This window comes from Marivibrio sp. (genome assembly GCF_040218065.1).
In the GTDB taxonomy this organism is placed as follows: Bacteria; Pseudomonadota; Alphaproteobacteria; order UBA8366; family Aestuariispiraceae; genus Marivibrio.
Genome location: NZ_JAVJQE010000009.1, coordinates 112,401 through 168,893 on the forward strand (window position 1 = coordinate 112,401; position 56,493 = coordinate 168,893).

Here is a 56,493-nt window from a genome sequence, read left to right on the forward strand (position 1 = left end):
CTCAGCATTTCGCTATGGGGCCGAAAGCCGTGCAGGCGGCCGCTGCGCCCGTAGGTGAGGACCTCCAACGGATACGCCCCCTCGACCTCGTCCTCCAGGCACAGGACGCCTTTCGAGTAGTCTTCTTGGTCGGCCCCGAGATAGAGCCGCTCGCCGCTGGCGAAATCGCACAAACCGATCTGCGTCGTATAGCTGATGAAGATCAGATAGCCGTACCGCGCGCTCCAGCAGAAGTCCTCGATCGTATTGCCGACCGCGGTCACCCATTCCTCCGCGTGATCCTCCTCCAGCCGATACCGATACAACGAATCCTCCTGATTGTAGGCGAGCGTCCCCTCATCAAGCCATTGCACCCGCTTGACCCGCTTGCTGACGGGTCCCGGATGACGCTCCTCCAACGTGCGCGCGTCGAGCAGACGAATGCGGCCGTGACGCTCCCCCACCGCCAGCAGATCGCGGGCGGGATTGTACGCCAACGCCCAGAGCGGCATGTCGGCGGGCGAGCGCCACTGCGCCTCGACCGCCCCGCTCTCGCCATGCAGGCGCAGGGCCCGACCGTCTTCCAGGCAGACGAAAGCCGCCGTCCCGTCGGCGCTTACGGCCACGTCGCGCACGGCGCTCCCCAAGTCGGCGAGTTCGACGCACGGGCCGCCGTCCGTCGGCGCGCGCAACAGCTTGCCGGACGTCTGCGCCAGGAACAGGACGCCGTCTTCCGAAGCCGTCATCCGTTTGGTGTAGGACGCGCGCTCCGTCTTGCGCAGCACGGCCGTCGGGGTCAGGTGCAGCCGCTTCTCGTCCGGGTCGCCGCCGACGTGCAGGATCACGATTTCGTCGCCCTCCCCCGTCGCGGCGAGCCGGCCGTCCGGCAACCGACAGACGCTCCATAGGGGCGGCGGCGTGCGACGGGTCTTGGCGACCGGGCCGCCGGCGGCGAGATCCACCTTGTAGATCGCCCCGTCGAAACACTGCGCGTAGCCGACATCAGGCGCGTCGGGCAACGTCTTGAACCAGCGCATCTTGAAGGGCGCCTGGTAGACGACGCCTATGGGCGCGCATGTCTCCGGGTCGATTTCGTAGACGCGGCGATCGAACCCGACGGCGAAGGCACGCCCTGAGGTCTTGTTGAAATGCACATGCTCAAGGTCGTCCAAAGTGAAGACCGGCCCCGCGCGTTCGACCGAGCGCTGCATCATGTCGAAGCGCAGCACCCGTCGATCGTCGGTCGCGACGAGATAGCGGTTATCCCCCACCGCTTCGAACCAGTGCACGTTGTTGGAGCCGATGCGAACTTCCTCCAACGTCAGACCGTCGCGCGAGAAGACGACCAGGCCGAGCGCCCCCGTCGCCAGCACGTGCGATCTCGCATCCGGATAAAACGCCGTCGCGAAATCCTCCAAGCCGTGCAGCCGGGTGCAATGTATGAGCTCGAACCGATCGCCCCCATAGTCGAGTTCCAAGACCCCGGCGCTCGCCGACCGGGTCGCGAGCCGCGGCTCGGTCGGATGGAAGCAGAGGGCCTGGCTCTGGCTGTTGTTGCGCGGCACATCGACCACATCGTTCCAGGGGCGCAGGAGACGGGTCGAGAAGCGATCGATCAGCCGCGGCTGCGTCGGATCCTCGACGTCCACCAGGGCGATTTGGCTGTCCATTCCGCGTGTCGCGAGAAGGGGGCGGTTCGGATGCGCCGCCACGGCGTAGAGGTCTCCGAGATTCGTTTGCAGCCGCGCGATTTCGTGAAGCGCCGTCGGCTCGAACAGGGCGATCTCGCCCGACTGCAACCCGCCGACAAGAAAACGGCCGCCGGGATCGACGGCCATTGAGTTGATCTTGAAGGCGGTTGCGGTCATCGGAGCCGACCCCGCGACAGTGCGTTTTTCTTGAAAGGCCCCTGGGGCGCGCGCGCAGACTAGGCCGACACCTCCTTGATGTTGGCCATGATCTGGAAACCGCCCGGAAGACGGGTCTTCGCTTTGCCCTCGAACAGATCGACGCCGCCCATGACCTTCTGGTTGACCAGAGCGTTCAGGATGTAGCGGAAGGTATCGTCATCCACGTCCATGCCGAGGTCGTGACGCAAGCCCGTGAAGGCCACGTCCAGACGCTTCAGCGCCTCCGGATTGCTCTTCAACTCCTGCAGCGCCTTCGACGCCGCCTCCAAATTCGCCCGTGACATATCTCGAGTCCCCCTTGTGTGATTGAGTTTCGGATAAACGCTTTAGTAGGTACGCAGCTATTATAATATCTAAAGTGGCAAAAAGCGGAAGAGGGTTTCTGCGTCGCGCGGGTCCCGCAGGGGCGGGGCGGGCCGACGCCCGAGGCCCACGCACGAGGTCGCCGCGCCGTGAAGGCGGTTGAGCGAACGCGGCGACGATGACGAGAGGAGCGCTTCCGCTCCACGAAGACCTCGCAGGCGGCCGGGGCGCGGCGAGCGGACGATCCCAGTATACGGCCAAGCCACGCCCTCCGCCGACGCTTCGAAGGACGGGAGATCGACGCCCTCTTCGCCCGCGCTCGGGCGCGCAGGCTGAGCGCACGGCGCGCGGCGCCGTGTCGCTCAGTAGGAGATGCCCAGCGCCTCCTCGGGCGCCGTGTAATCGTAGCCGAGCGTCTCCGCGACCGCTTTATAGGTGATCGCCCCTTCGTGCACGTTCAAGCCGGCGCGCAGGTGTTTGTCCTCGGCCAACGCCTGACGATAGCCTTTGTCGGCGAGCGCCAGCGTAAAGGGGAGCGTTGCGTTGTTGAGCGCAAAGGTCGATGTGCGGGCCACTGCGCCCGGCATGTTGGCGACGCAGTAATGAACCACGCCTTCCTCGATATAGGTCGGCTCGGCGTGGGTCGTCGGACGCGAGGTCTCCAGGCAGCCGCCTTGGTCGATCGCAATGTCGACGACCACGGAGCCTTCCGGCATCGTCTTCAGCATCTCGCGGGTGATGAGCTTGGGCGCCGCCGCGCCGGGCACCAACACCGCGCCGATCACCAGATCCGCCTCCTGGACGCCCTTCTCGATGGCGTCGACTGTCGAATACAGCGTCTTGGCTCGGCCCTGGAACAGCTCGTCCAGCTCCGCCAGCCGGCTTGCGCGGCGTTCGAGGATGGTGACGTCCGCGCCCATGCCGACCGCCATGCGCGCCGCGTTCGCGCCGGAGACGCCGCCGCCGATGACCATGACCTTGGCCGGCGGCACGCCCGGCACGCCGCCCATCAGCACGCCGCGCCCGCCCTGAGCCTTCTCCAGGCAATGCGCGCCGGCCTGGGCGGCCATGCGGCCGGCCACCTCGCTCATCGGCGCCAGCAGCGGCAGGCCGCCGCGCGCGTCGCTCACCGTCTCGTAGGCGATGGCGATGGCGCCGCTTTCTTTCAGGCCTTTAGTCTGCTCGGGATCGGGCGCAAGGTGGAGATAGGTGAACAGCACTTGGCCCGCGCGCAGTTTGGCGCATTCGAAGGCTTGCGGCTCCTTGACCTTCACGATCATCTCGGCCTCCGCGAAAACGGCGTCGGCTCCGTCGACGATGCGCGCGCCCGCGGCCTCATAATCCGCGTCCGGCGCGCCGACGCCGCCGCCGGCCCCGGTCTCCACCATCACCTGATGGCCGTGATGGACCAATTCGCGCACGCTGGTGGGGGTCAGCCCCACCCGGTACTCGTGGTTCTTCACTTCCTTCGGCACGCCGACCAGCATCGCCTTCACCCCTTCTCTTCGGCTTGAAACCGGTTGTTGATTGCACAGACCAGTGTAAGCCTGCGGCCGGGGAATGTCCTTTCGTCCTGAGCGGACCAATCGGCTTGTTTTGCAGAAAATTTGCGTTGCAAGCGATGTATCCGCATATATCTTGCAAAAATGACCTTTGACGCCGCCGATATCCGCATCCTGGAGGCGATCCAGGATCACGCCCGCGCGACGCTGGCCGAGTTGGCGGAGCGTGTCGGCCTCTCCGCGTCGAGTTGCCAGCGCCGGCTGCAGCGTCTTGAGCAGGACGGCGTCGTGGAACGCTACACGGCGGTGTTGAACGAAGCGCGGCTCGGGTATCAGTCGAGCGTCTTCGTCAAGGTGACGCTCGCGTCGCAGACCGAAACCCACTTGAAGGCGTTCGAGGGCGCGGTCGCCGCCTGTCCGGGCGTCGTCGACTGCTTCCTGCTGGCGGGCGAGGCGGATTATCTGCTGCGCGTGGTTGTCGCCGACATGCGGGATTTCGAGCGCATCCACCAGCAGCACCTCTCGCGCTTGCCGCATGTTCAGCGCATCCAATCCAACGTCGCCTTGCGCCCCGTGGTGCATCGCACGGTGCCGATCCCGGGGAGCGCCCGCGCGGCGCTCGACGCTCCTCATTCGTAATCGGCGAGATCCCGCCCGAGGCGCCGGCACACGGCCGCGATCTGGTCGCGCTCGCCGGGCGCGTATTCTCCGTCGGCCCGACTGACGGCGAGGCAGACTTTGACCAAAAGATCCCCCGCCTCAGCGTCGTCCTTCATGCGCGCGACCGCATCCAGGGCGCGCTTTCGGCCTTTTGTCGGGTTTGCGGTCACGCCCTCGACATACTCGTTGAAGAGGTCGACGGCCTCATGCACGTCGAACAGCGCCAGCCGGTCTATCGCCTCCAGCACGTCGTCGACGCGGCTTTGTTCCGATAGCGAGACCTCGCCGTCCGCCATCGCCACGAGCGCGCACGCCGCCATCGCCGCGTCCAGGAACGGTTGCTGGCGATGGCGCTCCAACGTGTCGGCGATGGCTTGGCGCAACGTGTCGAACATAATGAGCGCGAGACCTTCGTCGCGGAACCGGACGGGCGAAGACCGATCATCGCCCGAAGCCCCGCCCGCGGTCAATTCGCCGCCGACGGAACGGGCGCCGTCGTTTTCGCGCTGGTCAAAGCCTCGAACTGGTGTAGCCTTTTTCTTCATCGAGGCGGTTCCCCGGAGACGGGGACGAAGAGGGAATTCGGTGCGGCCCGTCTGACGTCGGGCCTATGCCGAAGCTGCCCCCGCAACTGTAAGCGGCGAGCCTCGTCGCCCCAGCGCGCCACTGCGGCGTCCGCTCGGGTCCCGATCGCAACCGATCGAGGGACCGGCGGACCGCGGGAAGGCCGGCGACGAAGCCCTGACCCGCGAGCCAGGAGACCTGCCGCCTCCCAACCCTAGTCGACGACCGGGCGGGGTGCCCCGGGAGGAGGTTTTTATGGCGTATTTCGATTCGGCCCCTTCCTTCGCGACGCGGGGCAGCGCCGCGCGATCGCACGACGGCGACTCCATGCGGGCGCATGACGGAGACTCCCTGCGCGCGCATGACCGCGACTGGGCGCGGCTTGATCCCAGCGCTGCGCTGCGCGGGCTGCTGGCGCTCGACGATCCGCCGACGGGCCTCGCGGAGGACGCGTTGTTGGGCTGGCTGATCGCGCTGCCGGGCGGCGTCGACCCGGCCGACGCGGCGCGCGAGTTGGCCAAGCGGCCGGAGCTTTCCGCGAGCGGCGGCGAGGCGGCTCGGCTGCGCGACCTGCTGCGGGACGTCTCGCGCTACCCTGCGGCGGCGCTTTCGCGCGGACGCAGGCGACGCTAAGCTCATCGCCACGCCGCCGGGCGCAGGTCCGGCCGCAACGAGGACGAGCGGAGCGGATCATGCCATTCGTCAGGCGCGACGGCCGGGGCGCAGTGGTCGCCGTGGAGGCGCGGAAGTCGGAACGCTGCCCGCACTATATGGCGGCGGACGACCCTGAGCTTGCCGCCTTTCTCGAAGAGCTGGGCCTCGGCTCGGGCGCGCGCGATCCCCAGAATCTGCTGACGCAGAGCGATCTGGAAATGAGCCGGGTGTTGGAGGATCTGGTCGACCTTCTGATCCGCAAGGGCGTGCTGGACGCCGCCGAACTGCCAGCCACCGCGCGCGAAAAACTGACCCGCCGGCGCGAGCTTCGAGGCCACCTGAAATGGCTCGCAGAGATCGTGGGCGAGGACAAGGTGATTTGACGGAGGCGACCGGCGGCGCCGGCTTGGACGGACCCATGCTGGGCCGCGCGCTGTCGATCGCCGGCCTGACGGTCGACGGCTCGTCGAGCGCGTTGAGCGTTCTTGCGGGCCGCTTCATGCGCCTGAACGCCCACCAGAAGCGGCACTATGAGGCCAATTGGGCGGAACTGCTGAACCGGCTCGAACGGGTGCTCGACGCCGCGGCGAGTGCGGCGGACGTTCTGGCCGAGATGGACCCTCCGCCCGAAAGCGACGGTCTCGTCAGCGCCTTCATCCGACGTCAGAGCTTTCCGGTACGCATAGCGCCGGGCGCGTTTGTTCCCAAGCCGGGACATCTCGTCGTCGTTAGCGACGGACGTTATCGCCAGGCGCCGCGCGCCGCCTGCCGGGACGAACGCTATCGCGACGCCGTCGTCGCGGCGATCGACCCGCGTGTCGACGCCGTCGTCGAACTGGGCTGCGGCTGGGGGCGGAATCTCGCCGCGATCGCCGCGCGCCTGGGGCGGCCCGACCTGCACTATGTGGGCGCGGAACAATCGCACAGCGGCCGCCAGGCGGCCCAAGCCCTGATGGCGAAGCCCGGCGGCGGACGCTTCACGGCGGCCGCTTTCGACTTCTACGCACCCGACTTCTCCTTCTTGGAGGGGCTAAAAAATCCCGTGATCTTCAGCTGCGCGGCCGTCGAGCAAATCGCGTTTCTGCCGCCGTCTTTCCTGGTCGATCTCGCCAAGCGCGCGCCCGGATGCCGCCTCGTACTGTTCGAGCCGTTCGGCTGGCAGGCGGATGCGGCGTTGGCCCAGGCGACGCTCGGCCGCTGCTTGACCGCAGTGCGGGACAATGCGCCGCTTTCCGCGATCGCGGAGCGCTACCGCTTCGATCTGGACGACGCCGTCCTGAACGCGAACGCAAGCGTTTGGGCGCTTTGCTGCTGCTACAATATGAACCTCTTCTCACTGATCCGGCGCGGCGAGGCGGACGGCCTGTTCGCGATCGAAGAACTGGTTCTGAACCAGGCCGGCTCGAACCTCTTCAATCCCTACAGCCTCGCCGTATTGCGCATCGCCTCGGACGCGTGAGCGTCGGTTGCGCCGTCCGTCGCCCTCGTTTTATATGAAACGATCGAGAGGTCGAACGCCGAAGAGGGTCAGGATGGATCAAGCCGCTCCTTCCTCCGGGAAAGACGACGCGCTGGTGTTGGAGCGCTTCCTACCCTATCGCCTCGCCGTCTTGGCGCACACGGTGAGCGGCGCCTTGTCGACGATCTATCGCGATCGCTTCGACCTGACGATTCCGGAATGGCGGGTGCTGGCGAATCTCGGGCGGGAAGAGCCGAGTTCGTCCAATCGCTTGGCCGAGCGCGGCTCGATGGACAAGGCCAAGGTCAGCCGGGCGGTCGCCCGCCTGACGGAGGCCGGTCTCATCACCCGGGAGACCGATTCGCGCGATAATCGATTGATCGTCCTCAGGCTCTCGAAGCGCGGGCGAAGCGTCTATCAGCGCATCGCGCCGCTGGCGCTGGCCTGGGAAGCGGATCTGCTGGAGGGATTGGGCGATGAGGAGCGCGCGGCGCTCGACGCCGCGCTCGCCAAACTGCAGGCCCGGGCGGAAGCGCTGAAGGGCGAGGCCGGAGGGTGATCGGCCCCGCCGCAGTCCCGAAAATGGGGCTGGAGCGAACGGCGTCGCCATGGGCATCATAGCCGCGGTTCGCGCGCCGTTTCAGGATCACCGCCCCATGACTAAGAAAAGCACCAAGACGCCCTGGATGCCCGCCCCGGATTTCGGTCGCGGCCTGCCGCCCGGGCTCGGCCTAAATCTGCTGGTTCGCGACGTAGAAGCGTCGGTCGGCTTCGCCCAGCACGTCTTTCAGGCGGAGCCGGTCTATTGGGACGAGGATTTCGCCTTCCTGCGCCTGCCCGCGATCGGCGCTCAGTGGATGCTCCACGCCGACCACACCTATTCGGATCATCGGATGAGCGGCCTCGTGCGCTCCGTCCAGGGGCGGGGCGTCGGCGCGGAATTCCGGCTCTACGGGCTCGACCCTGACGTCTGCGAAGCGCGTGCGCGCGAATGGGGCTACACCGTCCTCGACGGGACGATCGACAAGCCCCACGGGCTGCGCGAGTGCTATCTGTTCGATCCGGACTGGTATCTTTGGGCGCCGTGCGTCCCGCTGGCGGCCGAGCCGCCGGGGTGAGCGCTACTCCGCCGGCGCGGCGACGCTCCGGCGCTCGGCGCGCACCCGGTTGGTCACCATCCGCTCATACAGCGCTGCGATCCGCCGGCTGCCCGTCTTGACGCAAGCGAAGGGAAGTAAGGCGTGAATCAGGCAGGCGAGGCCGGCCAAGAAGCACCCGCCGGCGAAGCTCAGCGCCTGCCCCATATGCTCGCCGTAGCTTTCTCCGACGCTCGCCGGGTGCTCGGTGAACAACCGCTTGAGATCGGTCATGGCGCGCTCTCCTCTCTCGCTCTCAGGATGACGCGACCAGCCTAATGCGATCGGCGGGACAAATCTTTGCGAACATCGCGCCGATCCTGGATGGTCTTAGAAAAAGATTTTATAATAAAAGCGTTTACTGGTATGCTATCGCACCCCTGCCCCGAAAGAAGAAACAGTGGACGCAATCGACCGACGGATTCTGGCCGAACTGCAGCGCGACGCCGCGCTGTCGATGAGCGAGTTGGCGGAGCGCGTCGGCCTGTCCACCACGCCCTGCTGGCGTCGGGTCAAAGCCTTGGAGGAAAGGGGCGTGATCCGGGGACGGGTGGCGGTGTTGGATCCGTCCAAGATCGGTCTGGGGGTCACGGTGTTCGTCGCCGTTCGCACGGCCCACCACAACGCCGACTGGCTATCGCGTTTCGCGGAGGCCGTGAAGCAGTTTCCCGAGGTCGTGGAGTTCTACCGCATGTCGGGCGAGATCGACTACATGCTGAAGGTCGCGATCCCGGACATCCCGGCGTTCGACCGCTTCTATAAGCGCCTGATCGCCTCGGTCGACATGACAGACGTCTCCTCGTCCTTCGCGATGGAGGAGATCAAGAACACGACGGAACTGCCGCTCGACTATTTGACGTAAGCGGGAGCCGCGTCTTTTCACGTCCCGACGCGCCGCCTATGTCTTAAGCTCAGCGACGCCGACGAGACGCGCCGCGCGACGAACAAGAGGAGCGAGCTTATGGGCGACATGATCAAGATCGACTGTCCGGACGGCCATCAGGTCGACGGCTATCTGGCGGAAGCCGACGCGCCCAAAGGCGGCGTCATCGTCATCCAGGAATGGTGGGGGCTGAACGACCAGATCAAGCGCACGGCCGAGCGGTTCGCCGCCGCAGGCTACACGGCGCTCGCGCCCGACCTCTATGAAGGCCGCATCGCCGGCGACGCCGATGAGGCCAACCACATCATGAGCAATCTCGACTGGGGCGGCGCGGTCACGCAGGAGGTGCGCGGCGCCGCCCAGGCGCTCAAGGCCAAGGGCCTGAAGGTTTGCGTCATGGGCTTTTGCATGGGTGGGGCGCTCACCATCATTTCGGGCGTGAAGCTGGACGAATGCGATGTCGCCGTCTGCTTCTACGGCATCCCGCCGAAGGAGCAGGCCGACCCCGCGCAGATTCGGGTCCCCTTCCAAGGCCATTTCGCAACGCAGGACGATTGGTGCACGCCCGAGGCCGTCGGCCAATTGGAGGCGGAGTTGAAGCAGGCGCCGGCGCCGGTGGCGGAATTGCACCGCTACGAAGCGCAGCACGCCTTCTTCAACGATCAGGTCGAGGCCTACGACAAGAACGCCGCTGAGACCAGCTGGGGCCGCACCATCGACTTCCTGGAGAGGCATCTGGCGACCTAGACGCACGGCGAAAAAAACGCCGCGTCGACAGAAGCGCGGCGACGGCCTATAGAAGCCGGCATGAAACCCTACCGATTCAACCAGGGCGCGGGGCCGGTGCTGGTCAGCATCCCCCATGCCGGCTTGGCCGTTCCCGACGAAATTCTGGCGCGCTTCACCCCCGAAGCGCGCCGGCTTCCCGATACCGACTGGCATGTCGACCGGTTGTACGACTTCGCCGCCGATCTCGGCTGCTCGGCGCTGGCGGCGAACTATTCGCGTTATGTGGTCGATCTCAACCGACCGCCGGACGACGAAAATCTCTATCCGGGCCAGAACACCACCGGCCTCATTCCCATCGACACCTTCGACAAGCGGCCGATCTATATCGACGACTGCGGCCCCGACATGGCGGAGACCTTCGCGCGCGTCGACGGCTTCTGGACGCCCTATCACGAGGCCCTTCAGGCGGAGATGACGCGCCTCGTCGGCGTCCACGGCTTTGCGGTCCTGTGGGAGGCGCATTCAATCCGCTCTCGCGTGCCGCGACTCTTTGAGGGCAGGCTGCCCGACCTCAACTTCGGGACGGCGGGCGGCGGCGCCTGCGACCCGGGCCTCGCCAAAGCGCTGGCCGCGACGGCGGAGGAGGCCGGCGGCGCGTTCACGCAGGTCTGGAACGGGCGCTTCAAGGGCGGCTACACCACGCGTCAATACGGCCGCCCCGCGCAGGGCTGGCACGCGGTGCAGTTGGAGCTGACCCAGGACCTCTACATGGACGAAGCGCCGCCCTTCCCCTACCAGCCGGCAAAGGCGGAGCGGCTGCGTCCGGTCCTGCGTGCGCTCCTGGAGACGGCGCAGGCCTGGCGCCCCTGACGCTTAGCGCGGACTCCGCGAGATCTCGGGGTCAAGCCCGGGCTTGACGCTCCTTCTCTTCCCGCATCCAAGAAAATCCTTGGCCCTTATGGCCGAGCTTCACCCGGCCGTCCTCACGATGCGCGCCTCCTCTCTATTCCGTCGTCGCGACCACTCGGAATCCGACGTCGTAGGCCTCATGGGTCAGCCGGCCCGACGCGCGGTAGCTGGGGGTCGAGACGGTGCGGTCGAAGTACCAGCTGCCGCCCTTTCGCACGCGCGCGCGGCAGTCTTGCGCCGCCTCGGCGGCGTGGCTCGGCCGCCAGCAGTCGCGCGTCCATTCCATCACGTTGCCCAGCATATCGTGGAGGCCGAAGCCGTTCGGCGGCAACGATCCGACCGGCAGCGTGCGCCCGGGCGCCGCCGACAGACACCCGTCGCAGTTGGCGATCCCCGCGCCGGTCGACGGGGCCGGCGCGCCGCCCAACGCGGCGTACTCCCACTCCCGCTCGCTGGGCAGACGGTAGGCGCGGCCGGTGCGCGCCGCCAACCAATCGGCATAGGCCTGCGCCTCGTCGAAAGTGACGTAGATCGCCGGCCGGTCCGCGCGGCCCCAGTCGCGATCCCACGGGATCTCCGCGCAGCCGCCGTCGTCGACGCAGGCCTGATACTGATCGAAGGTCGTCTCGGTTCGGGCGATGGCGAAGGGCGCGTCGATCGCAGCCGGCGTGGCGGGCGCCTCCGCACGCCGCCCGCCCTGCTTGCCCAGGATGAACGTCCCGGGCGGCAGGACGACCATCTCCGGGCAGTCGGCGCAATCGCGGAAGCGCTCCCCGGGCGGGGGCAGCGCCTCTTCCGCCGCGGCCGCGCCGAGGGCGGCCAACGTCAGCAAGGCCGCGAGCGCCGACGCCTTCATCGCACTACGAGCCCGCCGCGCACAACGCCCGCGCACGGATCGCCCCCCAGCCTGTAGGCGAGCGTCGCCGGCGTCTCGATATCCCACAGCACGAAATCCGCGCGCTTTCCGACGCGCAGGCTGCCGCACTCTTGGTCGAGCCCCAGCGCCTTCGCGCCGTTCAGCGTCACGCCCGCCAGCGCCTCTTCCGGCGTCATGCGGAAGAGCGTGCAGGCCATGTTGAGCACGAGCCGCAGCGAGGTGATCGGCGAGGAGCCCGGATTGACGTCGCTCGCCAGCGCCATCGGGACCTTGTGCGCGCGGAAGGCCGTCATCGGGGGCAGTTGGGTTTCGCGCAGGGTGTAGAAGGCGCCCGGCAACAGCACGGCGACGGTCCCGGCCTGCGCCATTGCAGCGACGCCCGCCTCGGTCGTGTATTCCAGATGATCGGCGCTGAGCGCCCCGTATTCCGCCGCCAGCGCCGCCCCGCCCAGATCGGAGAGCTGGTCGGCGTGCAGCTTGACGGGCAGCCCGGCGGCCTTGGCGGCGTCAAAGACGCGCCGCGTCTGATCCGGCGAAAAGGCGATCGTCTCGCAGAAGGCGTCGACCGCGTCGGCCAGGCCTTCAGCGATGACGCGGGGCAACTGCTCCTCGATCACCTGGTCGATATAGCCGTCGGCGTCCTGCTTGAAGGCGGCCGGCAGCGCGTGCGCGCCAAGAAAGGTCGTCCTCACCGTCACCGGCCGGCTTTCCCCCAACGCCCGCGCGACGCGCAGCATCTTGGCCTCGTTCTCGGGATCGAGGCCGTAGCCGGACTTGATCTCGACCGTGGTGACGCCCTCGGCCAACAGATCGTCGAGGCGCGCGCCCGCGCTCTCCAGCAGCGCGGACTCGTCCGCCGCGCGCGTCGCCTCGACGGTGGAGACGATGCCGCCGCCGGCCTCGGCGATCTCCTCGTAGCTCGCTCCTTCCAGGCGCAGTTCGAATTCCCGCGCTCGGTCGCCGCCGTAAACCAGGTGGGTGTGGCAGTCGACCAGCCCAGGCGTGATCCAGCGCCCGCCGGCGTCGCGCACCTGAGAGGCCAGCGCCTCGGGCGCGTCGGGCAGATTGGCCCGCGGTCCCACCCAGGCGATGCGCCCGGCCTCGACCGCCAGCGCGCCGTCCTCGATCGCGCCGTAAGGGCGCGAGGACGGCTCCATCGTCGCCAGATCCGCGTTCAGCCAAAGTTGATCCCACATCGCGCACCCACCTTTCCCGCCCGTCCCGATCGGCTTGCGTCTTCCGAGCGGCCGGGTCAGTTTTCCTGTCCTTCAGCAAGCCACAAGCGCCGCCGCCGCGCCAGCCCCGCCACCCGATCCGGAGCGATTGCATGTCCGAACTCTTCGTCCCCTGCGTTCTGACCCCTGAGGGGTGGGTCGATCGGGCCCTTATCCGCTGGGACGCGCAGGGGCGCATCGGTGCGATCGAACCGAACGCCGAGCCCGGCCGCGCGCCGCGCGCCGTCGGCCCCGTCGTGCCGGGTCTCGTCAATTTGCACAGCCACAGCTTCCAGCGCGCCATGGCCGGTCGGGCCGAAGAGCGCACGGACGGCGGCGGCGACGATTTCTGGGGCTGGCGGGAGACGATGTATCGCCTGGCTCAGACCTTGCAACCGGAAGACGCCTCGGCGATCGCCCGGCAGTTGGCCGTCGAATGTTTGCGCCGCGGTTTCACCGGGGTCTGCGAGTTCCATTACTTGCATCATAATCCGGACGGTCGGCCCTACGACGATCCGGCGGCGATGAGTAAGGCGGTGATCGACGGCCTGCGCGAAGCGGGGATCGCGGTCGCGCATCTGCCGGTGCTATACGCGACCGGCGGCTTCCAAGACGCCCCGTTGGCCGACCGTCAGCGCCGCTTCAAGACCGACCCGCAGAGCCTGTTGGCGATCGTCGAGACCCTTCGGGCGGCTTACGCGCACGACCCGTCGGTGCGCATCGGGATCGCGCCGCATAGCGTGCGCGCCGCACCGACGCCGATGATAAAGGAGGCGGTTGAGGGCCTGCGCGCGATGGACGGCGACGCGCCGATCCACATCCATGTCGCCGAGCAGGTTAAGGAGGTCGAGGACTGCCTGGCCGCCACCGGCTCTCGTCCGCTCGCGCTGCTGGCGGAGCGGGTCGGCCTCGACCCTCGCTGGTGCGCCGTGCACGCCACGCATCTGGACGCGGCGGAGGTGCGTTTGTTGGCGGCCAGCGGCGCGGTCGCAGGCCTGTGCCCCGCGACGGAGGCCAATCTGGGGGACGGGCTTTTCCCGCTGTCGGCCTATCTGGCGGCGGGCGGGCGCTTCGGCGTCGGCACGGACAGTCACGTCATGCGCGACCCGGCGCGCGAATTGGCGCTGCTGGAATACGGCCAGCGACTGGTGGAGCGCCGCCGCCTGATCGCGCCCCGACCGGCGCGCCCGTCCGCCGGGGCCGCGCTGTTCGCCGCCGCGGCCGAAGGCGGCGCACAGGCGGCCGGACGCGCGTGCGGGCGGATCGAGGTCGGGGCGGAGGCGGATCTGGTCGTCCTCGACGGCGCGCATCCCGACATCGCAGAGCGAACGGGCGACGCGATCCTGGACGGCTGGCTGTTCGCCGCAGAAGGGACGCCGGTCTGGGACGTCTATGTCTCCGGCAAGCGGGTCATATCGGGCCGGCGCCACGCGCTCGGCGTCGACGCCAGCGCGGATTACCGCACGACGCTGACGAAGCTGTTCGGCTAACGCCGGCGCGACGCGGCGGCTATTCGCCCATCTCGTGGCCGGGTTTCCATTGCGTCGGCCACGGCTCCCCCAGATCGGCGAGCGCGACGGCGAGCTCCGAGACCTCAAGCCGAATCGCGCGATCGTCGGCGAACTGCAAGTGGACGGCTGCGGGTTTGTCGCCGTCGGCCTCCGCATAGGCGATCGCCAGCAGATCCAGCAGGCGGTCCTTGTCGCCCTGCGGGTCGACGCCCTTGCGCCGGACCGCGGTGACATGGCCGACGCGCAGGCCCGCATGGGTGCGCTGATAGGGCGGCCCGTCGCCCGCCGTCTCCCAACGGAAGCGGTTGAGCGCCAACGCGAACGTCCCCTCGTCCGGCAGATAGGTCATATCCACGGGCGGCACGATCGCATCCTGCACCATTGAGGAAATCACCGAGAGATCCTCGAGATCGCGGGCGACGAGCTTGAGCGGGCCGGTGTCTTTCGCGCCGGTCGTCATGGGTGGTGATCGGGCCTTTCCATCGGATCGAGAAACGGCGTGGTTCAGAGCGTCGAACTATAACGCCGCAGGCGGACGCGTCCAGATCAGCGCGACACGCGCTCGATCTGCGCGCCGCAGGCGGCGAGCTTGTGCTCCAGACGCTCGTAACCGCGATCCAGGTGGTAGACGCGGTTGACGATCGTCTCGCCCTCCGCCACCAGCCCCGCGATCACCAGCGAGACCGAGGCGCGCAGATCGGTCGCCATCACCTCCGCCCCCGTCAGGCGCCGCACGCCGCGCACCATCGCCGAGCGGCTGTGGAGATTGATGTTCGCCCCCATGCGGGTCAATTCGGGCACGTGCATGAAGCGGTTCTCGAAGATCGATTCCGTGATCATCGAGGCGCCCTCGGCGCGGGTCAGCATCGCCATCATCTGCGCCTGCAGATCGGTCGGGAATCCGGGATAGGGCTCGGTCATCACGTCGACGCCGACGACGCGCGGGCAGCGTACGCGTACGCGGTCCGGCTCGACGTCGAGCACGGCGCCGGCCTGCCCCATGGTGCGAAAGACTTGCTCCAGCATGTCGGGTCGCGCGCCGAGCAGCGTCACGTCGCCGCCGGTCGCCGCGGCGGCCATCGCGAGGCTGCCGGTCTCGATCCGATCGGGCGGCACCTCGTGATCGGCGCCGTGAAGCGCCTCCACTCCGTCGATCGTCAGCGTGTCGGTGCCGATCCCCTCGATTTTGGCGCCCATGGCGACGAGACACTCGGCGAGGTCGCTGACTTCCGGCTCGCGCGCCGCGTTTCTGAGCCGCGTCGTCCCCTTGGCCAGCGCCGCCGCGGTCAGCAGATTTTCGGTCGCGCCGACCGAGACGAAGGGAAAGACGACGTCGGCCCCGATCAGCCCGTTCGGCGCCGTGGCGACGATATAACCCTGATTGAGCTCGATCTCGGCGCCCAACTGCTCCAACCCCTTGAGGTGGAGGTCGACGGGCCGGGTGCCGATGGCGCAGCCGCCGGGCAGCGAGACCCGCGCCCGCCCGAAGCGCGCCAACAGCGGACCGAGCACCAGCACCGAGGCGCGCATCTTGCGAACGATGTCGTAGGGCGCGGTGGTGTTGTCGACGCCGGCCGCGTTCAGCGTCGCGACCCGGCCGGAGACGCCGTCCGCCGGCTCCGCCAGATCGATCGCGACGCCATGCTGCGCCAGCAGCTGGCCCATCGTCGCGATGTCGGCCAACCGCGGCATGTTGCGCAGGACGAGCGGCTTGTCGGTCAGCAGCGCCGCCGCCATCAGCGGCAGGGCGGCGTTCTTCGCGCCGCCGATGCGGATCTCGCCCTTCAGCGGCCGGCCGCCCTGGATGCGAATGCTATCCATCCCGGCGGTCTCCGCGCGCTCGCGCTCCATCAAGGCGGATAGATCGTGCGGCGTCATGAAAGGCGCTCCAATTGAAACGACGGAAGGGGGACGGGCGGGATCGAGCGAGCATTCTCTTGTCTAGGCCGGTGAGCCTCGATCAACAAGAGGGCGAAATCATGACCCTGAGGCGGAAGGGTTTTGCCCGCCGCCGGCCTCCGGGGCCGAGGCGGACTCCTGCGAATCGCCCGGAGGAGAGGCGGCGTCTGCGTCGCGGCGCGCGCGCTTTTGGGCCTTTCGACGGGCGAGATTCTCACGCAGCTTCGCCGCCAGCGTTTCCTGGCGGCGTCGGGCTTGATCGTCTACGGACGCGGGGCTCATGAGTGCGGTGGTAGCCCGGGGCGGACGCGCCCGTCAATCCGCCTCAAAAACCCGAGCCGGCGCGCTTGCAGGGCGCGAACGCCTGTGGCATACACCGCGCGCACCGACGGGGACGGCCCGATTTTCCGCCGTCCGCCGCTCTGGGCTGCAGTAGCTCCAGCGGTAGAGCGCGCCCTTGGTAAGGGCGAGGTCGGCGGTTCGAATCCGCCCTGCAGCACCATTCTTCAGATCTATTCTCCGCTCCCGGTCGAAACGACCGACCGAAAAAGACGGATCCGGCCGCTCTCTTCGGCTCGGCGCAGCGCGGGGCCGCGCCCCGGCCCCGGCCCAAGCGCGCGCCTTGAAACCGCCCTGATTCTTTCCGGAGGGCGCCCTTCCCTTCCCTTAACCTTCGCACAATATTAACCTCTGACAGACAAGCTAAGCCGTCGGCGGCGTCACGCTGGTCCGCCGACCGGCCCATCGCCAAGCTCCGGGGCGCGCGGCGGATGCGTTCGCCGGGCTTCACGCGCCACGCATCCTTTTCGGGTAGGTCATGAGGCAGGATCGCAGCGATCGACAGGATTTCCGCCGGCCCGCAGCGCCGGCCCCCGCTCCGCTGATCAAGGCGGACGACGGCGACGACGACGTCGGCGCGCCCAAAGGCCCGGGCGGCGCGGTCGTCACCAAAACCAAACCGAAGACCAAAAAGCCCAGCATGTACAAGGTGCTGATGCTGAACGACGACTACACGCCGATGGAGTTCGTCGTCTATGTGCTGGAGCGGTTTTTCGGCAAGAGCCGCGACCAGGCGACTCAGATTATGCTGCACGTCCACCATCGCGGCGTGGGCGTGTGCGGCGTCTACACCTACGAGGTGGCCGAGACCAAGGTCACGCAGGTGATGGACACCGCGCGCAAGGAAGGCCACCCGCTGCAATGCACGCTCGAGAAGGATGCGTGACGCGGCGGCGGGCGACGATCGATCCGGCGACGCCCTTGCGGCGGACGACGCCTGCGGCGTACGATTCGGATCGGAACGGAGTTGGATGTTGCTGAAGGCCGGCCGGCCGCGGCCCGTCGGTCAGAAAGGATAGAGGCGCCCAGATGCTGTCGAAAACCCTGGAAGAGACCCTGCACCGGGCGCTGGCCTACGCCAGCACGCGCAACCATGAATACGCGACGCTGGAGCACCTCCTGCTGTCGCTCACCGAGGATCAGGATTCGGTCGCCGTCATGCGCGCCTGCGGCGTCGACATGGAGAAGCTGCGCGCCGACGTGACGGAGTATCTCGACAACGACCTCTCCAACCTGGTGACGGTTCTAACCGAGGACCCGAAGCCGACCGCCGGCTTCCAGCGCGTCCTGCAGCGCGCGGCGATCCACGTGCAGAGCTCCGGGCGCGAAGAGGTGACCGGCGCCAACGTGCTGATCGCGATCTTCTCGGAGCGCGAGAGCCATGCGGTCTACTTCCTGCAGTTGCAGGACATGACGCGCTTCGACGCCGTCAATTACATCAGCCACGGCATCGCCAAGGTTCCCGGCCACGACGCGCCGGAGAAGAAGACGCCGTCCGGCACCGAGGAGGGCGCGAAGGCCGAGGAGGTCAACAAGGACGGCCATGAGGCGCTCGACGCCTATTGCATCGACCTCAACGTGAAGGCCGGGGCCGGCAAGATCGATCCCCTGATCGGCCGGACCAGCGAGGTCGAGCGGGTGATCCAGATCCTGTGCCGGCGCACCAAGAACAACCCGCTTCTGGTCGGCGACCCGGGCGTCGGCAAAACGGCGATCGCGGAGGGTCTGGCCAAGCGCATCGTCGAGAAGGACGTGCCGGCGGTGCTGGAGGACTGCACCATCTTCGCGCTCGACATGGGCGCGCTGCTGGCCGGCACGCGCTATCGCGGCGATTTCGAGGAGCGGCTCAAGGCCGTGATGAAGGAGCTGGAGGCGACCGACGGCGCCATCCTGTTCATCGACGAGATCCACACCGTGATCGGCGCCGGGTCGACGACCGGCGGCGCGATGGACGCGTCGAACCTGTTGAAGCCTGCGCTCGCCTCGGGCGCGCTGCGCTGCATCGGCTCGACCACCTATAAGGAGTTCCGCGGCCATTTCGAGAAGGACCGCGCGTTGGCGCGGCGCTTCCAGAAGATCGACGTGAACGAGCCGACGGTCGCCGACGCCATCAAGATCCTCATCGGGCTCAAGCCCTACTATGAGGATCACCACAAGGTGAAGTACACCCAGGACGCCATCAAGACGGCGGTGGAGCTCTCGGCGCGCTACATCAACGACCGGAAGCTGCCCGACAAGGCGATCGACGTGATCGACGAGGTCGGCGCCTCCCAGATGCTGCTGCCCGAAAGCCGGCGGAAAAAGCAGATCGGCCCGCGCGACGTGGAGGGCGTGGTCGCCAAGATCGCGCGCATCCCGCCGAAGCAGGTGAGCCGCGACGACCGCGCCGCGCTCAAGAACCTCGAGGGCGAGCTGAAGACCATGGTCTACGGCCAGGACAAGGCGATCGACGCGCTTTCGGCCGCGATCAAGCTCTCCCGTGCGGGGCTGCGCGAGCCGGACAAGCCGATCGGCTCCTACCTGTTCTCCGGCCCCACGGGCGTCGGCAAGACCGAGGTGGCGCGTCAGCTCGCCCGCTCGCTCGGCGTCGATCTGAAGCGCTTCGACATGTCGGAGTATATGGAGCGTCACACGGTCAGCCGCCTGATCGGCGCGCCGCCGGGCTATGTCGGCTTCGATCAGGGGGGCCTGCTGACCGACGCGATCGACCAGACGCCGCACTGCGTGCTGCTGCTGGACGAGATCGAGAAGGCGCACCCGGATCTGTTCAACATCCTGTTGCAGGTGATGGACTATGGGAAGCTGACCGACAACAACGGCAAGACGGTGGATTTCCGCAACGTGGTCCTGATCATGACCACGAACGCGGGCGCCGCCGACCTCGCCAAGCCGGCCATCGGCTTCGGCCGGGCGAAGCGCGAGGGCGACGACACCGAGGCGATCGAGCGGATGTTTACGCCGGAGTTCCGAAACCGCCTCGACGCCGTCATCCCCTTCGCGCCGTTGAGCCAGGACGTGATCGGCCGCGTGGTCGACAAGTTCGTGATCCAGTTGGAGACCCAGCTGGCCGACCGCGACGTGGCGATCGAGCTGACGGACGAGGCGCGCGCCTGGTTGGGCGAGAAGGGCTATGACGAGCTCTACGGCGCACGGCCGCTGGCCCGCGTCATCCAGGAGCAGATCAAGCGCCCGCTGGCCGAGGAGCTCTTGTTCGGCAAGCTCTCCAACGGCGGCTCGGTGCTGGTCGATCTGGACCGCGAGGCCGACGCGCTCAAATTCGCCTTCCCGGAGACCGGGACCGCGAAGAAGAGCGCGGCCAAGAAGACCGGCGCTAAAAAGGCCTCGGCCAAGAAGTCCGGCCCCGACGCCGGCCCGGACGCCGGGGACGAAGGCGGCGGCACGCCCGCCGGCGGCAAAGACCCGGCGCCGGTCGAGGGGCGGTAAGAGATATGTGCGCACGAGGATGCCTATGCGTTCTCGTGCGCACGCCCTACCTTTAACGGGCAGCATCGAAAATGAGATGGTCGCCCAAAAAAACGCAAACAGTTCATTTAATGCTACTAGGCGTAGTTAGTGCATTATTTATACTGCTTTTTGTGCGCATAATTTTCGGCCATGAAGCTTCTATATTTACAGCACTCGCAGGACTAATAGGTGGAACGCTTCTGCTGCTGTTCAGAAGAAATTAATAGTTGATTTCCGATTGTTCGGCGGGAGGCTGACAATCTAAAATCTTTATGATTGTTGTTTCTTGAACATTCCAGACGCCATCCTCTCTTTTCTCTACAGTTTCCATTTGGACATACATTTTGATTCCGGTAACCATTTCAAGGTGGAAATCTCCTCTTAGCAGTTTTGATAAAAACTCTTCGTCTTTTACATATGCACCAAATTCACCGCGACTACCGGAGAATTTCCATCGGCGTTTCTCTTGGACGAGAACAGGGCTGATTAGATAGACCCACTCTTCAGAGTGGCTAACTCTTTTGGTATCACTCTCGATATGAATATCCTCACCCGCTCCTGATCGCCGTGCGAACTCCGAGCGCGGGACAATAGTAACAGGCCCGGCGGGATCCGAACTCAACCTAATCCCGGCACCAATAACTGCATCGTCACGCTGAAGGATGCGAAAGGTACGCTGAGGTGTGGGCGCGCGATCACGCTTTTCGATCAGTTCCAAAGTTTTCTCAATAATCCTTTGGATTTGCTCTTCTGAGATTTCTTCTTGTTCGGTATTTTCATCATCTGAAGCCAACCCCATATCTTTAACGACATTCTCGATTGCCTCGCCCACGCCAGCCGCATCAAGTGCGTTTTCTACAATGTATTCCGCAACACCAGCGCCGAACCAGAATCCGGTTGCAATAACAACACCAGCAATAGTTCTTTTATCGGTGTATTTTTTCGAATTTCTTTTAACGAAGGTAATAAGAGCTTGGATCGATAAGCTACCTTCATCGGTCTTAACCAGACCAACCGAGACTACTACGTTTGGGTCGAGGATATCTGTTATTTCCTTAAGCCCGGATTTAAACTCGATCATCGCTCTTGCGACCGTTTCAATGTCTGGATGTCGGTCAGGGGCAAGATCGAGATAGAGAGCGATTGGCGTCGATGCTGAGTTCATCGGAGTACTCCGGCTCCATGTAGATGATAATATGTGCAATCATAATACGTATCATTTTCCAATATTCCAATCACACGAGTGCGTTTCGCACCGGGAATCGTTGAGGTTAAACGATGAAAGTACTAGCCAAACACGCCCCCTTTCTCGACGCCGCCTTTGCCGAGGCGCAGAAGAGTTATGACGAGGGCGGTCTCCCGATCGGGGCCGTCCTCGTCGATTCTGCGGGCCAGGTGATCGGCCGCGGCCATAATCAGCGCGTCCAGAAGGGCAGCCCCATCCTGCACGGCGAGATGGATTGCCTGGCGAACGCCGGACGGCGGGCGAGCTACCGGGATACGACCCTCTACACGACGCTCAGCCCCTGCATGATGTGCTCCGGCACGATCATACAATTCGGCGTCCCGCGCGTCGTGATCGCCGACGTCGAGAATTTCGAAGGCGACGTCCCCTTTCTGGAGAGCCGCGGCGTCGCGGTCGCGGTCGTCCCCCACGCCCCCTCAATCTCCCTCATGCGCCGCTTCCAGGCCGAGAATCCGGATTTGTGGCGGGAGGATATCGCCGCATCGTGACGCGCGCCGCCGGCGTCGAGGCGCCGGGACCGCGCTCACCGCCGGCTCACGCATCAGTGTTCGCCCTTGATTTCCCAGGCCCCGCCGGGCCGCCCCATGATCGCCCCGCCGTTATCAGCAACGCCAGTTGGGGGACCTTGATCATGACCCGTTTTCTTCGCGCCGCCTGCCTCGCCTCCGTCGCCGCCGGCGTCGGCCTCGCCGTTCTCGGGGCGGACCGCGCGCACGCGGCCTGCGACGTCGACAAGCCGCGCGCCGAGATGAGCTATGAGGACGCCCAGGCCGTCTGGGAGTGCCTGAAGGACGATCTTTACGCCGGCTACAACGCCGGACCGAAGCGCTGGATCCCGAAAGCGTTCGTCGAAGACTATCGCGATTGGGGACTGGCCAGCACGCTGCCCGCCGACCCGGGCTTCCACAGCGGGCGCTATCTGCTGACCTACGTCAACGAGACCGGCTTCGACGCTTACACCGAGTTCGCGGAAGGCGACGACGTCACGGTCCCGGCCGGGACCGTCATCGCCAAGGAAAGCTTCACGGTGACCGAGGACGGCGCGGCCCGGAAGGGTCCGCTCTTCTTTATGCAGAAGGTCGAGGCCGGCGTCTCGCCCGAGACCGACGATTGGTATTACATGATGGTCGCGCCGGGCGGCCAGCCGATGGCGATCAACGTCTACACGGCCTGCAGCCAGTGCCACCAGGAGACCTTCGCCCACCAGGGCGGCATGGGCTATCCCGTGCCGGAGGTGCGGGTCTCGAAATAGGCCGGGGCCGCCCCGCGGCCGGCGCGCCTCTGCGGATTCTCCACCCGAACGACCGGCGCCCCCTCTCCTTCTCCTCTTCACAGGGGAGAGGGGCGGGGCGGGGTGTGGGGTGGGAACTGTAAGTCCCGGCGACGGCGCTTAACTGCCGCCATCCCCTCACCCTCCCCCGGCCGCTCGCGCGCCCGCGGGCCCCTCCCTCTCCCCCTATAAAGGGGCGAGGGCTTTTCTTCTCCCTCTCCCCTTCACAGGGGAGAGAGCCGGGGTGTGGAGTGGGAGCTGTAAGTCCCGGCGACGGCGCTTAACTGCCGCCATCCCCTCACCCTCCCCCGGCCGCTCGCGCGCCCGCGGGCCCCTCCCTCTCCCCCTATAAAGGGGGCGAGGGCTTTTCTTCTCCCTCTCCTCTTCACAGGGGAGAGGGGTGGGGGCTGCAAGTCCGAACGCCGCCGGTCCGCCGGCGCCCTCCCTCTATAAGGGGACGCGACCGGGCCCGAATGGGATTTCGTGGGCGCATTCCGAGTTCTGTTTTCGTTCTTTTTAGATAAAATAGAACAAAAGAAGATCGACCGGAGTAAACGGGCGCCGACAGCGGGCGCCAGGGCTTTCACTCGACCCCTCACTACTTTCAAAACCCGCACGAGGATTTCTTCTGACCGGATTATTACCTGTATTGTCGTTGACGGGTCACTTGATCCCATGATATCCCATAAATGCCCATGAAAGATGATCCGCGTAATGGGCCCGTTCCCGCAAGGGGCGTTTGGGGACGGGCGCAGGATCGACTTCCAGGGCGACGCCGCCGACCGACGGGTCGGGCCGGCGTCTGGGCGAACGCCGCCGGCAGGCGGCACTGGGGATTGGACCCGCGGGCGATGGCGCTGTTCACCGGCACCTTCGAAAACAAAGTCGACAAGAAGGGGCGCGTGTCCCTTCCGGCCGACTTCCGCGCCGAGCTGCCCGACGAAGGGCAGCGCGTGGTCTACATCTATCCCTCGCCCCGGGACGAGGCGCTCGAGGCCTGCGACAAGCAGTTCATGCAGCGCATCGTCGATTCCATCGAGGACGCCCCCCTCTATTCCGACGAAGAAGACGATCTCGGCGCCAGCATCGTCGCCAACGCCCGCAAGGCGCAGCTGGACGAGACCGGCCGTCTGGTCCTGCCCCCGGACTTCGCCCGTCTGGCCGGGATCGACGGCGCCGCCACCTTCGTCGGCCGCGGCTCGCGCTTCCAGATCTGGTCGCCCCAGCGCTTCGCCGAGCATTCGGACCGCGCCCGCCAGCGGGTGAAGGGGCGCACCCTGCCGCTCCGCCCCAAGGGCGGCGGAAACGGGGAGGGCTGAGCCATGCAAGCCGTCCTCCCCCGCGCCCCCGGCCCGCACGCCCCCGTCATGCTGCGCGAGGTGATCGCCCGCCTCGCGCCCGCGGACGGGGAGGTGCATCTGGACGGCACCTTCGGCGCCGGCGGTTACAGTCGCGCGATCCTGGACGCGGCGGCGTGCCGGCTTTACGCCGTCGACCGCGACCCCGCCGCGATCGCCCGCGGCGCGCCCCTGGCTGAGGATTTCCCGACCCGCTTCACCCTGCTGCAGGGCCGCTTCGGCGAGATGGACCGGCTGTTGGCCGAGGTCGGCGTCGAGCGCCTAGACGGCGTGGTTCTCGACCTCGGCGTCTCCTCGCCGCAGCTGGACGAAGCCGCGCGCGGCTTCTCCTTCCGGTTCGACGGGCCGCTCGATATGCGGATGTCGCTGGAGGGGCCGACCGCGGCGGACGTGGTCAACGGCTGGGCCGAGGCCGACCTCGCCCGCGTGATCTTCGAATACGGCGAGGAGCGCTTCTCGCGCCGGATCGCCAAGGCGATCGTCGCCGCACGCGCCGACGCGCGGATCGAGACCACCGCGCGCCTCGCCGACATCGTGCGCTCGGTCACGCCGAAGTCGAAGGACGGGATCGACCCCGCGACGCGGACCTTCCAGGCCCTGCGCATTGAAGTGAACGACGAACTCGGCGAGCTGGATCGCGCGCTGATCGCCGCCGAGCGGCTGCTGGCGCCGGGCGGGCGTCTGGTGGTGGTCTCCTTCCACAGCCTTGAGGACCGCCGGGTCAAAACCTTCCTGAAGGCGCGCAGCGGCCGCGCCGGCGGCGGCAGCCGCCATCTGCCGGAGCGCCCGGAACAGGCCCGCGCGCCCTCCTTCACGCTACCGTCGGGCGGCGTCGACAAGCCGAAGGCGGACGAGACGGCGGTCAATCCCCGCGCCCGCTCCGCCCGGCTGCGCTATGCGCTGCGCACCGAAGCGCCGGCCTGGCCGATTGAGACGGCGGACGTCCGCCGGAAAGGGGGCCGGCGATGAGAGCCGTCCTTCTGGTCGTTTGGGTTCTGTTGCTGGGCGCGACAGGCGCCACGCTGTTCCACATCACCTTCGAGGTGGAGGCGCTCGAATCCGAGCTGACCCGCCTCAATAACGAGATCGTCGAGGAGCAGGAGGCCGTCCACGTGCTGGAGGCCGAATGGTCCTACCAGAACCGTCCGGCGCGGCTGGAGCAGTTGAGCGCCGACTGGCTGCCGATGCTCGACCGCATTCATCCGGGCCAGGTGATGACGCTCGACGCGCTGCCGATGCGCCGCGCGACCGAAGAGAACGACGGCGACGACGCGCCCGGCGCGCCGGCGCCGCCGATCGGCCCTGCGGCCGACGCCGACAAGCGCGGGGCAGAAGCCCTGCCGGCGAGCCTGCGAACCTCAGAAGGGGGGACCTAAGATGTTCGGGCTTTTGAAGAGAACCCGGCGGCCGACGCCGGTCCATCCGTTGGAGCAGCGCCCGCGCGGCGCCGACTATCGCGCCGAGCGCAAGCCGAAGAGCGTGGTCGACTGCGCGCCCGCGCGCACCGACGGCGTCTTCCGTCAGGCGATCGAAACCGGGCGCACGCGCCTGCTGATCACCGGCGCGGTCATGGCGTTGGCTTTCATGGCCGTCGGGAGCCGCGTGGTCGAAGTCTCGGCCCTAGCCGACCCGCACGAGCCGAAGAGCCTGACGGCCGTACGCGCCGAAAAGGTGGACACCGAGCGCGCGGACATCGTCGACCGGAACGGCGAACTGCTGGCCACCAGCCTTCAGACAGTCGCGCTGAGCGCCAATCCGCGCCGCCTGTTGGACCCGCAGGACGCGGCGCGCAAGCTCGCCTCCGTGCTGCCGGAGTTGGACGAAAACCGGCTGACCGAGACGCTATCCAAGGACGCCGGCTTCGTGTGGGTGCATCGCAACCTGACGCCCCGCCAGCAGCACGAGATCAATCGGCTGGGCGTCGCCGGGGTCGACTTCCATCGGCGCGAGACGCGGGTCTACCCGCAAGGCCCGCTGCTGAGCCACGTTCTCGGCTATACCGACATCGACAACAAGGGCCTCTCGGGCCTGGAGAAAAGTCTGGAGGACCGGCTGCTGGCGAGCGACGAGCCGGTCGCGCTTTCGATCGACCTGCGCATGCAGCATGTGCTGCACGACGAGTTGTCGGCGGCGGTCGAGGAGTTCAAGGCGATCGGCGGCGCGGGCGTTGTGCTCGACGTCAAGACGGGTGAGGTCGCGGCGCTGGTCTCGTTGCCCGATTTCGATCCGAACCATCCGACCGCGACGCCGGCCGACGCGCGCTTCAATCGCACAACGCTGGGCGTCTACGAACTCGGCTCCACCTTCAAGATCTTCAACACCGCCATGGCGCTCGACGCCGGCACGGTAACGCTCGCCGGCGGGTACGACGCCAGCGAGCCGCTGCGGGTCGCGCGCTACGCGATCAACGACTTCCACGCCGAGAACCGCTGGCTCTCCGTACCGGAGATCTTCATCCACTCCTCCAACATCGGGTCGGCGAAGATGGCGCTGGAGGTCGGTCCGGCGGGCCAGAAAGACTTCATGCGCCGGCTCGGCTTCCTTGACCGCCTGGATATGGAGTTGAACGAGGCCGGGCGGCCGATGTACCCGCGCACCTGGCGCCCGATCAACACGATGACCATCAGCTTCGGTCACGGCCTGTCGGTGACGCCGCTGCATCTGGCGAACGGCGTCGCCGCGATGCTCAACGACGGGGTGAAGCTGCAGCCGACCTTGCTGAAGCGCACCGCCCGCCCGCAGGGCGAGCGCGTCGTCTCCTCCGCCGCGGCCGAGGCGGTCGCAAAGCTGATGCGCCTCAACGCGACGCATCCGGACGGATCCGGCGGCAAGGCGGACGTGCCGGGCTATCTGGTCGGCGGCAAGACCGGGACGGCGGAAAAGGTCGGCGCGAGCGGCGGCTACGCGCGCAAGGCGCTGATCTCTTCTTTCGTGGCGGCCTTCCCGATGACCGATCCGCGCTACGTGGTCTACGTCGTGCTCGACGAGCCCAAGGGCAATGAGAGCACCTTCGGCTTCGCCACCGGCGGCTGGGTCGCGGCCCCGACGGCCGGTCGGATCATCGAGCGCATCGCGCCGATCGCCGGCGTTCAGCCGCAGGATCCGGACGCGCCCGAAATTCTCCGCGCCATGGCCTTAACTCCGCCCGCGGGCGACCAACAACGCCTGGCTTCCTTCACCGCCACAATGACGGCGGCGATCAACGACTGACGACCCGTGCAGGACGAAGAGGACGAAAACCAGCTCATGAACGGCGACGGCGCCCTCCCCAATCTGCCGCTCACCGGCCTGACCGCGGACAGCCGCCAGGTTCGGCCCGGCTACCTCTTCGCCGCCGTTCCGGGGTCGAAGACGGACGGCGCGCGTTTCGCCAAGGACGCCGTCGCCGCCGGCGCGATCGCCGTGCTGGCGCCGCCCGGCGCGCTGTCGGCCGACGACCTCGGGGCGGGCGTCACCCTCGTCACCGACAGCAATCCCCGCCGCCGTCTCGCCAAGATGGCGGCGCGCTTCTATCGCCCGCAGCCCGACCTGTGCGTCGGCGTGACCGGCACCAACGGCAAGACCTCGGTCGCCAGCTTCACACGCCAGCTCTGGCAGGCGACGGGCGCGCCGGCCGCCAGCGTCGGCACGCTCGGCGTCCAGGGTCCGGGCTTCCCCGGCGGGGCCGGCCTTACCAGTCCTGATCCGGTCGACTTGCACCGCCACCTGCGCGAACTGGCCGAGGCCGGAATCCAGCATGTGGCGATGGAATGCTCGTCCCACGGCCTGGATCAATACCGCCTCGACGGCGTCGCCTTCGCGGCTGCGGCCTTCACCAATCTCAGCCGCGATCACCTGGATTATCACGGCACGATGGAGGCTTATCGGGCGGCCAAGCTCAGACTTTTCGACGAATTGCTGCCGCGCGGCGGAGCGTTGGTCGCCAACGCCCGCGCCGCCGAGTTCGACGCGCTCGCCAACATCGCGCACGAGCGCGGGCTGGAGCTCGTCAGCTACGGCTTGGAGCACGGGCGCATCCGGTGCCTGAAGATCGAGCCCCGCGGCGGCGGCTTCGATCTCGCCCTCGACGTCATGGGGGAGCGTTACGAGGTCGACTTCCCCCTGCCCGGTCGCTTCCAGGTGGAGAACGCCTTGGCGGCGCTCGGCCTCGTGCTGGCCACCGGCTCCAGCGCCCGGGTCGCGGTCCCGTGCTTGTCGCGTCTGGAAGGCGTGCGCGGCCGATTGGAGCCGGCGGCGGTCACCGCCGACAAGGCCCGGATCTATGTCGACTACGCCCATACGCCGGATGCGCTGCAGACGGTGCTGGAGACGCTGCGCCCGCACGTGACCGGTCGCCTGATCGCGCTGTTCGGCTGCGGCGGCGACCGGGACCGCGGCAAGCGTCCGATGATGGGCGAAATCGCAGCGCGCTTCGCCGACGCCGCCGTCGTCACCGACGACAATCCGCGCAGCGAAGACCCGGCCGCCATCCGCACCGAGATCACCGCCGCCTGCCCCGGCGCCCAGGAGATCGGCGATCGCCGTGAAGCGATCCACGCGGCGGTCGCCCAGTTGCGACCCGGCGACGTGCTGCTGGTCGCCGGCAAGGGCCATGAGCAGGGTCAGACCGTCGGCGACACCGTGCTGCCCTTCGACGACGCGAGCGTCGTGCGCGAGGCCGCCGCCCGCGCGGCCGGCCATGATAGGGGGGACGCGCAATGAGCGACCGCCGCGCCAGCCGGACCCGCCGAACCCATCCGATCGGCCGCGAGGCGAAATTCATCGAAGCGATCGCGGCCCTGCGCGCCGGATTTCAAGCGCCGGTGGCGCTGACGATCGGCGCGCCGGACGGCCCGTTCGCTGATGCGCTGGCCGCCGCGCTCGGCGGCGCGCGTCCGGCGCCGGTCGTCGACTGGCGTCTGGCCGGGCCGAAAGTTCTGAAAGCCGCGTTCGAGGACGCGCCGGACGACGCGCCCGCCCTGGTTCTGGCCGCGGAGATCGCCGCGCTGCGACGCGGCGCCGCGCACGCCCGCGCGTTGGACCCGGACGTCGTGCTGTTCGAGGAATGCGTGGACCCCTCGCTAGCGCTCGAGACGGTCGAGCGGCTGGGTCGCGTCGGCGCCGTCGTGCTGAACGCTGACGACCCCCGCTGCACCGGCTGCCTGGCCGCGCTCGAGGACGTGCCGGGGTTGCGGGTCGCAGCCTACGGCCGCCGCCCCGGCGCCGCCGTGCGGGTTCTCGACGCACAGTTCTACACCACCTGCTCCGCGGCCTGCCTGCAGGTGGGGCGCGACAGTTTCGACATGTCGATCGGCGCGCCCGGATTCGAAAGGCTGGACGCCGCGCTCGCCGCGCTGACGGCCGTCAAGGCGCTGGGCGGCGACGTCGCCGCCGCCAGCGCGCGCTTCTCCGGCCTTCGCGCGGATTAAGAGAGGAGACGCCGGCCCCATGCTTCATCTCCTCCTCGCCCCGTTGGCCGACGAATTCACGGTCTTCAACCTGTTCCGCTATCTGACCTTCCGGACGGGCGGGGCCATCATGACCGCATTGTTCCTGGCCTTCGTGCTGGGGCCGGGCGTGATCCGCTGGCTGCGCGCCAAGCAGGCCGGCGCCTCCAACGTCCGGGAAGACACCCCCGAAGGCCACCTCAAGAAGGCCGGCACGCCGACCATGGGGGGTGTGCTGATCCTTTTGGCGATGGCGTTTTCGATCCTGCTGTGGGCCGATCTGTCGCAGCACTATGTCTGGCTTGTGCTGCTGGTGACCGTCGGGTTCGGCGCGATTGGCTTCGCCGACGACTTTCTGAAGTTGACCAAGCGCAACTCCAAGGGCCTGCCCGGCAAGCTCAAGCTGCTGTTTCAGATCCTGATCGGCGGAACCGCGGCCGTTTGGTTCGTGACGACGACGCCGGATCCGTTGGCGACCGGTCTGGCGGTGCCCTTTTTCAAGGATCTGCTGATCAATTTGGGGTGGTTCTTCGTGCCCTTCGCGCTGTTCGTCGTCGTCGGCGCCTCGAACGCCGTGAACCTCACGGACGGGCTGGACGGGCTCGCCATCGTCCCGGTGATGATCGCGGCCGGCTGCTTCGGCTTCATCGCCTATCTGGTCGGCAACACGGTTTATTCGGAGTATCTGGGCATCCACTACGTCGCCGGCGCGGGCGAACTGGCCGTGCTGTGCGGCGCGATCATCGGAGCCGGTCTCGGCTTCCTTTGGTACAACGCGCCGCCGGCGATGGTCTTCATGGGCGATACCGGCTCGCTCTCGTTGGGCGGCGCGCTGGGCGCGATGTCCGTGGTCACCAAGCACGAGATCGTGCTGGCGATCATCGGCGGCCTCTTCGTGTTGGAGACCGTGTCGGTCATCGTACAGGTGCTCTCCTTCAAACTGACGGGCAAGCGCGTCTTCGCGATGGCCCCGCTGCACCATCATTTCGAGAAAAAGGGCTGGCAGGAGCCGACCATCGTCATCCGTTTCTGGATCATCGCCAGCGTGCTGGCGTTGATCGGTCTCGCCACCCTGAAACTGCGCTGAGGGACAAGGACGCAACCCCGTCATGACGGTTCCGGTCGACATCTTCCGCGGCGAACGCATCCAGGTGGTGGGCATGGCCCGCTCCGGCCTGGCGGCGGCGCGCGCGCTCGCGCTGGGCGGGTCGGACGTCGCGTGCTGGGACGACGGCGAGGCCGGGCGCGCGCAGGCGCAGGCCGAGGGCTTCGCGCTTCGCGACCCGAGCGCGCCCGGCGCGCTGAACGGCGCGGCGGCGCTCATTCTGGCGCCGGGCGTGCCGCTAACCCACCCGAAGCCCCATCCGGCCGTGCCGGCCGCCCGCGCCGCCGGCGTGCCGATCCTGGGCGACGTCGAGCTGTTGGCGCGCCAGCAAACCGCGGCGCGGTTCATCGCGATCACCGGCACCAACGGCAAGTCGACCACCACGGCGTTGATCGCACACATGCTGAGCTCGGCCGGAAAGCGGGTCGAGGTTGGCGGCAATCTGGGTCGGGCCGCCTTGTCGCTCGAGCCGATCGGACCCGACGAGATCTACGTTTTGGAGACCTCCTCCTATCAACTCGACCTGATTGAGGAGGCGGCCTTCGACATCGGCGTCTTCCTGAACCTGACGCCGGACCATCTGGACCGCCACGGCTCGCTGCAAGGCTATCTGCAGGCCAAGCGGCGGATCTTCAAAAACGACAAGCCGGGCGGCGCGGCGGTGGTCGCCGTCGACGACGTCCACACCGCGCAGACGGCCGATGAGATCGCCGCGCGCGGCGCCCGCCGGCTGGTGCGCGTCTCGGCCGAGGCGCCCTGTCCCGGCGGCGTCTACGCTGAGGGTCCGGATCGGCTGATCGACGATCTTGACGGAACGGCGCAGCCGGTCGTCGCCTTTGCCGATTGCCCGGCGCTGAAGGGGCGCCACAATCGACAGAACGCGGCCGCCGCCTATGCGGTTTGCCGGCTGATGGGCGTCAGCGCCGCCGACGCGGCCGCAGGCCTGAAAAGCTTCCCCGGCCTGGCGCACCGCCAGGAGTTGGTCGCCCAGATCGACGGGATCGCCTTCGTCAACGACAGCAAGGCGACCAACGCCGAGGCCGCCGCCAAGGCGTTGGCGGCCTACGAGCGGATCTATTGGATCGCCGGCGGTCGGCCGAAGGAAGGCGGCCTCGACGCCGCCCTGCCCCACCTCGCTCATGTCCGCCACGTCTTTTTGATCGGGGAGGCGGAAGAGGCCTTCGAGGCGACCCTCAAAGACAAAGTCTCGACCACGCGTTCAGGCGAACTCGCCCGCGCGGTCGAGCAGGCTTTCACCCTGGCGGGTAACGAAGGAGGTGCGGGCGCGGCGATCCTGCTGTCGCCGGCCTGCGCCTCCTTCGACCAATTCAAGGATTTCGAGGCCCGCGGCGAGGCCTTCCGCAGCGCCGTGAAGCGGCTTGCCCACGCGCGAGAGGAGGCGTCGTGATGGCGATCGCGCGCAACGACACCTCCGTCCTGGGCCGCTGGTGGTGGACGGTCGACCGATGGACGCTGGCGGCCCTGGTCGTGCTGGCGGGCCTCGGCTTGATGCTGACGGTCACCGCCAGCCCGCCGGTCGCAGAGCGCATCGGCGCCGACCCGTTCTACTTCGCGCGCAAGCAGGGCATCCTCCTGCTGCCGGCGCTCGCCGTGCTGATTTTCGTCTCGCTCGCCGACCTCCGGCAGGTCCGTCGGATCGCGGTCGGCCTGTTGGCGCTCAGCGTCGCGCTGCTGGTCGCAACCCTGACGATCGGCCCCGAGATCAAGGGCGCGACGCGCTGGATTTCACTCGGCGGCTTTTCGATTCAGCCGAGCGAGTTCGTGAAGCCCGCCTTCGCCGTCGTCGCGGCGTGGATGTTCTCGGCTCAGCGTCTGGGCGAGGAGGTTCCCGGCTTCGTCATTGCGACGGGGTTGTTCGCCCTGGTGCTGGCGTTGCTGCTGATGCAGCCGGACGTGGGCCAGGCGGCGGTGCTTTCCGCGATCTGGTTCGCGCAATTCTTCCTGGCCGGCATGCCGATGCTCGCCGTCATCATCATGGCGGCCCTGGGGGCCGTCGGCATGGTCGCCGCCTATTTCGTCTTCCCGCATGTGCAAAGCCGAATCGACCGGTTTCTCGACCCCGCCTCGGGCGACAGCTATCAGGTCGACCGCGCGATGGAGGCGTTCTCGAACGGCGGGCTGCTCGGCCGCGGCCCCGGCGAAGGGACGGTCAAGAACGTGCTGCCGGACGGTCACGCCGACTTCATCTTCGCTGTGGCCGGCGAGGAATTCGGAATGTTCGCCTGCCTGGCCATCGTCGCGATCTTCGCTTTCATCGTGCTGCGCGGTTTCGCGCGCGTCCTGCAGGACAACGACCTCTTCGTCGTCCTGGCCGCGACGGGCCTGCTGGTCCAGTTCGGCCTGCAGGCGCTGATCAACATGGCCTCCACCTTGAGCCTGATCCCGACCAAGGGCATGACGCTGCCGTTCGTGTCCTACGGCGGCTCGTCGTTGCTGGCGCTGGCGATCGGGATGGGGATGCTGCTGGCGCTGACGCGCAAACGACCGGGGGTGACGGCGTGAGCGAGCGGCGCATGGAGTCTCATCCGGCAAACGCCCGCACGATCGCGCTGGCGACCGGCGGCACCGGCGGTCACGTCTTCCCCGCGCAGGCGCTGGCGGAGGAATTGGGCGCGCGCGGCTGCAAGCTGCTGTTGGTCACCGACCGGCGCGGCGACGTCTATGGCGGGCCCCTGGGGGCGCTGGAGACGCACACGATCCGCGCGGCCGGCGTCTCCGGCAAGGGCGTGGGCGCCAGCCTCGGCGCGCTCGCCCAGCTGTTCCTCGGCTATTTCCAGGCGCGACGCCTGCTGGCGGAACTGGCGCCGGCGGCGGTCGTCGGCTTTGGCGGCTACCCGTCCGTGCCGACCATACTGGCGGCGAGCCATCTTAAGATCCGCACCGCAATCCACGAACAGAACGCCATCCTCGGCCGCGCCAACCGGCTCTTGGCGCCGCGGGTCGGGCGAATCGCCTTGAGTTTCGAGCGTACGGCCGACCTGCGCGAACAGGACGCCGACCGCGCCACCTGGACCGGCAATCCCGTACGGCCCGAAATCGCGGCGATCGCCGGCGAACCCTATCCGAAGATCGAGGAGGGACGTCCGATCCGCCTGTTGATCATCGGCGGCAGTCAAGGCGCCCACGTGCTGGGCGAGACGGTGCCGGCGGCGATCGCCTCTCTGCCCGAGGATATGCGCAAGCGTCTGCGCGTGGCGCAGCAAGCGCGCTCGGAGCAGCTCGAGGCCGTCGCAGCCGCTTACCGCAAGGCGGGCGTGCCCGCCGACGTGCGCGCCTTCTTCGACGACATGCCCAAACGTCTGGCGGAAACGCATTTGGTGATCGGACGCGCCGGCGCCTCGACCATGGCGGAACTGACCTGCGTCGGTCGACCGGCGATCCTGGTTCCCTATCCCTTCGCCGTCGACGACCATCAGGCGGCCAACGCCGCGCGCATGAGCGACGCCGCCGGCGCTTGGACGATTCCGCAGGCGGACCTCTCCGCCGACGCGTTGGCCGACCGCCTGCTGCAATTGATCGCCAAACCGCAAGTTTTGGAGAGCGCCGGCGCAGCCGCCGGCCGCATCGGCATGCCGGAGGCCACCAAACGATTGGCCGATATGGTGGTCTCGCTGGTCGAGAAAGGCTCGCCGGCGAGCCGGGAGGCGGGGTCATGATGCGCATGCCGCTCTCCATTGGCCGCATGCATTTCATCGGGATCGGCGGCATCGGCATGTCGGGAATCGCGGAGGTCATGAAGAACCTCGGCTATGAGGTGTCCGGCTCCGACATGGGCGAGAACGCCAACGTGCAGCGCCTGCGCGCGCTGGGCGTCCCGATCTGGATCGGCCACAAAGCCGAGCACGTCGAGGGCGCCGCGGTCGTCGTCGTCTCCACCGCCGTCAAGCGCACCAATCCGGAAGTCGCCGCGGCGCGCGAGGCGATGATCCCCGTCGTGCGCCGGGCCGAGATGCTGGCGGAACTGATGCGGCTCAAATGGTCGATCTCGATCGCCGGAACCCACGGCAAGACCACCACCACCTCGCTGGTCGCGCAGATGTTGGAGACGGCGGGCATGGATCCGACCGTGGTCAACGGCGGCATCATCAACGCCTACGGGACCAATGCGCGGCTCGGGAAAGGCGATTGGCTGGTGGCCGAGGCCGACGAGAGCGACGGCACCTTCATCAAGCTGCCGGCGACGCTCGCCGTCGTCACCAACATCGATCCTGAGCATATGGATCACTATGGGGACTTCGATACGCTGCGCGCGGCTTTCCGCACCTTCATCGACAATCTGCCCTTTTACGGCTTCGCAATGGTCTGCATCGATCACGCGGAAGTGCAGGCCCTGATCGGGCGAATCGAGGATCGCCGCCTCATCACCTACGGCTTCAGCCCGCAGGCGGAAGTGCGCGGCGAGAACCTGCGCGCCGACCCTGAGGGCCTCAGCTTCGACGTCGAGATCGCGATCCGCGGCCAGGCGGAGCGTACGATCGCGGATCTGAAGCTGCCGATGCACGGCGACCACAATGTCCAGAACGCGCTGGCGGCGATCGGCCTCGCCACCGAGCTCGGCATCGACGATCAGACGATACGGCGGGCGCTCGCCGCCTTCGGCGGCGTGAAGCGGCGTTTCACCAAGACCGGCGCATGGAACGGCGTCACCGTGATCGACGATTACGGCCACCACCCGGTCGAGATCGCCGCCGTCCTGAAGGCTGCGCGCCAGGCGACGGAGCGCGATGTCATCGCCGTCGTTCAGCCGCATCGCTACACCCGTCTCGCCAATCTGTTCGAGGATTTCTGCACCTGCTTCAACGACGCCGACCGCGTCATCGTCGCCCCCGTCTATACCGCCGGCGAAGAGCCGATCGAGGGCGCCGACCGCGACGCGCTGGCCGCCGGGCTGAAGGCGCGCGGCCATCGCAAGGTGAGCGTGATCGACGGGCCGGAAGACCTCGCCGCCGCCGTGGCGGAGACGGCGCAGTCCGGAGACCTGGTCGTGTGTCTCGGCGCGGGCTCGATCACCGCTTGGGCGAACGCTCTGCCCGAAGCGCTTGCGGACCTCGATCAGGCGGGAGGTCGCGCATGATCGGTCTAGGCGAAGCCCCTGAGAGCCGTCTGGCCGACCGGTTGCCGCCCGTGCGCGGCCGGCTGAGCGAAGGCGCGCTGCTGAGCCGCGTGACCTGGTTCCAGGTCGGCGGACCCGCGGAGGTGTTGTTCAAGCCCGCCGATCTCGACGATCTGGCGGCCTTCTTGCGCGATCTGCCGGACGACGTGCCGGTGACGCCGATCGGCGTGGGCTCGAATCTGCTGGTCCGCGACGGCGGCGTCTCGGGCGTGGTGCTGCGTCTGGGCGGTGACTTCGCGCGGATCGAGATCGAGGGCGAGGAGGTCGTCGCAGGGGCCGCGGCGCTCGACGCCAATGTGGCGAAGACGGCGGCGAAGCACGGGCTGGCGGGGCTCGAGTTTTTCGCCGGCGTGCCTGGCGCGATCGGCGGAGCGCTGCGCATGAACGCCGGCGCTTATGGGAGCGAGACCAAGGACCGGCTGATCGAGGCGACCGCCGTCGACCGGCGGGGCGTCGTCCATCGCGCCGGGCCGCAGGAACTCGGCATGCGTTACCGCCACAGCGACGCGCCGGCCGATTGGATTTTCGTCGAAGGCCGTTTCCGCGCCGAGCCCGGCGACCCGGCAGAAATCCGACGGCGCATCGAGGAAATCCAACGCGCGCGGGCCGAAAGCCAGCCGATCCGCACCCGCACCGGCGGCTCCACCTTCAAGAACCCGCCCGACGCGAAGGCTTGGAAGCTGATCGACGCGGCCGGATGCCGCGGGCTGACGCTGGGCGGCGCCCAGGTGTCCGACCAACACTGCAACTTCCTGATCAACACCGGCGCGGCCAGCGCCGCCGATCTGGAGGACCTGGGCGAAGAGGTGCGCCGGCGCGTGAAGGAAACCGCCGGCGTGGAGCTTGAGTGGGAGATCAAACGCGTGGGGGACCGCAAGGCATGAGCCGCAGCGCCGCCAAGACCAAGAAGTCTCAGAAGAAAGGCCCCGGCCTCACGGCGCGGCTCAATCCCTTCGTACGACGGGACGCCGCCGCCCGAGGCCGCGGCGGGCGCGAGACGCGCCTGATCGACCGACGTTGGATGAAGCCGGCGCTGGCCGGCGGGGCCGGGCTGTGCGCGTTGGCCGCCGTCGTCGGCGCAAGCGCGTGGAGCGTACAGTCGGGCGCGCTCGCACGGTGGAGCCAGGCCGTCCTAGACGCCGGCGTCGAGACGACCCGTGAGGCCGGCTTGGCCTTGGAGGCCGTCTACGTCACGGGCCGCAAGGAAACCGATCGGAACGCGATTCTTGAGGCCCTCGACGTCGAGATCGGCGCGCCGATTCTGACCCTCGATCCTGACGTCCTGCGCGCCAAGCTGGAAGGGCTGGGCTGGGTCGCGGCGGCGCGCGTCGAACGCCGTCTGCCCGACGCCCTGATCGTACGCCTGGAGGAGCGCAGCGCCGCCGCCATCTGGCAGCGCGACGGCGAGCTTGTTCTGATCGACCGCGCCGGCGCGGTGATCGGCGCGCAAGACGTGCCCCGCTTCGGCCATCTGAAGGTGCTGGTCGGCGAGGGCGCGCCGCAGCACGCAGCGCGGCTGCTCGACATCCTGGACGCTGAGCCCGCCATGAAGGCTCGGGTGCGCGCCGCCGTATGGATGGGCGAGCGACGTTGGAATCTGCGATTCGACAACGGGGTCGACGTGCGCCTGCCGGAGGACGATCCGCAAGCCGCCTGGGCGCGTCTCGCCCGCCTCGAACGCGACCATGAGATCTTGGCCCGCGCGGTCGCCGCCATCGACCTGCGTCAGCCCGACCGCCTCATCGTGCGCATGACGCGCGACGGCGCTTTGCAAATCAACGCCCGCCGCAGCGGCGAGGAAACCTGAAGGAACGACGACCGTGGCGACGGAACGCACCATTGCCGCCCTGGACATCGGATCGACCAAGATCTGCTGCTTCATCGCGAAGGTCACGGACGCAGGGCGCATCCGGGTCACCGGCATGTCGCATCACGCGTCCGCCGGCGTGCGCGGCGGCGTCCTGGTGGACATGGAGGCGGCCTACCGCGCGATCCTCGCCGCCGTCCACGCCGCCGAGCAGATGGCCGGCGCCACGATCGATCAGGTCATCGCCTCGGTCGCCGGGCCGCACATGACGTCCAAGCAGCTGCTGCGCGAGATGGTGATCGGCGGCGGCGCGATCCGCGACCTGGACCTGCGCCGCCTGCTCCAGGACGCGCGCAACTCGGTCGATCTCGAGGATCGGATGCTGGTCCATGCGATCCCCGTCGGCTATTCGGTCGACGGCGGGCCGCTGCTGCGCGAGCCGCGCGGCATGCACGGCCAGACGCTGGGCGTGAAGATGCATCTGGTGACCGCAAACCGCGCGGCCGTGCAGAACGTCGCGACCTGCATCTCGCGCTGCCACCTGACGGTCAGCGATCTTGCGATCGCCCCCTACGCCGCCGGCCTTTCCGCCCTGGTGGAGGACGAGAAGGACCTCGGCGCCGTCGTCATCGACATGGGCGGCGGAACGACGAGCTTCTGCGTTTTCTATGAAGGCGCGGCGGTGCATGCGGACTGCGTGCCGGTCGGCGGCCATCACGTCACCTCCGACATCGCGCGCGGCCTCTCGACCCCGCTCAATCACGCGGAGCGTCTCAAGACGCTCTACGGCAGCGCGGTGCCGGCGGCCTCCGACGATCGCGACCTGCTCGACGCGCCGCAGGTGGGCGAAGAGGACGACGCCTCGTCAAACCGCGTGCCGAAGAGCTTCTTGGTGTCGATCATCCAGGCGCGGATCGAGGAGACCTTCGAATTGGTCAAGCGCCGGCTCGACGGGTCGGGCGCGGCCGGGCTCGCCGGCCAGCGCGTGGTGCTGACCGGCGGGGCGAGCCAACTGCCCGGCGTGCGCGAGGTCGCGTCGCGAACCCTCGGCAAGCAGGTGCGACACGGCCGACCGCTCGGCGTCTCCGGTCTGGCGGAAGCCACCGGCGGGCCCGCTTTCGCGACCGCCGCAGGTCTGCTGCATTTCGCCGTCGACGACAGAGGCGAGGCCAAAAGCGCCGCCGTCCCGCAATCCGCCGCCGAGGGCGGCTTCTTCACGCGCATGGGGGGCTGGTTCCGTGAGAACTTCTGACGCCCGCGCCCTTCCCTGCATGGATTTCGCCGCCGGCGCGCCGCGCGCCGCGGCCTCCGAGGCTCCGTCCGCTTGTCCGGCGCGACGGATCGACCCGGCCCCGCCGCCCGTCCAGCGGCTGGCGCCGTCCATCCTGGCTCTGATAGACTCGAAAGGAGGTCAGTCATGACCATTAGAATCGAAGCCCCGCAAGTGGAGGGGGATTTGAAGCCGAGAATCGTGGTCGTCGGCGTCGGCGGCGCCGGCGGGAACGCCGTGAACAATATGATCCGCTCCAATCTGGAGGGGGTCGAATTCATCGTGGCGAACACCGACGCCCAAGCTCTCAAGCAGAGCCAAGCGGACCGGAAGATCCAGCTCGGCGCGGCCGTGACCAAGGGTCTCGGCGCCGGCGCGCGGCCTGAGATCGGGCGCGACGCGGCGATCGAGACGATGGACGAGGTGCTCGACCATCTGCAGGGCGCCAACATGGTCTTCATCACCGCCGGCATGGGCGGCGGGACGGGCACGGGCGCGGCGCCCGTGATCGCCGAAGCCGCCCGCGAGGCCGGCTTGCTGACCGTCGGCGTGGTGACGCGTCCCTTCCACTTCGAAGGCGTGCACCGCATGAAGGCGGCTGAGCAGGGCATCAGCGAACTGCAGCAGTTCGTCGACACCCTGATCATCATCCCGAACCAGAACCTGTTCCGCGTCGCCAATGAGAAGACCACCTTCGCCGACGCGTTCAAGATGGCGGACGACGTGCTCTATTCCGGCGTGCGCGGCGTCACCGACCTGATGATCATGCCCGGCCTGATCAATCTCGATTTCGCCGACATCCGCACCGTGATGAGCGAGATGGGCAAGGCCATGATGGGCACCGGCGAGGCCGAAGGCGAGAACCGCGCCATCGTCGCCGCCGAAAGCGCCATCTCCAACCCGTTGCTGGAAGACGTTTCGATGAAGGGCGCGCGCGGCGTGCTGATCAACATCACGGGCGGCGCCGACATGACGCTGTTCGAGGTGGACGAGGCCGCCAACCGTATCCGCGAGGAGGTCGACGCCGACGCCAACATCATCTTCGGCTCCACCTTCGACGAGAGCCTTGAGGGTCTGATGCGGGTCTCTGTCGTCGCGACCGGCATCGACGGCGAAGCCTACGCCGTCCAGCCGCGCAAGACCGCCAGCGTGACCCCGCTGCGCGCGAGCCGCCAGGCGGAGGCCCCGGCCGCCGCGACCGAGGAAGCGGCCCCGGCCGTCGCCGAGGTCGAAGAGTCGGAGGCCGCCGAGGCCCCGTCCTTCGAAACCGCGGACGCCGCCCCGAGCATCGACCCGACCGGCGGAGCGGAGTTCCCCGCCGCCGTCGAGGAGCCCGAGGCGCCCGCGATGGAGGACGCCGAGGTCGACGAGACGGCCGCCGAAGAGGCCGCGCCGGAAGCGATCGCCCCCGCCCCGCGCGAGGCGGAGTTGTTCCCGATCGACGAGCCGGCCGGCGAGCCTGCGCCCCAGCCGAAGGCCGAGCCGCGGGCTGAGACGCAGACCGAGGCCCCGGCGCCGGTCCGCCCGCGCGAGGCCTTCATCCCGCCGAAGCCCGCCAGCCCGGGCGAAATGAAGGATCCCCGCGCAGGCCGCGCCGACGCGTTCGCCGAGGCCGCCATGGCCAACGGCAGCGCGCGCGAGCGGGACGAGGCCAAGCCGAAGGCGAAGCCCAGCCTGTTCAGCCGGATGACCGGCCTCGGACTCGGCGCGCGGGGCGAGGCGGCGCAGCCGGCCCGGCCGGCCAAACCGGCTGAGCCCACCCTGCTGAAGCGGGCGGACGGCAAGACCCCGGAGGAAGCCGCCCGCGCCGAACGCGCCGCAAGCGAGCCGGCGCCCGCCGCCGCGCAGCCCGCCCAGAAAGCGGAGCCGCAGGAGGATCTGGCTCCCACGCGCGCCGAAGAGGAAATGCTGGAGATTCCGGCCTTCCTGCGCCGTCAGGCGAACTGACGACCTGGACGTCGGTCTGACCGACCGCAACCGGGTCCGCCCGCGAGGGCGCTAAACATCGGAGCCAGGACCGGTGCGGCCGTCCCCGAGCGATCGGGGACGGCCGAACTGGATCAGAGGACGCTAGGTCTTGTTGCAAAGGCGATCCGGCCGGCCGCCGTCGCGGTCTCGCCAAGCGCCGATCAACCCTTTATTTCTGCGACGCTTTTTACGGATGACGGGGAAACGTCTCGAATGCGGCGCAATGCAACATTTCGTAACACTATTTGATTTGAGGGCTTGAATCGCCGCTGCTACACCACGAACGCTCGCGAAGAAGACGAGCCTCCGCGCCGGCCGTAAGCCGCTGACGTTAGGCGGACGGGCGCAGGCGGCGGACAGTTGGGGGTAGGGTTTTGGCGTTTCGATCAACGGGTGAAGGTTTGGGGGATCCGATGCTGGACGGTATGAGCGAGGCAAACGGGATCGGCGCGCGCTGGTCGGCCGCTAACGGGTCGACCGATCGGGCCGTCGCCTCGCCGACCGACGGCCTGCAGCGCACCCTGCGCTCGGCCATCTGCTGCAGCGGCGTCGGCCTGCACAGCGGCGAGACGGTCACCATGACCCTCACCCCCGCCGAACCGGATGTCGGGATCGTCTTCCGCCGCACCGATCTGAAAAACGGGGCCCGCGACATCCCGGCGCGGTTCGACGCCGTCGTCGACACGCGGCTGTGCACCACGCTCGGCAACGACCATGGGACTCGCGTCGCGACGGTCGAGCATCTGATGGCTGCGCTCGCCGGCTGCGGGGTCGACAATGCGATCGTCGAGATCGACGCGCCCGAAGTTCCGGTCATGGACGGCAGCAGCGAGCCTTTCGTCTTCCTGATCGAGTGCGCCGGCGTGGTCGATCAGGCGGCCGCGCGCCGCACCCTTGTTGTGCGCCGCCCGGTCGCGGTCGAGGAAGGCGACGCCCGCGCCTCGCTTGAGCCGTCCGACGGCTTCACCATCAGTCTGGACATCGACTTCGCCAGCCGCGCGATCGGCCGGCAGGAGCTGCATCTGGACGTCTGCGACCTTTCCTTCAAGCGCGAGATCAGCCGTGCGCGCACCTTCGGCTTCCTGCATGAGGTCGAGGCCCTGCGCGCCGCCGGGCTTGCGCGCGGCGGCAGCCTGGACAACGCCGTCGTCGTCGACGGCGACACGGTGCTGAACCAAGAGGGCTTGCGCTTTGAGGACGAGTTCGTGCGCCACAAGGTGCTGGACTGCATCGGCGACATGGCTCTTGCCGGCGCGCCGATCGCCGGGCGTCTGCGCGGACGTCGCACGGGCCACGGGTTGAACAACCGTCTGCTGCGCGCGCTGTTCGCCGACCGCGAGAACTACATGCTCGCGCCCGTGACGGAGCTCGCCGCCGCCGCGGAGTGACGCCCCCTTTCTCGAGTCGCCTAAGACACGGCCCTTGCGCGCGATCCGGCGCCCTTAAGGCTCGCGTGCGCGCACAGCGCCCGGTCGCGGCCGGCGTCGATTGCAGTCCAGGCGTTTTGCGGATCCCTGTTCGCTCGGGGACGCGCTGCGAACTGCGCCCCGCAAGGCCGGGCGCCAAGACGCACTCAAGGGTCCGCTCGCCGAAACTCCGGCGCGAAACCTTCGCTCCCCCCTTTTCCCGAACGCGCGCACGCACTATGACAGGGTGACGAGAACTTGGTCCGGCGACGGGGACGGCGTGTGACGCGAAAGATGCGGAGCGAAGACGGGTTGGGCGCGGCGGCGCGCCTGCTGCGCGCGGCCCTGATCGGGTTGCTGGCGCTCGGCGCCGTCGCGTGCTCTGGCGACGAAGAGCCCGAATATGTGGAGCGCCCGGTGGAGGAGCTCTACAACGACGCGATGGATCAGCTGGAGGCGGAGAACTACGAGCAGGCGAATCAGGCCTTTGAGGAGGTCGACCGCCAACACCCCTATTCCGTCTGGGCGACCAAGGCGCAATTGATGAGCGCCTACACCAACTACCTAGCCGACCAATACGACGAAGCGATCATCGCGTTGGACCGCTTCATCGACCTGCATCCGGGCAACCGCGACATCGCCTACGCCTACTATCTGCGCGCCATCAGCTATTACGAGCAGATCATCGACGTTCAGCGCGATCAGCGGGTGACCCAGCTGGCCCTTGATTCGCTGCAACAGGTCGTCCAACGGTTCCCCAATAGCGAATACGCCCGTGACGCCTCGCTCAAGATCGATCTCACGCGCGACCATCTGGCCGGCAAGGAAATGGCGATTGGACGCTATTACCTGACCGATCGCGAGCATTTCGCCGCCATCAACCGCTTCAAGACGGTGATCGAGCAGTACCAGACCACCACGCATGTGCCGGAGGCGCTGCACCGCCTGGTCGAGAGTTATCTGGCGCTCGGAATCACCCAGGAGGCGCAGATGGCCGCCGCCGTGCTCGGCCACAACTTCCCCGGCAGCGAATGGTACCAGGATTCCTACGCCCTGCTTGAAGGCCGGGACCTGACGGAGGCGCGCAGCGAGCGATCCTGGCTGGGCGCGGCCTGGGACTGGATCTTCTGAGCGCGGAGCCGCGAACCTCTTCATGCTGACCGATCTCTCCATTCGCGACGTGGTGCTGATCGACCGGCTTGACCTCGATTTCACCCCAGGACTCGCGGTGCTGACCGGCGAGACGGGCGCCGGCAAGTCGATCCTGTTGGATTCGCTGGGCCTGGCCCTCGGCCGGCGCGCCGACGCAAAACTGGTGCGACCCGACGCCGAGAAGGCGAGCGTCACGGCCGCCTTCCGGCCGCCCGAGGGCCATCCGGTCTGGGCCTTGCTCGACGAGCATGAAATCGCTCCGGAAGACCAGGTCACTCTGAAGCGCGTGCTCTCCGCCGACGGCCGCAGCAAGGCCTTCGTCAACGACTCGCCCTGCGGCGTCGGCCTGCTGAAGCAGATCGGCGAGACGCTCGTCGAAATCCAAGGCCAGTTCGATCAGCAGGGGTTGATGGACGCCGCCACCCATATCCGCATGCTGGACGCTTACGGGCGCCTGGGGGGCGACGTCCGCGCGGTGCGCGCGGCGCATGATCTCTGGCGGACGGCCGAGCGCGCGCTCGCCGACGCGCGCGCCGGCGCACAGAAGGCCCGGGCCGAGGAGGAGTTCCTGCGCTACGCCGTCGACGAACTCGACCGGCTCGCCCCGAAGCCCGGCGAAGAGGGCGAGCTGGCGGACAAGCGGACCTTCCTGCAAAGCGCTGAGCAGATCACCGAGGCGATCAATCAGGCCCTGGAGGATATCGGCGGCTCTGAGGGCGCAGAGGCCCGCATCATGGCCGCCCAACGCTCGCTTGACCGGATCGCCGACAAGGCGGGCGGGCGATTGGACGACGCCGTCTCGGCGCTCGGCCGCGCCGCGGTGGAGGCGGAGGAGGCCCTCTCCGCCCTGAACCGCGCCGGAGCGGACCTGGACGTCGGCGGCGAGGACGTGGAGGCGGTCGAAGAACGGCTTTTCGCCCTGCGCGACGCAGCGCGCAAGCATCAGGTCCCGGTCGACGCCCTGCCCGGCCTGCGCGAGGAGTTGAGCGGTCGACTGCAGCTGCTGGAGTCGGGCGAGGAAACGCTGTCGACGCTCGAAAAAGAAGCCGCGCGCGCGAAGGCTTCCTACAAGCGGGCGGCCGACGCCCTGTCGGCGGCGCGCGCGAAAGCGGCCGAGGCGCTGGACGATGCGGTCAACCGCGAACTGCCGCCGCTGAAACTTGAGAAAGCGCGCTTCACGACCGAGATCTCGGCCCTTCAAGAGACGGATTGGGGTCCGCGGGGGACCGACCGGGTTGCGTTCACGGTGCGCACCAATCCCGGCATGCCGGCCGGCCCGCTGGACAAGATCGCCTCGGGCGGCGAACTCAGCCGCTTCTTATTGGCGATCAAGGTCTCCCTGGCGGAAGTTGGGACGATCCCGACGCTGGTCTTCGACGAGGTCGACAGCGGCGTCGGCGGCGCGACCGCCGCGGCGGTGGGCGAACGACTGACGCGTCTGTCCGAACGCGTGCAGCTGCTTGTCGTCACGCACAGTCCGCAGGTCGCCGCCCGCGGCGCCGACCATTGGCGGGTCGCCAAGACGGAGCGCGGCGGCCAGATGTCGACGGCGGTCGAACGCCTGGACGACGGCGCGCGGCGCGAAGAGATCGCACGCATGCTGTCCGGCGCGGAGATCACGGACGAGGCGCGCGCGGCGGCCGACCGCCTGCGCGAGGGGGCGAAACGCGAGGGAGCCGGAGCGTGACCCGCGATTTGTCGGATAAGGCGGTCGACGACCTGACGAAGGAGGAGGCGCGCCGCGAACTCGCGCGCCTTGCGATGGAGATCGCCCATCACGACGCGCTCTACTTTCAGGAGGACGCGCCGGCGATCTCCGACGCCGCGTATGACGCGCTGCGCGAGCGCAACCGCGCGATCGAGGAACGCTTCCCCGATCTGAAACGGGCCGACAGCCCCTCGGAGCGCGTCGGCGCCAAGATCAAGAGCGGCTTCGCCAAGATCAAGCATGCGATCCCGATGCTCTCGCTCGGCAACGCCTTTTCGGACGAGGAGGTTGAGGAGTTCGTCGAGCGCGTGCGCCGCTTCCTGGGGCTCAAAGGTGAGGACGACGTCGAGATCGTGGCCGAGCCGAAGATCGACGGCCTCTCGGCCTCGCTGCGCTACGAAGACGGCAAGCTGGTCTACGCCGCCACCCGGGGCGACGGGGCGGAGGGGGAGGACGTCACCCGCAACATGCTGACCCTCGACGACGTACCCGAAGCGCTGCCGGGCCGAGACTGGCCGGATGTGCTCGAGGTCCGCGGCGAGGTCTATATGGCGAAGTCGGACTTTCTGGACCTGAACAAGCGCCAGGAGGAACGCGGCGCCAAGGTGTTCGCCAACCCGCGCAACGCCGCCGCCGGCAGCCTGCGCCAGCTCGACCCCAAAATATCCGCTGAGCGGCCGCTGCATTTCTTCGGCTACGCGTGGGGGGAGGTTTCGCGACCGTTGGGCGAGACCCAGGCCGAGGCGCGTCAGGCGATCGCAGATCTCGGTTTCACGCTCAACGAACCCGCGGCGCTGTGCAAAACCGTCAAGGGCATGCTGGACCATTACCGCAAGATCGAACGCCGGCGGGCCGACCTGGCGTTCGACATCGACGGCGTGGTCTACAAGGTGAACCGCCTCGACTGGCAGGAGCGCCTTGGACAGGTCAGCCGCGCCCCGCGCTGGGCGATCGCCCACAAGTTTCCCGCCGAGAAGGCGCAGACGCTCGTCAATCGGATCACCGTCCAGGTGGGCCGCACCGGCGCGTTGACGCCGGTCGCCAACCTGGAGCCGGTGACGGTCGGCGGCGTGGTCGTCAGCCGGGCCACGCTGCACAACGAGGACGAAATCGAACGCCTCGGCGTCAAGGAAGGCGACACGGTCAAAATCCAGCGCGCGGGCGACGTCATCCCGCAGGTGCTGGAGGTGGTGAAGGACGGCGGCGGCAAGCCCTTCAAATTTCCAAAGGAATGCCCCGTCTGCGGCAGCGACGTGGAGCGCGACGAGGGCGAGGTCGTCTGGCGCTGCACGGGCGGGCTGATCTGCGACGCCCAGGCCGTCGAGCGCCTGAAGCATTTCGTCAGCCGGGACGCCTTCGACATAGAAGGCATGGGCGCGAAGGTGATTGAGGAGTTCTGGGCCGACGAGCTCATCAAACAGCCGGCCGACATCTTCCGCCTGTCCAAGCGCAAGGACGCGATCAAGGCGCGCGATCGTTGGGCCGATCAGAAAGTCGGCAATTTGCTGGAGGCGATAGAAGAGCGCCGGGAGATTCCGCTCGACCGATTCATCTTCGCTCTCGGCGTTCGGCATGTCGGGCAAACGACGTCGAAACTGCTGGCGCGAACCTACAATCGCCTGGACGCCTGGCGGACGGCGATGGAGCAGGTCGCAGCCGAGCGCAAGCAGGTCTCACACGCGCCCAAGAAGCCCGAGGAGGTGGGCGACGCCTACGCCGAGCTGTGCGGCATCGACACGGTCGGGATGACGGCGGCCGACAGTCTCGCGGCCTTCTTCGGCGAACGGCACAATCTGGACGTCCTGGACGAGTTGGAGAAGGAACTGACGGTGAAAGACGTCGCGGCGCCGACGAGCGACTCGCCCGTCGCGGGCAAGACCGTCGTCTTCACCGGCTCGCTTGAGAAAATGACCCGCAGCGAGGCGAAGGAACGCGCGGAACGGTTGGGCGCGAAGGTCTCGGGCTCCGTTTCGAAAAAAACCGACTACGTTGTGATCGGGGCTGACGCAGGCTCCAAGGCGAAGAAAGCGAAAGAGCTCGGCGTGACTATGCTGAGCGAAGAGGATTGGCTTACACTGATCGACGGGTCGGCGGCCCCTGGGAAGGCCGCCGATTCGAAACAGGAGGATGCGGACGGCGGCTCCGGCGGCGCCTCGCAAGGGCGTTTGTTGTGAAGCCGTCCCGTCGGCCATGAGGTGACGGGACATGAGAACGGCGGATCAGCGGCGCGCTCGGCGGGGAGCGGCGCGCTGGCGGCGGGCGACGACGAGCCTTCTCGTCTGCGCCCTTCTCGGGCTGGGGGCGGTCGGACCGGCCGCTGCGCAGACCGACGGCGAGCGCGAGTCAAGTTGGACCATCCTCGAATATGATTCGAAAGGGCGCGTCATCGGCGCGCGCTCCGGCTCGGCCGAGGACGGCGCGCCGGGCTCGGAAACGCCGGTCGAGAAGCAGGTCGAAAGCGGCGAACTGCTGATCGCCGAACCGCCAGCGGGGGCCGACGCGACGCTGCGCGGCCTCGGCTTCCGGATCCTCGAGCGCTCTCAACTCGACGCGTTGGAGATCGAAATGTGGCGGGTCGAGACGCCCGAAGGCGTCGCCCTGCCGGAGGCGCTGCGACGGGCGCGCGAAGCCCTGCCGGACTCGCTGATAGACACCAACGATCTGTTGGACCTCTCGTCGGGGCGCGGTGTGCAGGCGGCTCGCCCTCAGCTGGCTCAAGGGGCCCAGGATTTCGCGCGCGACACGGTCGGCTGGGGCGTCGTTCCCGACACATGCGGGGCCGGCGTCAAATTGGGTCAGATCGACGGGGCCGTGGATGTCGGCCACCCGGCGCTGGCCGACCGGGATGTGATCTACAAGAGCCTGATCAAGCAAGACCGCGAGCCGGCGGCGGAGGATCACGGCACCGCCATCGCCGTGCTGATGGTCGGAAAGCCGCGACCCGGACGCTCAGGCGGCCTGCTGCCGGGCGCGACCCTCTACGCCGCCAACATATTCGAGACGTGGGGCGGACGAGCGCGCGGCAATCTGGCCGCGATGATACGCGCCGTCGACTGGTTGGTGTCGAACGGCGTACAGGTGGCGAACTTCTCCGTCGCGGGCGGGGAAAACGTCCTGATGCGCCTTGCGGTCGCGCGCGCCTCGGCTAAGGGGCTGATCATCGTCGCCGCCGCCGGCAACAAGGGAGCCGGCGCCCAGGCCGCCTGGCCGGCCGCAGATCCGAAGAGCCTGGCCGTCACCGCAATCGACCGCGGGCTCGGCCTCTACCGCTTCGCAAATCGGGGCGGCTACATCGACTTCGCCGCGCCCGGCGTCGATTTGGTGACCGAGACCCCGCGCGGTCTGCGCGAGCAAAGCGGCACCTCAATGGCGACGCCCTTCATCACCGCCGTCGTAGCGCTGCACCTGCAGGCGGGCTTCCCCGCGGATCCAGACCGCATTCGGGAGAGCATGAAACGCTACGTCCACGATCTCGGCGACAAGGGACGCGACCCGGAATACGGCTGGGGACTGGTGCGCATCCGCCCGCAATGCGGCTGACGCCCCCTCAAATCGGGGCGCAGGCGTCTTCCAGCCAGCGGCGAACGTCGGCCTCCACGATCGGGCCGATCTCTTCCAAGACGCGAGCGTGGTAGCCGTCTAGCCACGCGACCTCGTGGACCGCCAGCAGCGCCGGTTCGATGAGCCGCCGGTCGATCGGCGCCAACGTAAGGGTCTCGAAGCCGTACAGCTCCTTCTCGGCGCCCTCCGCCGGATTCACCACCGGGTAGACCGCCACGAGGTTTTCGATGCGGATGCCGAAGGCCCCGGTCTTGTAGTAGCCGGGCTCGTTCGAGACGATCATGCCGGGCTGCAGAGGAACCGCGCTGTGGCTCTTCGAGATTCGCTGCGGCCCTTCATGGACGTTCAAGTAACTGCCGACCCCGTGCCCGGTGCCGTGGTCGTAATCGACGCCCGCCGCCCATAAGGCTTGGCGCGCGAAGGGATCGAGCTGACTGCCGGTCACGCCCTTGGGGAAACGCGCCGTCGCAATCGCGATATGGCCTTTCAACACTTGGGTGAAGCGCGTGCGCATCTCCGCCGTCGGCGCGCCGATCGGAATCGTGCGGGTGACGTCGGTGGTGCCCTCGTCATACTGGCCGCCGCTGTCGACCAGCAGGAGGGAGCCCGGCTCTATCCGTCGGTTGGTGGTCGGCGCGGCGCGGTAATGGACGATCGCCCCGTTCGGGCCGTAGCCTGCGATGGTCTCGAAGCTTGGACCGTTGAACCGCACGCCGCGCGTCCGGAATTCGTACAATTTGTCGATGGCGTCGAGCTCGGTGATCGACCCGTTCTCGCTCACCGACTCCAACCAGTGCAGGAACCGGGCGAGCGCCGCGCCGTCGCGGCGGTGGGCCAAGCGCGCGCCCTCGATCTCCACCTCGTTCTTCAGGGCCTTGGGCAATTGGCAGGGATCCTCGCCCTCCACCACCTGCGCGCCGCCCTTCGACAGATGATCGACGACGGCCGCCGGCCCGCCGACGGCGTCGGCCAGGACGCGAACGCCGGGCTCGGCGCGGCCCAACGCCTGAAGCGCCGCGGCGAAGCCGTCCATCGGGTGCAGCGCCACGCCCTCGTCCAACGCCTCCCGCGCGGCGTCCGTCAGCTTGCGGGCGTCGAGAAACCAATCGACCGAGCCGTCGCTTTTCAACACCGCATAGCTCAAGGCCAGCGGACAATTGGGCACGTCGCCGCCGCGCACGTTCAACAGCCAGGCGATCGAGTCGCTCGCCGTCAACACCGCGGCCGCGATCTTCCGCCGCGCGAGATCGGCGCCCAGGCGCAGCCTTTTGGCGAGGCTGGTCTCGCCCGCATACTCGATCGCATGGGGCGCGATCGGCGCTGCAGGCGGGGCGGGCTGATCGGTCCAGACGGCGTCGACCGGGTTGCCGTCGACCGCAACCAATTCGGCGCCCACCTCGTCCGCGGCGCGTTTCAGATGGCCGAGGCCCGCGCGGGTGTGCAGCCACGGGTCGTAGCCGATCCGTTCGCCCTCGACGAAGGTCTCGCGGATCCAGGCCGTCGGCGGCTCCTCCATCAGGTGGCGGGGCGTAAAGGTCTGGGGGTCGACCTGATCGCGCACCTGCAGCGTGTAACGCCCGTCGACGAAGATCGCGGCGCGGTCGCGCGCGACGCCGAGGAACCCGGCCGATCCGGAAAAGCCGGTCAGCCACTGCACCCGCTCGGCGTAGGCCGGCATGTACTCGCCCATGAATTCGTCGGTGCGGGGGGCCAGGAAACCGTCCAGTCCGCGCCGTTGAAGCTCGGCGCGCAAAGCCGCCAGCCGGTCGGGCGGAGCCGGTTGCACGCCCAGGCCGCCGGGCTCCGAGCAGGCGTCGGCGGGGCGATCGGCGTCAGGCGCTGTCATGGGGCGATCCTTATCGGCTTGAACGGACGACCAGAAAGCTAGGAGCGCGCGCGGGCCTTGGCAAGAAGCCGGTCGTAGGCCCCCAAAGCTATGCGCCGCGTGCAAATGGGGAATGCAAAACTGACAATCCTTAGCGTCGCAGTTCACGCTCATATCGGGAATAACAGGGCGACGTCGCCGTTCCCCCTCCTCCCCCGTCGGCGGCGGCGCCCTTCCCCGGGCGGATGCGGAGCCCCCGAAAATCCGCATCCGCCGCCCGGAACACCGGGTCAAGCGGCCGGCCTCCCTCCCCCGGGACCGGCCGCTTCGTTTGCGGGGGGCCGGCGCCGCGTCAGCCCGCCAGCAGCAAGGCGCTCCAGCCGTCGATCCGACGCCGACCGAGGAGGCGCAGCCCTTGCGTTCGGTAGGCGTTGAGGACCATCGCCTCCTGCTCGATCAGCAAGCCGGACAGGATCACCCGCCCGCCCGGCGCGCAAGCCCGCGCGATCGCGGGGGCGAGCGCGCGCAGCGGTTTGGCCAGAATGTTGGCGACGATCAGATCGTACGGGCCGCCGGCGCGAAGGCGGCGATCCTGGAGTCCCGCCGCCGTCACCGGCCGGAGATAGGCGGCAAGGCCGTTGAGCCGGGCGTTCTCCGCCGCGACCCGCACCGCCTCGGGATCGATGTCGCTGGCGGCGACCGGACGGTGCGTCGTCCGGGCGAGCCCCATTGCTAGAATGCCCGTCCCGCAGCCGAGGTCCAGCGCGTTTCGCGGGCGCGTGCGCTTCAAGAGCGCATCCAGCATCAACAGGCAGGCGCGGGTCGTAGCGTGCGTGCCGGTGCCGAAGGCGGTGCCGGCGTTGACGATCAGTTCCACCGCGCCCGGCGGCGGATTCTCAGTCGAAAACTCCTGGTGCACGTAGAACCGGCCGGCGCGGATCGGGCTGAAGCTTTTCTGATTCTCGGCGACCCAATCGATTTCCGGCAGCGGCGCGGCGTGAGGCTCCGGCTCGGCGACCCCGCACTCCGCCGCGGCCAGCGCGATCCGGGGACCGAGAACGCCCCAGTCGGGCATGCCGTCGGTATAGAACTCAAGCGACCAGCGCTTGGCCGGCCCCGCGCCAGCGCCGTCGGGCGCCTCGAACGTCGCCTGACCCAGCACGAAGCCGTCGACGGCGGCGCCGAAGGCGTCAGCCGTCGCCTCGTCGGGCAGCAGCAGTTCGGTTTTCCAGACTTGGGCGATCACGCCGTCACACCGGCGTGATTGCGGACCCGCGAGAGATCGCGACGACGCCGGAGCGCGCGACTTCGATATCGCCCAACGCCTGCATCAGCTCGATGAAACTGTCGACCTTGTCGGGCGAGCCTTGGATCAGGAAGACGAAGCTCTCCAGCGTGGTGTCCGCCACCTTGGCGCCGTAGACGTCCGCGATGCGCAGGCTCTCGCGCCGATAGTGGTCGGAGGCCTTCACCTTGACCAGCGCCAGCTCCTTCTCGACGTGCGGACCCTCAAGCGTCAGATCGTGCACGTTGTGGACCGGGACCAGACGCTGCAGCTGCGCCTTGATCTGTTCGATCACCATCTCGGTGCCGGTCGTGACGATGTTGATGCGGCTCACCGTCTCGTCTTCGGTGACGGTCGAGACGGTCAGGCTTTCGATATTGTAGCCGCGCCCCGAAAACAGACCGATCACGCGCGCCAGCACGCCCGGCTCGTTGTCGACGATGACCGCGAAGGTGTGGCGGCGCACCGCCTGATCCTGTTTCTCGAAGGTGTAGGCCGCTCCCGGCTGACCCACGGTCCCGCTCTTCGCCATACCTTGTTTCCTCGACCCCTCGCCGCCCGTCCGCGGCCCGTTCTTGCTGTATCCGTCCGGCATCGGCTTACACCAGCACCCGGCCTTCGGCGCTGACCGCCTCGTGTCCCTCGCCCAGCGGGGCCAGCAGCATGTCGTTGTGCGCGGCGCCCGACGGAATCATCGGATAACAGTTTTCGGCCGGGTCGACGGCGACGTCGCATAGAACCGGACCGTCATGGGCCAGCATCTCGGCGATCATGTCGTCGAGTTCGCCCGGCGTGGTCGCGCGCAGGCCCTTGAGGCCGTACGCCTCGGCCAGCTTCACGAAGTCGGGCAGCGCCTCGGAATAGCTCTCCGAATAGCGGCCGCCGTGCAGCAGCTCCTGCCATTGGCGCACCATGCCCATGTACTTGTTGTTCAGGATGAAAATCTTGACCGGCAGGCGGTACTGCACGGCCGTCGACAGCTCCTGGATGTTCATCAGGATCGACGCTTCGCCGGCGATGTCGACCACCAGCCCTTCGGGATGGCCGAGCTGCGCGCCGATCGCCGCCGGCAGCCCGTATCCCATCGTCCCCAGGCCGCCGGAGGTCATCCAGCGATTGGGTTTGTGGAAGCTGAAATGTTGCGCCGCCCACATTTGGTGCTGGCCGACCTCGGTGGTGATGTAAACGTCGTCCCCGCGATCGCGCGTCACCTCGTAGAGCCGCTTTATGGCGTGCTGGGGCTTTATGATCTCGTCCGAATTCTGGAAGGACAGGCATTGCTTGGCCCGCCACTCGTCAATCTGCTCCCACCAGGCGGCGAGCGCGTTCTCGTCCGGGCGCTTGTGCCGCGCGCGGAAGACCTTGATCAGATCTTCCAACGCATAACCGCAGTCGGCCACGATCGGCAGTTCCACCGCTACGTTCTTGTTGATCGAACTGGGATCAATGTCGATGTGGATCTTGCGGCTGCCGGGCGAGAATTCGTCCAGTTTGCCGGTGATCCGATCGTCGAAGCGCGCGCCCACGCACAACATGACGTCGCAGTCATGCATCGCCCAATTGGCCTCATAGGTCCCGTGCATGCCCAGCATGCCGAGGAATTGCGGCTCACTCGCCGGGAAGGCCCCGAGGCCCATCAACGTCAGCGTGCAAGGGAAGTTCGTCATCTTCACGAACTCCGTCAGCAGTTGGCTCGCCGCGGGACCCGCGTTCACGACGCCCCCGCCGGCGTAGACGACGGGCTTCTTGGCCGACAGCAGCATGTCGACCGCGGCCTCGATACGATCGCGCTCGGGCTTCACCTGCGGCCGATAGGTCTTGTGTTGCTGCTTGCCGTTCGGGGCGGTGTACTCGCCCTCCGCGAACTGCACGTCCTTGGGGATGTCGATCACGACCGGACCGGGCCGCCCGGCGGTCGCGACATAGAAGGCCTCGTGCATCGTCTTCGAGAGACGGTCGACGCTTTTGACCAGATAGTTGTGCTTGGTGCAGGGGCGCGTGATACCGGTCGTATCGCATTCCTGAAACGCGTCGTTGCCGATCAGGTGGGTCGGCACCTGGCCGGTCAGGCAGATCAGCGGGATGGAATCCATCAGCGCGTCGGTCAGCCCCGTCACCGCATTGGTCGCGCCGGGGCCGGACGTCACCAGCACGACGCCCGGCTTGCCGGTGGCGCGCGCATAGCCTTCGGCGGCGTGGACGGCGCCCTGCTCGTGGCGGACCAGGATGTGGCGGATGCGGTTCTGCTTGAACAGTTCGTCATAGATCGGAAGGACCGCGCCGCCAGGATAGCCGAAGACGACCTCGACGCCCTGATCGACCAGGCTTTTGATCACCATCGCGGCCCCGGACATCGTAGTCGTGCTCATGTCTCGCCTTCCTCTTTTCGCCGTCGGGCGTCGCGCGCTCACCCGCGCCGCGCCCCCGATCCTCACTGAAATTCCGTCTAAAGGCCCGGAAAATCGGGCTTTTACCGCCTCTTGCGGCGGCGCACCATAGGCCCGGCCTCCTAGGGGGTCAAGCGCTTATCGCGAATAAATGCAAAAACTCTTTCCATCAGTTTTTCCGAATATTGCTCATTAAGGATCAAATCCGGAAGGATCTGTCTCTTGAGCCAAGTCGTCTGCCGTTTGGCGTATTGCCGGGTGGCGATTTTGGCCGCCTCGGCCGCCTCGGCCAGCGACATCTGGCCGCGTGCGGCCGCCGCCAGTTCCGGCGCGCCCACCGCCTTCAAGAGCGGCGCGTCGGCGGGCGGATCGGCGGCCAGCAGCGCGCGCAGCTCCGCAAGCGCCCCGGCCGCGATCATGGCGTCGAAGCGCTCCTCGATCCGGCGGACCAGCGCCTCGCGCGGCGGCGCCAGCACGATCACGGTGAAGGCGAAGCCCGGCGGCGGGCCGGAGGGCGGCTCCGCCTGCCAGGACGACAACGTGCGCCCGCTCGCCTCATAGACCTCCAGCGCGCGGGCGATGCGCTGGCGGTCGGCGGGCGCGATGCGCGCCGCCGCAGGCGGATCGATCTCCGCAAGCTCCCGATGCAGCGCCTCGGGCCCTTGCCTCTCGACGCGCGCGCGCAGGCCCTCGCGCAGGGCGTCAGGCACCTCCGGCATCGGCGACAGGCCCTCTAGCATGGCCTTAACGTAAAAGCCCGTACCGCCGGCCAGGATCGGCAGCCGCCCCACGGCCGCCGCCTCTTCCATCGCCGCCACCGCCAGCGCCCGCCAACGATGCGCCGAACAGGTCTCTCCCGCCCCCAGGACGCCATAGAGCCGATGGGGAACCCGCGCCTCCTCCGCGGCGCTCGGCCGGGCGGTCAGCAAGGGCAGTTCCCGGTATATCTGCATGCTGTCGGCGTTGACGATCGTCCCGTCGAACGCCTCGGCCGCGTCGAGCGCCAGCGCGGACTTTCCGCTAGCGGTCGGGCCGAGGATGACGAGGGCGGGGGTGGCGGGCATCTGGACGATCCGGACCTAAGGGCGGCGCCGCCAGCCCGCCATCTGAAGAGCGGGGGTCGGCTGAGCGCCCGTAACGCTAGCACCGCGTCGCGCAATCGTCACTTGCCGGGCGGGCGACGGGGCGGTAGGTCCCTTCCCCGTGATGAACGATTCCGCTCTCTCCCCCGCCCTCGCGCAGGTCCTCACCCTCGTCGCCCCCGGCGACCGGGGTTTGACGGACGCCGATTGCGAGGCCGCCGCGGCGGCGCTGTCCCAGGCTGGCGCAAGCCGCGTCGGCGCGCCCCGCTGGCTGTGCGAGGGCCTCGCCGTCGATCTGCCCTTCGAGGGGCTGGAGCGCGCCGCCGCGCACGCCGCGGTCGACGAGGCGGCGGCGCTGGTGCGCCTGGACCGCGCGGCGCAAGCCGCCGCGGGGCGCCGGAAGCGCATGCTGATCGCCGACATGGACAGCACCATGATCGAGATCGAGACGCTGGATACGATCGCGAGCCTGCTGGGCTTCGGCGAGGAAGTGGCCGAGATCACGCGCCGCTCGATGAACGGCGAGATCGGCTTCGAGGAGAGCCTGGTCGAGCGGGTGGCGCTGCTGGCGGACCACCCGGCCGACGAGACGCTGGCCCAAGTGATGGCGCGCGTCACCTACACCCAGGGCGGCGAGACGCTGGTGCGCACCATGGCGGCGAACGGGGCGCGCTGCCTGCTGGTCTCCGGCGGCTTCACCTTCACGACCGAGGTCGTCCATCGCGCGCTCGGCTTCCACGCCCATAAAGCCAATGTGCTGGAAGTGGTCGACGGCCGCTTCACCGGACGGGTCAAAGGATCGATCGTCGGCCGCGCCACCAAGCGGGAGACGCTTGAGGCGTTAGCGCAGGAGATGAAGGCCGATTTGCGCGAGGCCGCAACCGTCGGCGACGGCGCGAACGATCTGGACATGCTGCAGGCCGCGGGCCTGGGCGTCGGCTACCGCGCCAAGCCGATCGTGCGCGCGCAAGCCCCCCATCGGATCGATCACACCGATCTGTCGACCCTGCTTTACTATCAGGGCTATCGCTTCGAGGAGTTCGTCACCGCCTGACGCACGGCTCCAAGGGTTAGGAGGACGCCATGCTGGCCGAGATGGAGCGCATCGCACTCAACTACGAGCTGGAGGGACCGGGCGACGCGCCGGTCGTGCTGTTCAGCCACTCGCTCGCCGCGGACCTGACCATGTTCGACGCGCAGATGAGCGCGTTTCGCGCCGGCGGCTATCGCATCCTGCGCTACGACATGCGCGGGCACGGCAAGAGCCCGCCCCCCGCGCCGGCGCAGCGGCGCATCACGATGGAGGATTTGGCGGACGACGCGGTCGCGCTGATGGATCGTCTGGGAATCGCGCGCGCCCATTGGGTCGGCCTGTCGATCGGCGGCATGATCGGTCAGATGATGGGGCTGCGCCATCCGGACCGGGTCGAGAGCTTGACGCTGACCAGCACCGCCAGCGCGGTTCCCGCGGAGGCGGCGCCGATGTGGGACGAGCGCATCGCCAAGGCGA

51 protein-coding genes, 1 tRNA gene and 1 riboswitch (2 of these 53 running past the window's edge) are annotated in these 56,493 nt (G+C 68.0%); of the genes, 37 read left to right on the top strand and 15 right to left on the bottom strand.

Features of this window, described 5'->3' with window-relative positions; translation table 11 throughout:
- From RIB45_RS09285 to ald, 3 genes are all read right to left on the bottom strand, one after another.
- Nucleotides 1–1,847, bottom strand: the 5' portion of a protein-coding gene (locus RIB45_RS09285) for a WD40 repeat domain-containing protein (protein WP_350049982.1). The gene continues 52 nt to the left of window position 1, outside the view; the window shows 1,847 of its 1,899 coding nt (coding positions 1–1,847); it begins with the start codon at nucleotides 1,845–1,847; the stop codon falls past the left edge of the window.
- A 59-nt stretch (nucleotides 1,848–1,906) separates the two neighbouring features.
- Nucleotides 1,907–2,173: a hypothetical protein gene (locus RIB45_RS09290; protein WP_350049983.1), complete on the bottom strand. Its 267-nt coding sequence runs from the start codon at nucleotides 2,171–2,173 to the stop codon at nucleotides 1,907–1,909.
- A 381-nt stretch (nucleotides 2,174–2,554) separates the two neighbouring features.
- Nucleotides 2,555–3,679, bottom strand: coding sequence for an alanine dehydrogenase (ald, locus tag RIB45_RS09295; RefSeq protein ID WP_350050126.1), 1,125 nt, complete (start codon nucleotides 3,677–3,679; stop codon nucleotides 2,555–2,557).
- Between the two features lie 159 nt (nucleotides 3,680–3,838).
- Here ald and RIB45_RS09300 point away from each other — a divergent pair, with 159 nt between their 5' ends.
- Nucleotides 3,839–4,333 carry an Lrp/AsnC family transcriptional regulator gene (locus RIB45_RS09300; RefSeq protein WP_350049984.1) on the top strand — a complete coding sequence of 165 codons (495 nt, stop codon included), beginning with the start codon at nucleotides 3,839–3,841 and terminating at the stop codon, nucleotides 4,331–4,333.
- Here RIB45_RS09300 and RIB45_RS09305 read toward each other — a convergent pair.
- The gene (locus tag RIB45_RS09305; protein ID WP_350049985.1) at nucleotides 4,324–4,749 is read right to left on the bottom strand and encodes a TerB family tellurite resistance protein; all 426 of its coding nucleotides are present in this window, start codon (nucleotides 4,747–4,749) and stop codon (nucleotides 4,324–4,326) included. The genes RIB45_RS09300 and RIB45_RS09305 overlap by 10 nt on opposite strands.
- A 138-nt stretch (nucleotides 4,750–4,887) precedes the next feature.
- Nucleotides 4,888–5,138, top strand: a riboswitch (cobalamin riboswitch).
- Between the two features lie 35 nt (nucleotides 5,139–5,173).
- Between RIB45_RS09305 and RIB45_RS09310 the strand changes: the two genes are divergently transcribed.
- From RIB45_RS09310 to RIB45_RS09330, 5 genes are all read left to right on the top strand, one after another.
- On the top strand, nucleotides 5,174–5,551 hold the full coding sequence (locus tag RIB45_RS09310) for a hypothetical protein (RefSeq protein ID WP_350049986.1): 378 nt from the start codon (nucleotides 5,174–5,176) through the stop codon (nucleotides 5,549–5,551).
- Between the two features lie 59 nt (nucleotides 5,552–5,610).
- Entirely contained in the window at nucleotides 5,611–5,955 is a 345-nt protein-coding gene (locus RIB45_RS09315; RefSeq protein ID WP_350049987.1) for a hypothetical protein, read from the top strand.
- Nucleotides 5,952–7,031 (top strand): class I SAM-dependent methyltransferase, encoded by a 1,080-nt coding sequence (locus tag RIB45_RS09320; protein WP_350049988.1) that lies wholly within the window; start codon nucleotides 5,952–5,954, stop codon nucleotides 7,029–7,031. The genes RIB45_RS09315 and RIB45_RS09320 overlap by 4 nt, the downstream gene beginning before the upstream one ends.
- 73 nt (nucleotides 7,032–7,104) lie before the next feature.
- Nucleotides 7,105–7,590, top strand: a complete 486-nt coding sequence (locus tag RIB45_RS09325) for a MarR family winged helix-turn-helix transcriptional regulator (protein ID WP_350049989.1) — start codon at nucleotides 7,105–7,107, stop codon at nucleotides 7,588–7,590.
- A 97-nt stretch (nucleotides 7,591–7,687) separates the two neighbouring features.
- A complete protein-coding gene (locus RIB45_RS09330) occupies nucleotides 7,688–8,149 on the top strand; it encodes a VOC family protein (protein ID WP_350049990.1) in 462 nt (153 codons plus the stop codon).
- 3 nt (nucleotides 8,150–8,152) lie between these two features.
- On the opposite strand, the gene RIB45_RS09335 is transcribed toward RIB45_RS09330, so the two are convergent.
- On the bottom strand, nucleotides 8,153–8,401 hold the full coding sequence (locus RIB45_RS09335) for a DUF6356 family protein (protein WP_350049991.1): 249 nt from the start codon (nucleotides 8,399–8,401) through the stop codon (nucleotides 8,153–8,155).
- A gap of 166 nt (nucleotides 8,402–8,567) precedes the next feature.
- On the opposite strand from RIB45_RS09335, the gene RIB45_RS09340 reads away from it, so the two are divergent.
- From RIB45_RS09340 to hutG, 3 genes are all read left to right on the top strand, one after another.
- Nucleotides 8,568–9,029 carry an Lrp/AsnC family transcriptional regulator gene (locus RIB45_RS09340; RefSeq protein ID WP_350049992.1) on the top strand — a complete coding sequence of 154 codons (462 nt, stop codon included), beginning with the start codon at nucleotides 8,568–8,570 and terminating at the stop codon, nucleotides 9,027–9,029.
- A gap of 99 nt (nucleotides 9,030–9,128) precedes the next feature.
- Nucleotides 9,129–9,797 carry a dienelactone hydrolase family protein gene (locus tag RIB45_RS09345; protein ID WP_350049993.1) on the top strand — a complete coding sequence of 223 codons (669 nt, stop codon included), beginning with the start codon at nucleotides 9,129–9,131 and terminating at the stop codon, nucleotides 9,795–9,797.
- A 60-nt stretch (nucleotides 9,798–9,857) separates the two neighbouring features.
- Nucleotides 9,858–10,649, top strand: coding sequence for an N-formylglutamate deformylase (gene hutG / locus RIB45_RS09350; protein ID WP_350049994.1), 792 nt, complete (start codon nucleotides 9,858–9,860; stop codon nucleotides 10,647–10,649).
- A gap of 133 nt (nucleotides 10,650–10,782) precedes the next feature.
- On the opposite strand, the gene RIB45_RS09355 is transcribed toward hutG, so the two are convergent.
- A complete protein-coding gene (locus RIB45_RS09355; RefSeq protein WP_350049995.1) occupies nucleotides 10,783–11,544 on the bottom strand; it encodes a formylglycine-generating enzyme family protein in 762 nt (253 codons plus the stop codon).
- The gene (gene hutI / locus RIB45_RS09360) at nucleotides 11,541–12,761 is read right to left on the bottom strand and encodes an imidazolonepropionase (protein ID WP_350049996.1); all 1,221 of its coding nucleotides are present in this window, start codon (nucleotides 12,759–12,761) and stop codon (nucleotides 11,541–11,543) included. The genes RIB45_RS09355 and hutI overlap by 4 nt, the downstream gene beginning before the upstream one ends.
- A 131-nt stretch (nucleotides 12,762–12,892) precedes the next feature.
- Here hutI and RIB45_RS09365 point away from each other — a divergent pair, with 131 nt between their 5' ends.
- Nucleotides 12,893–14,269: a formimidoylglutamate deiminase gene (locus RIB45_RS09365; protein ID WP_350049997.1), complete on the top strand. Its 1,377-nt coding sequence runs from the start codon at nucleotides 12,893–12,895 to the stop codon at nucleotides 14,267–14,269.
- A 19-nt stretch (nucleotides 14,270–14,288) separates the two neighbouring features.
- On the opposite strand, the gene RIB45_RS09370 is transcribed toward RIB45_RS09365, so the two are convergent.
- On the bottom strand, nucleotides 14,289–14,750 hold the full coding sequence (locus tag RIB45_RS09370) for a DUF2948 family protein (protein ID WP_350049998.1): 462 nt from the start codon (nucleotides 14,748–14,750) through the stop codon (nucleotides 14,289–14,291).
- A gap of 86 nt (nucleotides 14,751–14,836) precedes the next feature.
- Nucleotides 14,837–16,111 carry a UDP-N-acetylglucosamine 1-carboxyvinyltransferase gene (murA, locus tag RIB45_RS09375; protein ID WP_350050127.1) on the bottom strand — a complete coding sequence of 425 codons (1,275 nt, stop codon included), beginning with the start codon at nucleotides 16,109–16,111 and terminating at the stop codon, nucleotides 14,837–14,839.
- Between the two features lie 504 nt (nucleotides 16,112–16,615).
- Between murA and RIB45_RS09380 the strand changes: the two genes are divergently transcribed.
- The 3 genes from RIB45_RS09380 to clpA all read left to right on the top strand — a co-directional run bounded on the left by RIB45_RS09380 (nucleotide 16,616) and on the right by clpA (nucleotide 19,972).
- A tRNA-Thr gene (locus tag RIB45_RS09380) sits at nucleotides 16,616–16,691 on the top strand.
- A 315-nt stretch (nucleotides 16,692–17,006) separates the two neighbouring features.
- Nucleotides 17,007–17,414 carry an ATP-dependent Clp protease adapter ClpS gene (gene clpS / locus RIB45_RS09385; protein WP_350049999.1) on the top strand — a complete coding sequence of 136 codons (408 nt, stop codon included), beginning with the start codon at nucleotides 17,007–17,009 and terminating at the stop codon, nucleotides 17,412–17,414.
- Between the two features lie 143 nt (nucleotides 17,415–17,557).
- Nucleotides 17,558–19,972: an ATP-dependent Clp protease ATP-binding subunit ClpA gene (gene clpA / locus RIB45_RS09390; RefSeq protein WP_350050000.1), complete on the top strand. Its 2,415-nt coding sequence runs from the start codon at nucleotides 17,558–17,560 to the stop codon at nucleotides 19,970–19,972.
- 241 nt (nucleotides 19,973–20,213) lie between these two features.
- Here the strand turns inward: clpA and RIB45_RS09395 are convergent, their stop codons facing one another.
- Nucleotides 20,214–21,158: a hypothetical protein gene (locus tag RIB45_RS09395; protein WP_350050001.1), complete on the bottom strand. Its 945-nt coding sequence runs from the start codon at nucleotides 21,156–21,158 to the stop codon at nucleotides 20,214–20,216.
- 113 nt (nucleotides 21,159–21,271) lie between these two features.
- Between RIB45_RS09395 and RIB45_RS09400 the strand changes: the two genes are divergently transcribed.
- The 22 genes from RIB45_RS09400 to RIB45_RS09505 all read left to right on the top strand — a co-directional run bounded on the left by RIB45_RS09400 (nucleotide 21,272) and on the right by RIB45_RS09505 (nucleotide 48,383).
- A complete protein-coding gene (locus RIB45_RS09400) occupies nucleotides 21,272–21,727 on the top strand; it encodes a nucleoside deaminase (protein ID WP_350050002.1) in 456 nt (151 codons plus the stop codon).
- 143 nt (nucleotides 21,728–21,870) lie between these two features.
- A complete protein-coding gene (locus RIB45_RS09405; protein ID WP_350050003.1) occupies nucleotides 21,871–22,491 on the top strand; it encodes a cytochrome P460 family protein in 621 nt (206 codons plus the stop codon).
- Nucleotides 22,492–23,360: 869 nt separating this feature from the next.
- A complete protein-coding gene (locus RIB45_RS09410) occupies nucleotides 23,361–23,828 on the top strand; it encodes a division/cell wall cluster transcriptional repressor MraZ (protein ID WP_350050004.1) in 468 nt (155 codons plus the stop codon).
- A 3-nt stretch (nucleotides 23,829–23,831) separates the two neighbouring features.
- The gene (rsmH, locus tag RIB45_RS09415) at nucleotides 23,832–24,836 is read left to right on the top strand and encodes a 16S rRNA (cytosine(1402)-N(4))-methyltransferase RsmH (RefSeq protein ID WP_350050005.1); all 1,005 of its coding nucleotides are present in this window, start codon (nucleotides 23,832–23,834) and stop codon (nucleotides 24,834–24,836) included.
- On the top strand, nucleotides 24,833–25,243 hold the full coding sequence (gene ftsL / locus RIB45_RS09420; RefSeq protein ID WP_350050006.1) for a cell division protein FtsL: 411 nt from the start codon (nucleotides 24,833–24,835) through the stop codon (nucleotides 25,241–25,243). The genes rsmH and ftsL overlap by 4 nt, the downstream gene beginning before the upstream one ends.
- A gap of 1 nt (nucleotide 25,244) precedes the next feature.
- Nucleotides 25,245–27,077, top strand: coding sequence for a peptidoglycan D,D-transpeptidase FtsI family protein (locus RIB45_RS09425; protein WP_350050007.1), 1,833 nt, complete (start codon nucleotides 25,245–25,247; stop codon nucleotides 27,075–27,077).
- 6 nt (nucleotides 27,078–27,083) lie between these two features.
- Nucleotides 27,084–28,568, top strand: a complete 1,485-nt coding sequence (locus tag RIB45_RS09430) for a UDP-N-acetylmuramoyl-L-alanyl-D-glutamate--2,6-diaminopimelate ligase (protein WP_350050008.1) — start codon at nucleotides 27,084–27,086, stop codon at nucleotides 28,566–28,568.
- A complete protein-coding gene (locus RIB45_RS09435) occupies nucleotides 28,565–29,275 on the top strand; it encodes a hypothetical protein (RefSeq protein WP_350050009.1) in 711 nt (236 codons plus the stop codon). The genes RIB45_RS09430 and RIB45_RS09435 overlap by 4 nt, the downstream gene beginning before the upstream one ends.
- 19 nt (nucleotides 29,276–29,294) lie before the next feature.
- A complete protein-coding gene (mraY, locus tag RIB45_RS09440) occupies nucleotides 29,295–30,380 on the top strand; it encodes a phospho-N-acetylmuramoyl-pentapeptide-transferase (RefSeq protein ID WP_350050010.1) in 1,086 nt (361 codons plus the stop codon).
- Nucleotides 30,381–30,402: 22 nt separating this feature from the next.
- A complete protein-coding gene (gene murD, locus RIB45_RS09445; protein WP_350050011.1) occupies nucleotides 30,403–31,806 on the top strand; it encodes a UDP-N-acetylmuramoyl-L-alanine--D-glutamate ligase in 1,404 nt (467 codons plus the stop codon).
- Entirely contained in the window at nucleotides 31,806–32,921 is a 1,116-nt protein-coding gene (ftsW, locus tag RIB45_RS09450; RefSeq protein ID WP_350050012.1) for a putative lipid II flippase FtsW, read from the top strand. The genes murD and ftsW overlap by 1 nt, the downstream gene beginning before the upstream one ends.
- Nucleotides 32,922–32,932: 11 nt before the next feature.
- Complete coding sequence (gene murG / locus RIB45_RS09455) at nucleotides 32,933–34,075, top strand: undecaprenyldiphospho-muramoylpentapeptide beta-N-acetylglucosaminyltransferase (protein WP_350050013.1); 1,143 nt, start codon at nucleotides 32,933–32,935, stop codon at nucleotides 34,073–34,075.
- Nucleotides 34,072–35,493, top strand: coding sequence for a UDP-N-acetylmuramate--L-alanine ligase (gene murC, locus RIB45_RS09460; protein ID WP_350050014.1), 1,422 nt, complete (start codon nucleotides 34,072–34,074; stop codon nucleotides 35,491–35,493). The genes murG and murC overlap by 4 nt, the downstream gene beginning before the upstream one ends.
- Complete coding sequence (gene murB / locus RIB45_RS09465; protein WP_350050015.1) at nucleotides 35,490–36,416, top strand: UDP-N-acetylmuramate dehydrogenase; 927 nt, start codon at nucleotides 35,490–35,492, stop codon at nucleotides 36,414–36,416. Before murC ends, murB begins: the two co-directional genes overlap by 4 nt.
- Entirely contained in the window at nucleotides 36,413–37,339 is a 927-nt protein-coding gene (locus RIB45_RS09470) for a cell division protein FtsQ/DivIB (protein ID WP_350050016.1), read from the top strand. Before murB ends, RIB45_RS09470 begins: the two co-directional genes overlap by 4 nt.
- A gap of 13 nt (nucleotides 37,340–37,352) precedes the next feature.
- A complete protein-coding gene (gene ftsA / locus RIB45_RS09475; protein WP_350050017.1) occupies nucleotides 37,353–38,591 on the top strand; it encodes a cell division protein FtsA in 1,239 nt (412 codons plus the stop codon).
- Between the two features lie 165 nt (nucleotides 38,592–38,756).
- Entirely contained in the window at nucleotides 38,757–40,556 is a 1,800-nt protein-coding gene (gene ftsZ / locus RIB45_RS09480; RefSeq protein ID WP_350050018.1) for a cell division protein FtsZ, read from the top strand.
- A 446-nt stretch (nucleotides 40,557–41,002) separates the two neighbouring features.
- The gene (lpxC, locus tag RIB45_RS09485) at nucleotides 41,003–41,965 is read left to right on the top strand and encodes a UDP-3-O-acyl-N-acetylglucosamine deacetylase (protein WP_350050019.1); all 963 of its coding nucleotides are present in this window, start codon (nucleotides 41,003–41,005) and stop codon (nucleotides 41,963–41,965) included.
- Nucleotides 41,966–42,277: 312 nt separating this feature from the next.
- Nucleotides 42,278–43,114: an outer membrane protein assembly factor BamD gene (locus tag RIB45_RS09490; protein WP_350050020.1), complete on the top strand. Its 837-nt coding sequence runs from the start codon at nucleotides 42,278–42,280 to the stop codon at nucleotides 43,112–43,114.
- Between the two features lie 22 nt (nucleotides 43,115–43,136).
- Nucleotides 43,137–44,822, top strand: coding sequence for a DNA repair protein RecN (gene recN / locus RIB45_RS09495; RefSeq protein WP_350050021.1), 1,686 nt, complete (start codon nucleotides 43,137–43,139; stop codon nucleotides 44,820–44,822).
- Nucleotides 44,819–47,017, top strand: a complete 2,199-nt coding sequence (gene ligA / locus RIB45_RS09500) for an NAD-dependent DNA ligase LigA (protein WP_350050022.1) — start codon at nucleotides 44,819–44,821, stop codon at nucleotides 47,015–47,017. Before recN ends, ligA begins: the two co-directional genes overlap by 4 nt.
- Before the next feature lie 31 nt (nucleotides 47,018–47,048).
- On the top strand, nucleotides 47,049–48,383 hold the full coding sequence (locus RIB45_RS09505; protein WP_350050023.1) for a S8 family serine peptidase: 1,335 nt from the start codon (nucleotides 47,049–47,051) through the stop codon (nucleotides 48,381–48,383).
- A gap of 7 nt (nucleotides 48,384–48,390) precedes the next feature.
- Here RIB45_RS09505 and RIB45_RS09510 read toward each other — a convergent pair whose 3' ends face one another.
- The 5 genes from RIB45_RS09510 to miaA all read right to left on the bottom strand — a co-directional run bounded on the left by RIB45_RS09510 (nucleotide 48,391) and on the right by miaA (nucleotide 54,965).
- Complete coding sequence (locus RIB45_RS09510) at nucleotides 48,391–50,250, bottom strand: aminopeptidase P family protein (protein WP_350050024.1); 1,860 nt, start codon at nucleotides 50,248–50,250, stop codon at nucleotides 48,391–48,393.
- A 331-nt stretch (nucleotides 50,251–50,581) separates the two neighbouring features.
- Nucleotides 50,582–51,475: a 50S ribosomal protein L11 methyltransferase gene (locus RIB45_RS09515; protein ID WP_350050025.1), complete on the bottom strand. Its 894-nt coding sequence runs from the start codon at nucleotides 51,473–51,475 to the stop codon at nucleotides 50,582–50,584.
- Nucleotides 51,476–51,479: 4 nt separating this feature from the next.
- Entirely contained in the window at nucleotides 51,480–52,046 is a 567-nt protein-coding gene (gene ilvN, locus RIB45_RS09520) for an acetolactate synthase small subunit (RefSeq protein WP_350050026.1), read from the bottom strand.
- A gap of 67 nt (nucleotides 52,047–52,113) precedes the next feature.
- Complete coding sequence (locus RIB45_RS09525) at nucleotides 52,114–53,883, bottom strand: acetolactate synthase 3 large subunit (protein ID WP_350050027.1); 1,770 nt, start codon at nucleotides 53,881–53,883, stop codon at nucleotides 52,114–52,116.
- A 140-nt stretch (nucleotides 53,884–54,023) separates the two neighbouring features.
- The gene (gene miaA, locus RIB45_RS09530; RefSeq protein WP_350050028.1) at nucleotides 54,024–54,965 is read right to left on the bottom strand and encodes a tRNA (adenosine(37)-N6)-dimethylallyltransferase MiaA; all 942 of its coding nucleotides are present in this window, start codon (nucleotides 54,963–54,965) and stop codon (nucleotides 54,024–54,026) included.
- 142 nt (nucleotides 54,966–55,107) lie between these two features.
- Here miaA and serB point away from each other — a divergent pair, with 142 nt between their 5' ends.
- Complete coding sequence (gene serB, locus RIB45_RS09535) at nucleotides 55,108–56,037, top strand: phosphoserine phosphatase SerB (protein ID WP_350050029.1); 930 nt, start codon at nucleotides 55,108–55,110, stop codon at nucleotides 56,035–56,037.
- A gap of 29 nt (nucleotides 56,038–56,066) precedes the next feature.
- Nucleotides 56,067–56,493 carry the 5' portion of an alpha/beta fold hydrolase gene (locus RIB45_RS09540; RefSeq protein ID WP_350050030.1) on the top strand. The gene runs 383 nt beyond the window's last position, so 427 of the gene's 810 nt are visible here — the first part of the coding sequence; its start codon is at nucleotides 56,067–56,069; the stop codon falls past the right edge of the window.

Bases quoted from the DNA above. Each gene is read 5' to 3' on its own strand.
- RIB45_RS09290 (WP_350049983.1), bottom strand. From the start codon at position 2,173: ATGTCACGGGCGAATTTGGAGGCGGCGTCGAAGGCGCTGCAGGAGTTG.
- ald (WP_350050126.1), bottom strand. From the start codon at position 3,679: ATGCTGGTCGGCGTGCCGAAGGAAGTGAAGAACCACGAGTACCGGGTG.
- RIB45_RS09300 (WP_350049984.1), top strand. From the start codon at position 3,839: ATGACCTTTGACGCCGCCGATATCCGCATCCTGGAGGCGATCCAGGAT.
- RIB45_RS09305 (WP_350049985.1), bottom strand. From the start codon at position 4,749: ATGTTCGACACGTTGCGCCAAGCCATCGCCGACACGTTGGAGCGCCAT.
- RIB45_RS09310 (WP_350049986.1), top strand. From the start codon at position 5,174: ATGGCGTATTTCGATTCGGCCCCTTCCTTCGCGACGCGGGGCAGCGCC.
- RIB45_RS09315 (WP_350049987.1), top strand. From the start codon at position 5,611: ATGCCATTCGTCAGGCGCGACGGCCGGGGCGCAGTGGTCGCCGTGGAG.
- RIB45_RS09325 (WP_350049989.1), top strand. From the start codon at position 7,105: ATGGATCAAGCCGCTCCTTCCTCCGGGAAAGACGACGCGCTGGTGTTG.
- RIB45_RS09330 (WP_350049990.1), top strand. From the start codon at position 7,688: ATGACTAAGAAAAGCACCAAGACGCCCTGGATGCCCGCCCCGGATTTC.
- RIB45_RS09335 (WP_350049991.1), bottom strand. From the start codon at position 8,401: ATGACCGATCTCAAGCGGTTGTTCACCGAGCACCCGGCGAGCGTCGGA.
- RIB45_RS09345 (WP_350049993.1), top strand. From the start codon at position 9,129: ATGGGCGACATGATCAAGATCGACTGTCCGGACGGCCATCAGGTCGAC.
- hutG (WP_350049994.1), top strand. From the start codon at position 9,858: ATGAAACCCTACCGATTCAACCAGGGCGCGGGGCCGGTGCTGGTCAGC.
- RIB45_RS09355 (WP_350049995.1), bottom strand. From the start codon at position 11,544: ATGAAGGCGTCGGCGCTCGCGGCCTTGCTGACGTTGGCCGCCCTCGGC.
- hutI (WP_350049996.1), bottom strand. From the start codon at position 12,761: ATGTGGGATCAACTTTGGCTGAACGCGGATCTGGCGACGATGGAGCCG.
- RIB45_RS09365 (WP_350049997.1), top strand. From the start codon at position 12,893: ATGTCCGAACTCTTCGTCCCCTGCGTTCTGACCCCTGAGGGGTGGGTC.
- RIB45_RS09370 (WP_350049998.1), bottom strand. From the start codon at position 14,750: ATGACGACCGGCGCGAAAGACACCGGCCCGCTCAAGCTCGTCGCCCGC.
- murA (WP_350050127.1), bottom strand. From the start codon at position 16,111: ATGGATAGCATTCGCATCCAGGGCGGCCGGCCGCTGAAGGGCGAGATC.
- clpS (WP_350049999.1), top strand. From the start codon at position 17,007: ATGAGGCAGGATCGCAGCGATCGACAGGATTTCCGCCGGCCCGCAGCG.
- clpA (WP_350050000.1), top strand. From the start codon at position 17,558: ATGCTGTCGAAAACCCTGGAAGAGACCCTGCACCGGGCGCTGGCCTAC.
- RIB45_RS09395 (WP_350050001.1), bottom strand. From the start codon at position 21,158: ATGAACTCAGCATCGACGCCAATCGCTCTCTATCTCGATCTTGCCCCT.
- RIB45_RS09400 (WP_350050002.1), top strand. From the start codon at position 21,272: ATGAAAGTACTAGCCAAACACGCCCCCTTTCTCGACGCCGCCTTTGCC.
- RIB45_RS09405 (WP_350050003.1), top strand. From the start codon at position 21,871: ATGACCCGTTTTCTTCGCGCCGCCTGCCTCGCCTCCGTCGCCGCCGGC.
- RIB45_RS09410 (WP_350050004.1), top strand. From the start codon at position 23,361: ATGGCGCTGTTCACCGGCACCTTCGAAAACAAAGTCGACAAGAAGGGG.
- rsmH (WP_350050005.1), top strand. From the start codon at position 23,832: ATGCAAGCCGTCCTCCCCCGCGCCCCCGGCCCGCACGCCCCCGTCATG.
- ftsL (WP_350050006.1), top strand. From the start codon at position 24,833: ATGAGAGCCGTCCTTCTGGTCGTTTGGGTTCTGTTGCTGGGCGCGACA.
- RIB45_RS09425 (WP_350050007.1), top strand. From the start codon at position 25,245: ATGTTCGGGCTTTTGAAGAGAACCCGGCGGCCGACGCCGGTCCATCCG.
- RIB45_RS09435 (WP_350050009.1), top strand. From the start codon at position 28,565: ATGAGCGACCGCCGCGCCAGCCGGACCCGCCGAACCCATCCGATCGGC.
- mraY (WP_350050010.1), top strand. From the start codon at position 29,295: ATGCTTCATCTCCTCCTCGCCCCGTTGGCCGACGAATTCACGGTCTTC.
- murD (WP_350050011.1), top strand. From the start codon at position 30,403: ATGACGGTTCCGGTCGACATCTTCCGCGGCGAACGCATCCAGGTGGTG.
- ftsW (WP_350050012.1), top strand. From the start codon at position 31,806: ATGGCGATCGCGCGCAACGACACCTCCGTCCTGGGCCGCTGGTGGTGG.
- murG (WP_350050013.1), top strand. From the start codon at position 32,933: ATGGAGTCTCATCCGGCAAACGCCCGCACGATCGCGCTGGCGACCGGC.
- murC (WP_350050014.1), top strand. From the start codon at position 34,072: ATGATGCGCATGCCGCTCTCCATTGGCCGCATGCATTTCATCGGGATC.
- murB (WP_350050015.1), top strand. From the start codon at position 35,490: ATGATCGGTCTAGGCGAAGCCCCTGAGAGCCGTCTGGCCGACCGGTTG.
- RIB45_RS09470 (WP_350050016.1), top strand. From the start codon at position 36,413: ATGAGCCGCAGCGCCGCCAAGACCAAGAAGTCTCAGAAGAAAGGCCCC.
- ftsZ (WP_350050018.1), top strand. From the start codon at position 38,757: ATGACCATTAGAATCGAAGCCCCGCAAGTGGAGGGGGATTTGAAGCCG.
- lpxC (WP_350050019.1), top strand. From the start codon at position 41,003: ATGAGCGAGGCAAACGGGATCGGCGCGCGCTGGTCGGCCGCTAACGGG.
- RIB45_RS09490 (WP_350050020.1), top strand. From the start codon at position 42,278: ATGCGGAGCGAAGACGGGTTGGGCGCGGCGGCGCGCCTGCTGCGCGCG.
- recN (WP_350050021.1), top strand. From the start codon at position 43,137: ATGCTGACCGATCTCTCCATTCGCGACGTGGTGCTGATCGACCGGCTT.
- RIB45_RS09505 (WP_350050023.1), top strand. From the start codon at position 47,049: ATGAGAACGGCGGATCAGCGGCGCGCTCGGCGGGGAGCGGCGCGCTGG.
- RIB45_RS09510 (WP_350050024.1), bottom strand. From the start codon at position 50,250: ATGACAGCGCCTGACGCCGATCGCCCCGCCGACGCCTGCTCGGAGCCC.
- ilvN (WP_350050026.1), bottom strand. From the start codon at position 52,046: ATGGCGAAGAGCGGGACCGTGGGTCAGCCGGGAGCGGCCTACACCTTC.
- RIB45_RS09525 (WP_350050027.1), bottom strand. From the start codon at position 53,883: ATGAGCACGACTACGATGTCCGGGGCCGCGATGGTGATCAAAAGCCTG.
- miaA (WP_350050028.1), bottom strand. From the start codon at position 54,965: ATGCCCGCCACCCCCGCCCTCGTCATCCTCGGCCCGACCGCTAGCGGA.
- serB (WP_350050029.1), top strand. From the start codon at position 55,108: ATGAACGATTCCGCTCTCTCCCCCGCCCTCGCGCAGGTCCTCACCCTC.